Origin of the sequence: Cryobacterium sp. Y29 (assembly GCF_002929825.1) — a bacterium.
GTDB lineage: Bacteria > Actinomycetota > Actinomycetes > Actinomycetales > Microbacteriaceae > Cryobacterium.
Genome location: NZ_PJJN01000037.1, coordinates 1 through 57,671, shown reverse-complemented (window position 1 = coordinate 57,671; position 57,671 = coordinate 1). Strand labels below are relative to the sequence as shown.

Below are 57,671 nucleotides of genomic sequence, written 5' to 3'. Positions count from 1 at the left end.
TAAGGTCACCGCCGAGGTTAATCAACTACGAACCGTGATTCAGAACGAGCGCGAGGCAATCGCCGCCGTTAGCCAGTCCGCCGAGTCGGAGATGCGGGCAGAGTGGGAGGCAGTGCTCGATGTCTGGGATCGGGAACGTAAGGCGACAGACTTGGAGCACGACACACAAGCTCTCAACAGCATCGCCACGCTCGCGGCGACGACCAGAGCGGGAGAAGCGCTGGCCGAGCACGCGGCCGGCGATCTGAGTGCCGCAGATTGGTACGGGCGCGCCAAACGCGAGCGTAAAGCAGCCCAATGGGTTCGCGCCGGCGCATGGGCGGCGTTCATCTTCGCGGGAGGGATTGGCTTCTATATTGTCAGCGAAGCCATCATTGAGAACTTCGATATTTCCCCAGGGGGCGGAATTCTACGAGCCTCCATTGCAATCGTAATTGGTGCCTTCGGCGCCTTGCTTCTCCGCGAGGCCGGTCGCCATTTCCGCGAAGCGGATACCGCCGAAGACGTAGCGTTGTCGTTGAAGGCGTTGGCCCCTTTCTACGCGAACTCCGCGGATCAGATAAGGCTTGCGGCACGCGTCGAGCTCGGGGATGCGGTTCTTGTCAAGAACGTACTTTCTAGGTTCTCCCACCGCGACGCGTCAAAGCATGGGGCAGAGGTCAAGACTGCCGAACTGCCTGGCCTCGTGAAAGAAGCCGCAGAGGCGCTAAAGGTGGCCGCAGACGCTACTCCCGGTAGGTAACGACCTCACCACAGGTCAATTTTGTAGATCACACCGGTCCCGCACTCTGGAGACGCCCGTAAGCCGGACGTTGACTGGGACAATTATTGACCCGCTCTCCTCAAAGCGGGATTGTTTCGCCATGTCTCACCGCCCAACAAAACGCCCTGGAACGACTGGGCGTTAGATCGTCACTGATCTACACCGATCATGGTCTGACCGGAACGAACCGGGCCCGGCCCGGGCTTCGCGAAGCGCTGGCCGCCTGCCGTGCTGGAGACACCCTCGTCGTCGCCAAACTCGACAGACTCGCACGCTCACTTAGAGATGCGAAAGACATCATTGACGAACTGACGGCCAAAGATGTCAAGCTCAGTATCGGCGGAGCCGTGCATGATCCGAACGACCCCGTCGGACGCCTGCTCTTCAACGTCCTGGCGATGGTCGCCGAATTCGAGTCGGACCTGATCCGCGCCAGAACGCGGGAAGGAATGCAGGTGGCCAAAGCAAAAGGGCGCCTTCGCGGTAAACAGCCCAAACTGTCGGTGGCGCAACAGAAACATTTGATCGAAGTACACACTGCCGGCCTACATTCCAGCGCGGAATTGGCGGAGCTTTTCAACATCGCGCGCTCGACCGTTTATCGCACTATCCAACGTCAGTTCGAATCGGGCCATTGAGAGGAGCCCTCAATCGAAATCTCGTGGCCGGATTCGCTGGTCCGGCAACGGGAACCCTTTACGGGAAGTTCGGGCGGGTGTGAGCGAATGCACCGGCCTCCCCGAGCGGCTCACGCATGTGGTCCGATAGGGTGAAGTGCAGCTGTGAGCCCTGGGGAGGCCCCAATGAAGTACTGGCACGTCTTAATTGCTTCGTCCGCTCTGGCCGGGGCGCTGGCGCTGTCCGGGTGCACCGCAGATTCCGCACCTGCTGTAAGCCCGACTCCGTCAGCCACAGCATCCACAACTGACGCGGCGACATGCACCGCCTTCGGCGATGTTCTGACAATTACCGCGAACGCCGATGCTGGTCTTCGCGACGGTCGGATGGCCACTCAGGAACAACAAGGCTGGTACCGGCTGGCCACGCGCGTACTAGATCGGGTGCCGACCAGCGGAAAAGGCGACGTTAGCGAGGCAACCGCCGCTCTCAGGGACGCCGCGCCGGTAATCAGCCTCGGCGCCATGGCAACGACCGGAATTAGGTCCGCGGAGTGGAACGACGGCCTCGACAAGCTGTCCCTCGCTTGCGCCGACGCGGGTGCCGAGACGGCCATTGCAATGTTCACTGGCGGATAATTCGGATTTCAGCGAGCGGGTGCCGAACTCGCGGTGTCACAAGGCAGGAGCCGCCCCGTAAGACGAACGGCCAACGAGACGCTCTCCAACTTCGCCCTGCCCCGCACCAATCAACCAGTGACGATTGGCTGTGGAGCGGATATACCTATCCTTGTCGAGCTGCGGGCAGGTGGCAGGAGTCCTCGCGGACGGCACGAAGAGGTGTTCGCCGCAATGTCGCGCGAGGGCGGAACAAGCGATCAGGTTTCGTCTAGTCGCAGCGCAGCACGCTTGCGGCGCTTCCGGTCTGACGGGTCCCGGAGCGGGTATCGCAGTCCTACGATCCTCCTGCGCCTGAATCTCCACGAAGGTGGTGTACGCCGTCGAGTTCATTGCTTCGTCGTAGGCCGCCATGGCGGCTGCTACAGCTGGACCTGTGCTGCCACTGCGTCTCACGCGGATCGCGAGCAACGCGAGAGCAACCGTGACGAGGGCGACAGCCGCAAGTGCGATCAGCCCCGCCACGAACACTGGGACGCCCCAGATCGCCCGCAAGCCGAACCCATACGGCACGAGGCGAGGAGAGAGTTTCGCGATGATGAGTGTCCGGGCGACCACGCCGCAAGTACGTTAGTAGAACTGCGACGGGAAGGTCGTACCGACGAAGACGTAGGCGAGCTTCGTGAACGCTGCCGCTCCTGGATGAGGTGCATCCCCTGAATCACTGATAGATCGTCGTCATTGGGATTCGCCACACGCACACTATGGCAGATGAGCAGGCCGCGAAGCGTCCGTATGCCGGACGCCCGACGATCGCCCACGCAGCGCAAAAAGTGGCTGGCTAGACCGTCATGCACCCTGCAGCTCACCCGCCGGACTCGTCACTTCAAGTCATCGTTGACAGTCAGATCTTTTCGCTGCTACAGTCGTGCTCAAACGTTGCAGCAACCGAGCACAGGCGGTTCATCGTTACAGATTCAAAAGCCTAAGGATCATTGCTCTAACGTTTGAGCATCTAGTGCGGGAGTTGTCGAAGGAGACACGGTGGCATCATCAACTAAGGCCGTCGGCGCGACGCTTCGCGACATTGCAAAAGAAGTCGGAATCTCCGTCAGCGCGGTGTCTATGGCTCTGCGCGATCACCCCCGAATCGGCCCTGAGACAAAGTCTCGGGTGATGACCGTTGCCGAGCAACTCGGTTACGTGCCCAATTCGGCCGGACGTGCCCTTCGTGCGCGGAAGGCTGACGCCGTTGCACTCATCGTTCCCAACACCAGCCAACACGTCTTTGGACACACCTACTTCATGCATGTGCTGACCGGCGTTACCGCTGTGGCCAATGACAACGACGCGCAGGTAATGATCTCTACGAACCCGGACGAGTCTCATGGTATGGCCGCGTACGAGCGTGTCATGCGGTCAGGGCGAGTGGACGGGGCGATCGTGACTAGCGCCGCCGTGACGGATAACAACGTCGAGCGCCTCGTCCGAAGCGGTCTTCCCCTGGTTCTCCTGGGAAACTTCCCGTATCTGCCTAACTCGATCAGTGTCGGTATCGACGACAGAGCCGCTGCGTTCGAGGCAACATCTCACCTGATAGAGGTTCACCAGCGGCGGGCTCTCGTGCACATCAGCGGCCCGCTTGACCACCAGAGTGCGATCGATCGCCGAGACGGGTTCTTCGATGCTATCCAAACGCACGATGTCACCGGGCACCTGCTTCTCGGTGATTACAGCGAAGAATCTGGTGCCCGCGCGGTAGAGGACGTCACCGACATCGACGGTGTGTTCGCGGCCAACGACGAGATGGCGTTCGGAGCAATGACTCGACTGCGCGAACGCGAACTCACTGTCCCCGCAGAGATCTCGATCATCGGGTTCGACGACTTCGGCCTTAGCCGCGTCACGACTCCCTCGATCACCACAATGCACGTGCCGGCGGAACGCATGGCACGTCTCGCGACCGAACGACTGTTCGACCTCGTATCCGGAGTTGCCGTAACGCAGGCTGACGCCCACGTCACCCTACCCGTCAACCTCGTGACGCGAGGGTCGTGCGGCTGCTAGGCGCAACACCGAGAGGGCCGTCTCTCACCTATCCGAATCACACGATCTCATACAGCCCGAAGGAGAGCTTTCTTATGAGAAGAATCACATCAGCACTGGCGGCCGCATCTGTGGCGGCCGTCGTCTTGGCGGGTTGCAGCGCTACTGCCCCCGAATCAGACGCCCCGGTCGAGCTCACTTTGTGGACAGGTTTCACAGGCGGAGATCGGGGAGGGTACGAAGACCTCATCGTCGCCTTCAACGAATCTCACGATGATATTCAGGTGACCATGGAGGTGCAGCCGTGGGACACGATCGCGCAGAAGCTGCCGTCCGCGTGGGCGACCGGCCAAGGCCCTGACCTTGCGACGCCGAGCTTCGACCCGAACATCGTGAAGAAGTACCTCGACACCAATTCGCTCCTGAAGCTCGATGACGTTGGGGACACGACGCTGCTTGCGCCCGCAGCGGTCGACGCATTCACTGTGGACGACACGCTCTACGCCGTGCCGGCGAACGTCGCGACACTGCAGCTTTACTACAACAAGTCGCTCTTCTCGGGGGCCGGTATCGAGCAGCCGCCTACGACCGTAGAGGAGTTCAAGGAGGATGCGGCGGCGTTGTCCGGCGACGGAATAGTGGGGCTTTCGCTGGCGGACCACGAGACGATTCAGATGTGGCCGATCCTGCAGTGGCTTGAGGGCGGCGACATCGTCGACGCGGAGGGCTGCTCGGTGCTCGACAGCGCGCAGAATGTGGCCGGTCTGCAGAGCTGGGTTGACCTCGTCAACGCTGGCGCCGCCCCGGTGGGGCTTACGGGAGCGGAATCCGACTCTCTGTTCAGTGCCGGCAAGGCGGCTATGCAGCTGAACGGTCCGTGGGCTGCGGCCGGTTACGCCGAGGCCGGCATCGACTTCGGCGTCGCCCCGGTTCCCGTCGGAGTCGATGGCCCCGTGACGCTCGGTTCGACTGTGCCGATGGCAGCCTCTGCCCAGACCAAGCACCCGGCGGAGGCGCAGGCGTTCTTGGAGTGGTGGACCGGGCAGGATGCGCAGCGGCAGTTCGCTCTCGACAGCGGGTTCCCGCCGGTGCGCACCGACCTCGCCGACGATTCCGAGCTCGCGGCCAACGAGATCGTGGCATCATTCGCGGCGGCGTTGCCCACCGCTCGGCTGTACCTCGTCGGTGTCGAGGGTTCGACACAGATCGATTCCGAAGCGTATGTGCCCTTCATTGGGGAAATCACGCGCGGCAGCGATGTCGCGGACGCGGCCGCTGCGGCATCCGCGAAGATCAATGCGATCACCGGATGCTCCGACAAGTGAGCACGCGCACTACCTCTCCGGCCGTCCGGGGCTCTCGCCCCGGCGGCGGGAGGGCCGCCCCGCGAAGGGCGTTCCGAGGCCTGCCCGGATGGCTGTTCGCCGCGCCGAGCATCATCATTCTTATCGTTTTCATTGTCTACCCGATCACCCAATCGCTCTGGTATAGCCTGCACGATTGGCGTATCGGCGCTGAGAGCCAGATCTGGCTCGGGCTCGACAACTATCAGAGGCTGCTGGGCGACGAACTGTTTTGGAACGCGCTGCGCGTGACGCTGCTCTTCTCGCTGGTCAGCGTCGTTCTGCAGATCGGAATCGGCTATTGGGCTGCCACCGCCCTGATGCGCGAGACATGGTTCAATCGAGTCTTCCGCTCCATCTTTTTCTTCCCGACGATCGTGGCGCTCGCAACGATCGGATTGGTCTGGCGGTTCCTCCTCGACGCCCGCATCGGATTCGTCGGCGGTGTCGTCCAGCTCTTCGGCGGCGATCCTGTCGAGTTCCTGCAGGACCCGTCGTTGGCGTTGTCGACAGTGATTTTCGTCAGCGTCTGGAAAACCGTCGGCTACGCGATGGTGATCCTGCTCGCAGGGATCAAAGGGGTGCCCGATTCTCTCTACGAGGCGGCTCGGCTCGACGGTGCGAACGCCCGACAGTTGAACTGGCATGTCACCCTTCCCAGCATCCGACCGACGCTCCTGTTCGTGACGATGATCTTGACGATCAACTCCCTCCAGGTCTTCGACCTCGTCTACGTCATGACCAACGGAGGACCGTTGTTCGCCACGGACACTCTGGTGACGATGATGTACCGCGAGGGCTTCACCAACTTCAACCTTGGGTACGCCTCCGCGATCGCCTGGGTCTTGTTCGTCATCATCATGCTCCTGTCGGCACTTCAGCTCAGATTGTTCAGGTACCAGGATGTCGACTAAATTCCATGTCTCCCTCAAGTGGGTGCTGCTGGGCATCGGCGTTCTCGCCGCGCTGATTCCGTTCATCTGGATGATCGCTGGCTCATTCCGCAGCGAAGCCGACCTGTTCGCTGCACCGGAGCGACTTCTTCCCACCACGTGGACGCTCGACGGCTACATCAGCATCTGGCAAGAGCTGCCGTTCCTGCGCCTGCTGCTGAACAGCTTCATCTTCGCCGGCGTGACCACCGTTCTGTGCCTGCTGTTCGACTCTATGTGCGCGTATGCGCTGGCGAGGATACAGTTCCGCGGATCGAACGTGCTGTTCTGGCTCGTGATCGCGACCCTGATGGTCCCGTTCCAGGTGACGCTGATCCCAGTGTTCATCGAACTGTTCCACTTCGGATGGCTCGACACTTACCAAGGCCTGATTATTCCTCGCGCGACGAGCGCCTTCGGGATCTTCATGCTGCGGCAGTTCTTCATCTCTATACCGCGGGAACTCGACGAAGCGGCGCGTATCGACGGCGCCGGTCACCTGCGTATCTACTGGACCATCATCTTGCCTCTGGCCAAGCCCGCGTTGGCGACACTGGCCGTGCTGCACTTCATGAACCTCTGGAATGACCTGCTGTGGCCACTGATCGTCACGAGTTCCACCGAGATGCGCACTCTACCCGCCGGGCTGACCCTCTTCGGTGGACAGCATGTCACCGATCATGCGGTCCTCCTCGCCGGGGCCACCATCTCTCTTCTTCCCCTCGCTCTGGCGTTCTTCTTCGCGCAGAAGTACTTCGTGGCGGGCATTGCGACGACAGGACTAAAATGATATCTCCCCACGAGCCCTTCGCCCGCGGCGGCTTCACCTGGCTTCTCGGTATCGAAGACACCTGTGTGTACCCGGTGTCGTCATCGGAGGCCCCGCTCGACGAACACGTCCTGACCGGCCACACCACTGCTTGGCGGGAAGACCTCACTCTCGCCCGTGATCTCGGGGCGACTGCAGTCCGTTGCGGCGTCAGCTGGCCGCTTGTCCACGTTGCTCCCGGCGTGTACGCATGGGACGAGCTCGACAAAGTGATTCCATTCGTTGTCGACGAGCTGGGGCTGACGATCGTCGCAGACCTCGTCCACTACGGGACACCTCGATGGCTCACCGATTCATTCGCTGATCCCGGGTACCCGGAGGCCATCGCGGAGTTCGCTCGCGCGTTCGCTGACCGGTACCGCACTCGAGTGACGCACTTCACACCGTTGAATGAACCGGTGACCACAGCGTCGTTCTGCGGACTCCGCGGGGTTTGGCCGCCGCGCCTGACCGGGTGGGACGGGTGGGTGAAGGTCGCGGTGCCGATCGCGGTGGGGATGGCACGGACGACGGCAACGATTCGTGAGGTCAATCCGGACGCCGTAATCGTCCACGTCGAAGCCTCCACCGTCGTGCACACTCAGGACTCCGCACTAGGTGAGCACACCGCGCTCATCCGGGATATTGGCTGGCTGCCCACCGATTTCCTCTTCGGGCGTGTCGACGAGGTGCACCCATTGTGGGCATGGCTCCTCGAGCACGGTGCCCGTCAAGAGGACCTGGACTGGCTCCGCGCCAACCCCGCCGTCCCGGACTTCCTAGGGGTGAACTACTATCCCGACCTGACACCGCGTCGCGTCACCCGCGTCGACGGGAAACACGTGCAGATCTCCTACGACAAATGGACGCTCGGTCTCAGCGAGGCTCTGGAAAGCTTTGCCACCCGGTACCAGCTCCCACTGATCATCACCGAAACCAGCATCGAGGGTGACGACATGATGCGGACGCGCTGGCTGCGCGATTCCGCCGCAGTTGTGGAAGACCTGCGTGACCGGTTCGATATCCGTGGGTATACATGGTGGCCGATGTTCGACTTCGTCGACTGGTCCTGGGCTGCCGATGGCACCAACGTCGAAGAGTTCGTCGTGGAGAACGTCGCCGCCGATGGAACCACGTCGGTGGGGCCGGCGCCGTCGCTCGGCGACCCCTCCCAAGGGAAGACGCCGTTCCTGCGTCGCATGGGCCTCGTGCGTCTCGATGAACGCCCGGACGGCACACTCACGCGCGTACCCACACCGGCCGCCGCGCTCTTCCGGGAGCTGTCATGAGCACGCCCGTGTATGCGGAGTACTTCGCTGACCCGTTCGTGCTGCAGGTCGCCGACGGCTCGTATGTGGCCTACGGCACGGGCCGTCCGCCCGCCTCCGGGCATATGGTCTTCGAGGCGCTGACGTCGACGGATATGACTCACTGGGAATCACACGGCTCGGTGCTTCCCCGGCTGGGTGCCGAACTCGGTGACGAGTATTGGGCGCCGGAGGTGGTGGAAGCCGACGGCGGCTGGTGGCTGTACTACTCGGTCGGGCACGGCATCGTCGGGCATCATCTCCGCGTCGCCCGCGCCGACCACCCACTCGGTCCGTTCGTCGACCAAGGAGTCAACCTGACCCCGCACGAGTCGTTCGCGATCGATGCGCACCCGTTCCGCGACGTCGACGGCACCTGGTACCTGTTCTTTGCCCGCGACGTTCTCCAGCACCCTCGCCCCGGCACCCACCTCGCGGTCGTTCGTCTCTCCGCGATGGATGCGACCGCGGGATCCCCTGCCGTGGTACTTGAGCCCAACGCGGACTGGCAGATCTACGAACGCGCCCGGGCTATTTACAACAGCACCTTCGATTGGCACACTCTGGAAGGCCCCGCTGTCATCCACCGCGCCGGCCGATACTGGATGACCTACTCCGGAGGTGCTTGGACCGGCGACGGGTATGCCATCTCGTGGGCTGTCGCCGACCACCCGGCTGGCCCGTGGGCACACGCCCCGCAGAACACAGCCCCTCTGCTCACCACCGACGACGACGGACTGATCGGGCCCGGACATAATTCCCTGGCGGTCACTCCGGACGGTGACGATGTAATCGTTTTCCATGCATGGGATGCGCACCATGATGCACGCAAGATGCACGTGCGCCGCATCTCCTTCGAGCCGGAGGAGCCTTGGGTCGGCGGCCCGACGCAAGGCTCCTCCATCCCCACCCATCGGTAACCGACGCAAGGCAAGGAGAAGTACGCAATGAGGGAGACATTCATGTCCGTCTTGAGGAACTCGATGAGTGTTGGCAGGCGCAGGCCTCCACGAGGCCATCCATCCGCAGGCGCCGCCGGGGGATTTCCCTCGCGGTTGGTCAGCGTCGCCGCCGTCGCATTCCTGATGATCGCGGGTATCCCCGCGACCACTCCCGCCACTGCCGACGTGGTTTCTACCGCGCCGCAAGTCGAGACCCAGACGCCCGCTCTAACGGTAAAGCAGAACGTCGCCGCATCGCCGGGGCTCCCCTGCGACACCTTCGCGTCCAGCGGAAATTCCTGCGTGGCGGCATACTCCACCGTTCGGGCTCTCTCCGCGTCATACACCGGTCCGCTCTACCGAGTGACGAGAGCGTCCGATGGTGCGGGCGCCGACGTGGGGCTGCTGAGTTCCGGGTACGCGAATGCGGCGTCTCAGGACGCATTCTGTCAGAACACGGTGTGCACGATCGTGCAGGTGTACGACCAGTCCGTGAAGGGCAACCATCTGACGATCGCACCGGTCGGCGAAGCCGGCTCTAGCGCGATCGGGGCACGGGCAGACGCACTGCCGATCACAGTCGCCGGTCACGCTGTCTATGGCATCCAGGTCGAGCCCCGCGTCGGATACCGACGCTCAAACGGCGCAGGGATGGCGACCAACGGACAGCCCGAGTCGATGTATTGGGTGGCGAGCGGCACCATGGCCACCAACGCCTGCTGCTTCGACTTCGGCAACGTCGAGGCGACCTCGACGAACACGGGTGCCGGCCACATGGACACATTGATCATGTCGACCTTCTGCGGGCAGCCACCGTGCTCGGGCCGCGGACCCTGGATTCAAGCCGACCTCGAGAATGGCGTCTTCCAGAGCAACGGGCCCAGCAACCCTTCCAGCGTCAGTCAGACGAGTCCGTTCGTCACCGGGGTGCTCCGAAACGACGGGCAGACCAGTTTCGCGCTCGACGGCGGCAACGCCACCTCCGGATCGCTGACGTCCTTGTTCCAGGGACCATTACCAGTGGGGTACACGCCGATGAAGCAGGAAGGTGGCATCACCCTCGGCGCCGGTGGAGATAACAGCAACGCCGCTCCCGGGTCCTTCTTCGAGGGAGCCATCACGTCGGGATACGCACCGAATGCGACGGTCGCCGCGCTGCAGTCCGACATCGCCTCGGTGACGTACACGGGTACCTCCGGCGGAGGACCCGGTGTCGGAATCACCGGACCCGCGGGGAAGTGCGTCGACGTCAGCGGTCCTGACAATGGCGTTGGCGGAGCGGCCGTACAGCTCTGGGACTGCCTCCACGACGCGGTCGACCAAAAGTTGCTGCACATCCGCACAACGCCGACCGTGTATCTGACGTCGGGTCTGGACGAGTATCCCAACACCTTGAAGACGATGGGCCGGTGTCTGGAAATCACCGGCAACACGATGACCGCAGGCACACCGATCCAGCTGTGGGACTGCAACGGCCTCGGCGGCCAGGAGTGGGTTCCCCAGGCTGATGGCACGGTCAAGAACCCGCAGTCTGGGCTCTGCCTCACCAGCCGCAACGCGCAGACTGCGAACGGCACCCGACTGGAGATCCAGCCGTGCACGGGGGCCGCGAGCCAGCGGTTCATCGTCACTCCTGGGCTGCTGTTCGACGAGACGCCCATCAACGCACCGGGCGGCAACTGCGTCGACGTTATCGGAGCGAACACCGGCAGCAACGGGAACCGCGTGGTCAGCTGGGACTGCCTTCGAGAGGCGAATGATCAGAGCTGGTGGCACACGTCCAACGGGTCCTTGACCACGCTGGGGCGCTGCCTCGATGTGGTCGGCAACAGCCCTGTCGCCGGGAGCGAAGTCCAGTTGTACGACTGCAACGGCGTGGGCGGGCAGAAGTGGGTCCAACAGGCGAACGGTTCCCTGAAGAACCCGCAGTCGGGCTTGTGTCTCACTGACATGTCGAACGGAGTCAACGGGACTGTCCTCACTATCCAGTCGTGTAACGGAACGCGATCGCAGCGGTTCAAGGTGTCAGGAGGCCAGATGATCTCTGCCCCCGGCGGGAAGTGCATGGACACCTTCGGGAACGACACTTACGGTAACTGGTCTGGCCCCAAAGTTCAGCTCTGGTCGTGCATTGAGCATGCCGCCGATCAGCACTGGACTCTGACACCGAACAACACTCTGGAAACGCTGACACGGTGCCTGGATGTTGCCGGCAACAGTACGGCGCCAGGGACGACGGTGATCCTGTTCAACTGCAATGGCGTAGGTGGGCAGCAGTGGGCGCCTCAGGCAAACGGAACCATCCTCAACCCACCGAGCGGACTGTGCCTGACAGCTCCAGGGAGCTCGTTCACAAACGGAACCCAGCTCACCATCAACACCTGCACAGGAGGCGCGAATCAGAAGTTCATCTAGCGAACGATGAAGGGTGAGTTGTCAGTTTTTCACGCCGTGTAGGCACTGGCAACTTACCCGCCCGTCGATTTGGCCGACCACAGGCGTACCGAATACGGTGCGGCAGGATGGTTGGGAGAACGAAACGATAGGCAACCTCATTGCCTTCAACGTTGCAGCGGGAACAGCGCCCTTTCTTATCGCGTGGGGCATCGCCAACATTCGGCGCAGATCGGTGCAGGTCCAGTCACTCGCCGTTTTTATCCCCAACGCCGTCGGGGCGTTGGGGATGGGCTTGCTTGTCGGTTCCGGATATGGGACGACGGCTGGCTCGTCTGCAGCGACGAGTATCTACCTGACAGAGGGGCTTGTTTCTTTCGCCCTGGCCCTCCTGGCGCGCCCTTCGCTCTGGCGAAGCCATAAACGGCCAGGGCGAAAGTAACACCTACTGACACCTAGATCTCACCAACGAGGGCGCCGACCGACCACAGCATCGTCTCGATTGAAGGATCGGCTATCGGGTAGCAGGTCGTCGCCCCCCTGCGTGATGCTCCTATAGTTGTCAATCGATTTTTTGGGTTTCCTTTTGCTCATGGAGCCAGTTCCGGAATTGGTTAGCGAGGTTGTCGTCTCGACTGAGGCCTCGTTCAATTCGGGACAGGGTGCCAGGCCAGGTGTTGAAGTGTCCTGCAGCCTCGCGGAGGGTGATGTGGAGCTCTTGGCGCGCGGGGCGTAGGTCGGTGACTGCGGGCGCCGCTTGCGGGTTGGTGAGCTGACGGTAGAGCCCCCGGGAAACGTATCGTTTTAGGCAGCGCATGATTTCTTTCTTGGTCTTGCCTTGAGCCGTTCGTCGGGCCGCATATTCTCTCGTCGGGAGTCTGTGGCGAGGCGTGACACGACGACATGGTGGATTGCCGCGTTGGCGGCTCTGTCGCCGCCGCGGCTGAGGCGATGCCGGCTCGTCTTGCCGGATTACGCTGGATTGCGGGCGACGCCGACAAGTGCCGCGAACTGCGCTTCACTGGCGATGCGTTCGGGGTTGTCGCCGACGGTGACGAGGAGTTGGCTCGCTACTTCGATGCCAACACCGGGGACGTCCCGCAACAGCGGCGCGCAGTTCCGGAGGCTCTCCGCCAGCGCTTTATCGGTGTCCAGAATCTCCCGCTCGAGAAATTGGTATCGGGCAGCGAGTTTCTTCAAAGTGAGAGCCGTTGCGTTGTCAGGGTCCGTGAGGTTTCCCACTGGACGGGAGCGCTCCAATGCCGAGATGAGTTGGGCGCTCGTCAGGGCGCGAAACCGGCTGCGCACCTGCTCGGGAGCGGAGACGAGGATTCCCTTGATCTGGTTGATGGAGATGGTGCGGGCCTTCATCGCTGAACTGCGAGCGGCGCGGAGGACACGGAGACATTCGACGGGGCCGTCCTTGCTTTTCGGCGTCGACGTGCCTCGTTCCGCCAGGACTGATTCCGCTGCCTGGTAGGCGTCCAACGGATCCGATTTTCCGCGTAGGCGCCGCGCTTGACGGTTGGGTCGGTTGACCTCGTGAACGGGGAGTCCTGCTGTCCGCAGAACTCGACTCAGTTCGGCCCCATAACTGCCGGTTCCTTCAACGCCCACGCCAATGACCAGACCGAAGCGGTAATGAAGGCGAGGATCTTCCGGTAACCGGACCCGACCGCTAGGAATTCTTCAGCAGCTAGGTGTTTACCCTGCTCATCGATAATGGCGACGTAGTGCGTGTCTGAGTGCGTGTCGACGCCGACGATGACATTCGGTATCTCTGTTGCCATGATGAAATTGCCTTTCCATTGCGTCCATCTGGGTAAATGATGAGCACGTTGGCCAGGTGGACAGACAAGACGGTAATGGGAATTCGCTTCAGGCTCCTATAAAGTCATGTCCGCCTGGTCAGCGCACTTTGAGCAGCCTTGAGCCCGCGGACAGATCACGTAAAAGACAGCCCTCGGAAGGACGTCAGTCAGGGTTAGGGTCACGCAGCCTCAAGCCTCTTCTCATCATTACCGTCAGGGTTGGGTGAGATCAGTACCGCAGAGCAAGTCCGCCGTATGACGTAGGGCGAGAATCAGGAATCATCATCATGTCCAGCCCGTCTTTGATCGCCGTGCGCGACGATAGTCATATGAGTAGTCCCGGACCGCGAGCTGGTGGTCCGACCTCGAGAAGGTCGTTCAGCCCAGCGCAGAAGCTTGCCCATTTGGACGCGTATGACGCGGCGATTAAGACCAACGAGGGCGGCGCGTATCTGCGCACCGAAGGGCTGTACTCCTCGCAGATCACCGAGTGGCGAAAGCTGCGTGACGCCGGCGTCCTCGCCGAAAAGAAGCCCGGCGAGAAAATCGCCCGGCTCACACCGGAGTAAGCGGAAATCGCCCGGCTGCGCCGCCAGCTGAGCAAGACCGAGCAGCGCTTAGAAACGACGGGGGTGGCGTTGGAGATCATGTCAAAAATGCACGAGCTACTCGAAAGTCTTTCGAAGAGCTCGCGGGACGAAACACCGCACACGAAGCCGTAATGACCGCCTACCGCGAACTGGCCAGCCGAGGAATCTCCACTCGCTTCGCGGCCGACCTGGTCGGGATCCCTCGGGCGACCGCCACCCGAAAACCACGCAATCCGATGGCCGGGCCGGCGCCGATCCCGGCGAACCAGATCGATGATGCCGAACGTCGGCAGATTCTCGCCGTCGTCAATCCGGACTCGTTCGTGGATCTGCCGCCGATCCAGATCTACGCCCAGCTCCTCGATGCCGGCACGTACTTGTGCTCCATTTCAACGATGTATCGGGTGTTGAACGAGAACCAGCAAGTCAAGGACCGCCGCCGCCAGGCCCGCCACCCGGCACGGGCGATCCCCGAGCTGATCGCGACGGGCCCTGGCCAGGTCTATTCGTGGGATGTTTAATGCCGACCTTGGGGCTATGCCGATGGTTTTTGTAATGGTGTTGGTCAGATTTGATTTTCGGGGTTGAGATGTCGGCATAGTTGATCTGCGGTCATGCTTCAGGCAGAGAATGTCTGGACGTGAGAGCAGTGACGAAGAAATCGCCCACAGCTCGGCCGCATGTGGATCGGATTCCGCGCGTTTCGGTGGGGCCGTTGGCTCCAGCGATATTGGCCGAGTGTTCATCCTGGTTGTCTGAACAGGGGTACTCGCCAGGTTCAGCGGCTGGCATCGTGAACTTGCTTGCGCGGTTGAGTCTATGGATGCAGACGGAGGGCGCGAGCGCCGACCAGATCGAGCAGGCACTGCTTGACCGGTTTGTGATTTCGGAGCGTTCGCGAACCGTGGTGGCGGCCGTGGTGACCACGTGCATGGGCACGATGCGCAGGTTCTTGATCGCGGCGGGATACTTCGCCGCTAGCGAGAATGAGGTGGTCACCGAAGCGCAGGCCGCAGTAACCGAGTGGCGCGCGTGGATGCGGAACGACCGCGGGCTGCTCGAGAAAACCATCGACGCCCGCTGCCACTACGGGGCCGGACTCGTGGACGTGGCAACGACGCCAGAGGGCACTGTCGAAAGGTTCCGTCTGGGCGCACCGGTCGTCAACGCTTACGTCGCTGAGCGGGGCCGCCCCTATGGCGCCGTCACTCGTGCTCACATCGTCGATGCGGTTCGTTGCTTGCTGCGGTGGGCGTTGAGCACGGGGCGGATCAGTCGGGATCCGACGGCCGGGGTCCTGAAACCTCCGGGAACGAGACGGACCCTGCCTCGCGGGGTCGGCGCGGACCAGGTCGCTGCACGGTTGAGCGTGTGCGACCCAGCCACCGCGATCGGCGCACGAGACCGGGCAGTGGTCACGATCCTCGTTCGGCTTGGCCTGCGCGCCGGCGAAGCCGCCCGCCTCACCCTCGACGACATCGACTGGACTACAGGACAGCTCAAGGTCAGCGGGAAGGGCCGCGAGCACACACTGCCGATCCCGGTCGACGTCGGCGATGCATTGGAAGCGTGGTTGCGGGCGCGTCCCCCGGCACTCGATCGTGGGGTGTTCGTCCGCATGAAGGCACCGCGCGGGATGATGACACCCTCGGGATCTCGGGAAGCATCGCCCGGTTGTCGGACTTGGCGGGCGTCGACCGGATCTACGCCCACCGGCTACGGCATACCGCCGCGATGGACGTCCTGGCCGGCGGCGGCAGCTTAACTGAGGCGAAGGAACTCCTGGGCCACGTTTACACCGTGACCACGATGGCTTACGCTAAAGTCGATCTCGTATCCCTGCGTGTCTTGGCGGTCCCCTTCGGACAGGTGCCGCGATGACGACGCTGCGTGAACGCCTGGACGAGTATTTGGTGATGCGCCGCGCTCTGGGATTCCAGCTGAACGACATCGAGCGGCAGGTCGGGTTGTTTTTGCTCATTCCAGAACTTCACGCTTCTGCGCCGAGAGCTGAACTGCCGGGCAACTGCTACAGGCTGAGGACCGCATCCGCGTTGCGGCTGCGAATACAGCGGCAGAACTCTCAAAGAGCTTGGCGGCCGGTTTGTCCGAAGCGGGTGACAAAAGCCGAACCGGCCTGTCACGCTACAGAATGTGTGTCACCACGGCATCAGGAGAAGACGGATGGGCGAACCTTGCCACGGTGGGCCAGCTAATGCGGAAGCAACAGCCCGACTTCGACTCACGAAACTGGGGCTACGCAAAACTTTCCGACTTGGTTCGAGCGGCGGAACTCTTCCTCATCGAGACCAGACCCACCGGCGGACTGCAGGTACAAAACAAGAAGAAGAACGGTGACTGACCTCGTCGCGACCGGGGCAAGAGCACGAGCGCTGTAGTCGGTATTCATTCAGACCGACTGCTGAACTTTGTGCGGCCGCCCGTAGGCCGGACGCTGATCGGGCACGTCCGCGCGGATACTGGGTTCTGCGGGTCACGAGCCCGAGGGTGTCGCGTTTACCCCGCCCTTTGAACAGTCGCGCTCAGGTGCGTCAACTGCGACAGTGAAGCAGGTCCTTTACGCCCTTCGCAAGAGCCAAGGCTTGGCGATATCAACTAAATTCAGCGCGAGAGTAGAACGATGCCTCCGGATCGCGGCGACGCGCGACATCGTCGACGACGAACTGCACGAAGTCCTCGTCGCGATCGCCGATGACCACGTCTTCAACGGCGTAGGCCGGCGGTTCTCCTGGCCATGCCGTCTGCCGCGTCGATCGATCCCGCTCTAGCCGCGTCCCCGAGATCGCGACCCAGTCGCGAAGTCGCAGGCGGGCATCCGCGAAGTCACGGTGCCAGCCGAGCGGGGCGGAGGCGTGCTGATCGGGGTCGTAGGCGCCGAGCCAGTGCAGGTGCAACGCGGAGAGCTCCCAGACGAGTTCGGGATGGCGATGCCAGAACGGTGGCACGACGGATGCTGGCAGACCGTAGGTGCGCCGCAGCCAGTTCACCCAGTGGTTGAGTTCGATCCATTCGGCCTCGGCATCGTCGGCGCTGAGGAGGTTCCAATTGATCGGATGCGGCGGCTCCGCAGCGAGCGGCCCGTCGAGATCGTGCAGCGAGGTTGCTCCGAACGCGTCGTCGTGTTCACCGGATGCCCACTCGACCAAGGACTCTGCCATCGCTGTTTCACCACCGCGAGCTGGCGTGAGCAGCTTCCGTCTCGCTGACGATTGCCGTCTGCGTTGCCGCAGCGTCCTGTTCGCTGCCCGGAGCCGAGCGATTGGTTCTAGTGACCTGATAGTTAGTGCGCGCGAGATCATGGCCGATCTTCTTGGCAACGAACTCTTCGCGTTGAATGAGTTCGCCGTCGCGCTCGACCTGGAAGGTGCGCACATACCCTTCAGCGACAAAGCTGTCACCTTTGGCGAGACTTTCAAGAGCCCGTTCGGCGGTGGCGCGGTAGGCTACGAGGTCGTGGAACGTCGGCTCGAGCGCGGTGAAGCTGCCGCTGTATTCGTGACGAAAGTGCGGCTGGCCGACGCGCACGTAGAAGCGGGTGTCGCCGTTCTCTGTGACCGACTGCTGCGGGTCGGAAGCGATGAAGCCGGACAGCGATTGCTGGGTGTGAAGTGCCATGGGACTTGACCTCCTGTGATTGGGACGGGCCATCGTGGTCCGCGTTCACTAGGAGGTGCGCAGAACATTCCATGCCGCAGGCCTGCCGGATAGGTGAATATTTTCAACCGTCCGAGGCCTCGACAGGATGCATCAGGTCACCGCCGCTGACAATATCCGCTTTCGACAGCGTAGGAGCCGGGCGACCTCGACTTAGGTCGTCAGTCCGGATCCTGAACTGGCTCCGAATCTGGCACACCCCGCGTCGGCGCTTGCATCATCCTCTCGATTTCCTCGCGGTTAGCCCGCAACTCCGTGGCATCCGACCGAGCGGTCCACATTTGCAGGGTCGCGATGATTGGTGGCGCTGCGCGGAGCATGATCAGGCCGGTGCCGAAGGGCAGGGTGCGGATCATGTCGGGCGGCATGATCGGCACCCTGCGTATGGATCGCTGCGAAGACCGCGAGCCGCGATCACCGATGGTCGTCGAGTCTGTCGTTTCGTCGCGGTCGCCGATCAGAGTGGAAAGGTCGTGCAGGTCGCGTGAGTTGGATCCACCGCCGAGCACGATCTTGACGATCGATGAGTCCCAGATGGTGCCGGCGACGTTGTCGCTCCACTTCGTGCGTGCCTGGGCGAGCGACTGGAGCACTGGCATCGTGGTGATCCCAGTACCGCCGCCTTCCGCCATCAAAGTGGGAAGCGAGGGGAGTGGTGCGAGGTTGCCGATCTCATCGAGCGCGAGTAGCAGCGGCGGATCCAGTCGTGCACCCGCGCTTCGGGCGGCGAGACGACGGGCGGTCTCAACGAGGTCCTCCACGAAGGCCGAGACGAGGGCGGCGGAATTGTTCGAGCCCGCGCCGGTCGCCAGCAAATAGAGCGTGCCATTGCTACGCAGAAATCCTTCGGGGTCGAACTCTTCGCCCTCCGGTGGAGAGACGGCATCCAAGACGCGTGGGTCAGCCAACGCACCCAACGACAGCGAAACACCCTGCCAGATCGAGTCGCGTGTGCGCGGGTCGGCCTCGAGTGTGGCTCGGAGCGCATCGCCCCAGCCAGTGGCGGCGCCCGGGGTGCTCAGCAGGATTGAGACGGCGTCGTGGGCGGCGGCCGGGTCGAGGGTCCAGCGAAAGAGGTCAGCTGGCGAGCAGTGATCGAGCGCAGCCGCGTGCAGCATCGACTGCAGGGCCGTGCGGGTTTTGGCTTCCCAAAATCCGCCGCCGTCAACTCCGCCCGCGGCCAGTCCGGTTCCAGCGGCGAGCCCCGCCGCGCGGATCATCGCCGTGAGCGGATCTTCACAACCACGAATCGGTGACCACCGCAGCCCCACAGGTACGCCCGCTGCCAGCTGCTGCGGGTCGAACACCGCCACTGGCCCCAGCCGTTGCCGCGCTCGCAGCGTCGTGGTGAGATTGTCGGGGCGCGTCGAGGTGGTCACGACCGGGCCGGGCGCATCGAGAATGGCATTGATCACAATGTGCGCACCCTTGCCCGAACGTGGCGGCCCGATCACCAGAATCGAGTCCTCGACGCTCGCCCACACCGCGGATCCACGCGATCGCCCGATCCGATAGCCGACATCGCTCGGGTCGGCCTTCGCGAGCGACGGGCGAAGATGCTCAGCGCGCTTCATAATGGCCGAATGCGACGCGGCACGGGCGACTTCGGCACGGGTCGCGATGCCAGCGATGCGGTACGGGTCCACCTTCGTTGAGCCGCCCCTGAATATGCGCCACAACCCAAACGTCAGAGCGGACGCCAGCCCCACCAGCAGGCTCGTTGTCACCCAATATGCGACTGGGTTCAAATCCGGTGCCCGAAGCTCCGCGGCGGGGTTGCCTGGGTTGAGGAGCACAGCGAGCCCAGTTTCCGGCCCTCCGGTGGGCTGCGCGATTCCCGTTACCCATGCAGCAATAGCACCCGAGCCGCGAAGCAGGAGGGCCAACCCTGCTGCACCGATCAGGAGTCCAATACCGAGGTTGGCTAGCTCGTCGCCGAGGTCGGTCTGCGGTCGTTGGGTGGTCATCCGCTTATCAAGTCAGACGGCTGAAGCGTCGCGTAGGGGAGGGAGCGAAGCCCGGAGGAGAAGGGAGGCGCACACGGCGCGGGGACGGGTAGTCCGGCGAGCATTAAGCGCGCTTCTCGTTCCATGACTAGGCCTCCTCAATCAATACAAGGTGCGCGGCTATTGCCCAGACGTCATCCGAGCCGTCGTATCAAACGCCGCGAGCTCATCCGGGTGCAACTGATGCTGCACGACGAAGCTGCGATCTTTTACCCGCCACAACCCTTGGCCGGTGCCGAGCGCTGGCAGCAGGTTCTGCTCAGTTCGGCTGAGCCCGAGCGCGCTGGCAGTTGCCCCGAGCTGGTCCGGTTCCTGCCGGTAGACGATGCGGGTTTCCGCGTTCGCCAGCAGCGACGACGCCAAGGCGCGCATGGCGGATCCGGAGTCGCCGACGTTGTCGAGGTCGCTGAGCTTGTGAAAGATCAGCATGTTGGCGATGCCGAAGTGGCGGGCGAGCCGCCACTGGGCATCCATTCGGCGCAGCAACGCCGGATACGCCATGAGCCGCCAGGCCTCGTCGTAGATCACCCAGCGCTGGCCGCCGGCCGGATCGGCGAGGGCCGACTCCATCCAGGCCGACGAGCACGTCATCAGCACCGAAATCAGCGTCGAGTTCTCGGCCACCCGCGACAGGTCGAGCGAGACCATCGGCAGCGAAGGGTCGAAGCGCACGGTGGAGGGTCCGTCGAAGAGTCCGGCGAGGTCGCCGGCCACGAGTCGGCGCAGCGCATGGCCGACGAGACGACCGTCTGCGGCGAGGCGGCCCTCGTCGTCCTCGGGGTTGGGGGAGAGGATGCGATCGACCACCATCGGCAGGATCGGCACCTCGGCGCTGCGCACGGCATCGGCCAGGGCGAGGTCGATGGCGGTGTGCTCGAGCGGGCTGAGTGGTCGGTCGAGCACGGTTTCGGCGAGGGCCCCGATCAGGTCGCGACGCCGGGCGGACAACTGTGCCGACCATTCGGCGTCCGAAACGGATGCGGCTCGGTGGCCTTCATCGAGTGGATTCAGCCGGTTGCGCAGTCCATGGCCGAGGATGATCGCCTTGCCGCCGACGGCCTCGGCGACAGCGGTGTGCTCGCCTTTCGGGTCGCCCGGCACGTAGACGCGGCGGCCGAAGGGGAGTGAGCGGGTGTACAGCGACTTCGCTAACGAGGATTTGCCGGAGCCGACGATGCCGGCCAGCACGATATTTGGAGCGGTGATCATGCCCCGCTGGTAGAGCACCCACGGGTCGTAGACGAAGGATCCGCCCGAGTAGAGGTCCTGACCGACGAAGACGCCGGCCGAGCCGAGTCCGGCTTCCGCGAGAAACGGGTAGTGGCCGGACAGCGTCGCGGTTGTGTCCTGGTGCTTGGGGAGTTTCAATCGGCCGGGCGTTCGCAGTTGGGCGGGACCTACCTCGCCGGCTTTGGGTAGATAAGCGCCCGATCGTGCTTCACCCCGCTCGGCGTGCCAGCGGGTGCGGGCCGCGATAGTCGTGGCCTTCTGGGCATCCGCTTCGATCTTGGCGGCCTCTCGGCGACGGGCGCGACGGTCGCGGCGCAGTTCGCCGCGCGGCTCGACCAGCGCGGCCGTATGCATCCGCTCGGTTGCGGCGTCTTTCACAGCGTGACCGTGCGGTCGGCCAGGCGCGTCGACCGCGGGGCGGCCCAGACGTCATCTCGGCGGGGCGCGTTCCGGGCCGGCCCCAATGCAGATTCAAGCGGATGCCACCGCAACAGCGAAACGTACCGAAACGTCCTGCTGTAGGTCAGCGCGTATGGCGAGCCGTCATGCTCGATGATGTGGTCGGTCCGGCCGGCCGGGATGCGGTCGTAGACGTACCCATTCTCGAGGGCGGTATCAGTCGTGGCCTCGCCGAGATCCAGTGGCTGCAGGTAGTCGAAAGCAGCGGATGCTCCGCTCCGGTCGATCAGGTCGACCACCGCGTCGGCCTCAGCTCCTTGAAGGAAGGCGACACTGATCCATCGAGATGTGCGGTTCTTTGACTCGTACTCAGCCATGCGTTGCTCCAATCGTGTTTCGCTTCGTCCTGGAGGTGCGCAGTGGACTACGCGGCAGGGGACTGCGGTGACAGAATTGGGAAAAGAGGCTCCTCGCCGGTCGTTCGATTCGGATCTGGATGGCCCCTGCGGAGGAAGAAATTCATGGCGACAATCGAGCTGCTCCACATTGCAGACTGTCCGAATTCGCAAGTAACCCTTCAGCGCCTGCAGCGCGCGGTTGCGAACTCGATGTCTTCGAACACATCAGTCAAGTCGACGCTGATCGATTCTGCCGAGACTGCTGCACGATTGCTCTTCGCCGGATCGCCGACGATCCTCGTCGACGGGGTCGATCTCTTTCCGACGGATGGCCGCACCAGCGACCTCGCCTGCCGGATCTATCTCACCCCGCACGGCCTGGCCGGATCTCCGACCCAGCAACAAATCGAAGCAGCGCTCAATGCTCACGGGTAACGCCTCAGAACAAACCTGCTCCTGCTGCGGTCGCATCTATTCGCGCCGCAGGTTGCACGCACTCAGCGACAACGTTTACATTTGCCGTCGATGCGGACTGTGGGTCGCGTTCCGGCTGCGGGCCGATCCAATTGGGCACGATCAGCACTAGAAGATGGCGCTGCAAAGAAGCACGGGTCCCACACCTTCCCGGCCGGTGGTGATTGGTCAGCCTCTGCTGTAATGTCAGTGCATGCTGACTATTGCTTCGCGAGTGGACGTCATGAACCGGTTGGGCCGAGCGATGGCCGATCCCACCCGGTCGCGAATCCTGCTCTCCCTCCTTGATGGGCCGGGATATCCGGGTGCGCTGGCGCGCGAGCTGCAGTTGACGCGGTCGAACGTGTCCAACCATCTGTCGTGCCTGCGAGGCTGCGGAATTGTGGCCGCCGTTCCGGAGGGACGCTCGACGCGCTATGAGATCGCGGATCCTCACGTCACGAGAGCGCTGGTGGGCCTGATGGATGTTGTGCTCGCTGTCGATGACGGTGTCGGCTGCGTCGATGAGGCTTGCGACGTGCCATTGTGTTGCGGGACCGACGCATGAGCCTTTCCGCCGACGACCGAGTGGCTGAGATTCAGCTCGGCCGTACGCAGGTCCTCCGTCGCCGTATCCGTTGGATCGTCGCGGCGACCATCGCCTACAACGTCATCGAAGCGATCATTGCGATCGCCGCCGGGACTGTGGCGTCGTCAGCGGCCCTCATCGGGTTCGGCCTGGACTCCATCGTTGAAGTCCTCTCCGCCGCTGCGGTCGCTTGGCAGTTCGCCGCCCCCGATCCAGAGAGGCGGGAAAAGACCGCGCTGCGAGTCATCGCATGGGCGTTCTTCGGGCTCGCCGCTTATGTGACCGTCGATGCCGGGCTGTCCCTGTTTGGTGTTCGAGAAGCGGAACACAGCACGGTCGGCATCGTGCTGGCCGCGGTCAGTCTTCTAGTGATGCCTTTCCTGAGCTTCGCCGAACGCCGCGCCGGCCGGGAGCTCGGCTCGGCCTCGGCGGTCGCTGACTCGAAACAAACCCTGATCTGCTCCTACCTGTCCGCAGCCCTGCTGGTCGGACTGCTGCTGAACACCCTTTTCAGTTGGGCGTGGGCAGATTCGGTCGCCGCCCTTGTGATCGTGGTCTTCGCCGTCAGGGAAGGCCTCGAGGCGTGGCGCGGCGACGCCTGCAAAGTGCCCGGGACTGCTCTCACCGGGGAACGCGATGTCGACCACGAAGACTGCTGTTGAAACGCCTTACACGCTCCGGCACAGCGGCAGCGCCGCAGCTGTAAACGCCTGCGCCTGCTGGCCCACGAGCCGCCGGGTCTCGCAGGAGGCCTGAATCGCAGCCTGCTCGATCGACGCCACCGCGGCGTCGAGCTCATCCACCGTGGGCGCGGTCACGCAGATTAGTCCGGTGGTGCGCAGCACGCCGTGCCCGGCGGTGAGGTCGGCCTCCTGGTGCAGGAGGTCGTCGTACTCCGCGGTGGCGCCGGCATCCTCTATTTGGCCGATGCGGGTGCGTTGGTGGGCGTCGCTGATTAGCTCGGTCTTCTTCTTGCGCAGTTCGCGTGCGGCCTGGTCGGCGCGCACGGGCAGGTAGTGCAGCGAGACCGTGCGCAGGATGCCGTTGGTGAAGACCAGCGGCGACATAAAGCCGGGGAACACCTGCGACCGGGGCCATTCGCTGATCCACAGCACGGCGTGGAACGCGCTGTCGGTGCGCAGGTGATCCCAGCTCTCGGCGACGGCGACCGGGCCGGCCGTGGCCAGCGACCGCCCGACCAACGGATGCCGCTCCAAATCGACACCGATGGCCGGGTCGTAGGCGGTTCGCAGGATGACAGCGAGTTCGTCGGCGGTGAGCCAGCCGCCGACCGTGAGGTCCGCCGCGCGCAGCGCCGCGGTCAGGACGGTCATTTCCTGGCGTAGCACCGTCGCCGCGCCGCGCATGCCGCCGCCTTGAGTGCGCACCTGGCGCGAGGCCGCGCTCAAATCGAGGGAGAGGGCGATCGTCGTGGCATGGCGTTCACCGGCGGGTCCGGCCCGTTCGATGAGATCGCGGTAGGTGGTCGCGGCCCAAGAGCCGTCGTTGATTCCGTGCCGCTCCCACCACTCGGCCAGTCCGGTACCGGAATCGGGCAAAGTGCGCTCGGACACCTGCAGCCGCGCGATCCGCCCCGATCTGCAGGCTCCGGCCAGCACTCGCCCCCACCCAACCACGCGCCGATGCTGCTCGTCCGGGTCGAGTAGCGCGAACGCCGGGTGCGACACCGCTACGACAGCGGTCAGGGTTTGCGCGTGCGGGTCGTGGATCATCACCGCCCCGGTCTCGGGGTCGTTCCACTCGCGCAGCGCAGCCGCATCGCCGGGTAATGACAGGGTTCCCACCGGGCGGGGGCGGATGATGCGGCGCCGGTAGGTCAGCTGCTCATGACCCGCCCGCCATGCCCACCGGGTGACGACCGGCATCCACTCGACGATCTTTCGCCCGCCGACCGGGATCCCGGCGATCACCGCCGCGGTGCCCCAGAGCGGGCTCGTCCACGCGACGCCCGCGGCGCCGGACGTGTAGAGCGCGGTGACGATGGTGAGCGTGCCGCTCGACAGGGCCACCAGCTGCGGCACCGACAGCCCGAGCAAGATGCCGCGTTTGGTCAGCCGCGAGAACTGCACCGGGGGGAGTCGGTACTCGGGGCGGTTTGTGTCAGTGTCCATGGCTACGCCTCCTTGGTTTTTCGTCTGGCTGGCAGTTCTTGCGGTGAAGCGGATGCCGGTGGTCGCGTCTGCTTGGATGCCAGCGCACTCGGGGCGCTGGCATTGCCGGGGGACTGGGTGTGGGCATCCGCTTTCTGCGCGACCGCGTTGCCGACCTTCGGGCCGGCCTTGGCTGTGGCGCTGACGACGGCAGCTCCGGTCGCGACTCCCGCGGTGGCCACGCCGGCGCCAGCCCCAACTGTTGCGCCGCCCGCTCCGACGCTCGAACCGGCACCAGCATTCGCAGATGCGCCAGCACCCGAGGCACCGGCCGCCGACGACGTAGGACCCGGCCCGCCACTGCTGGACGGTGCCATTGATGCAGGGCTAGCCTGTGTCGCTCGACCGCTGCCGCCCGGGCCCAGAATCTTCTGCGCCGTGCTCATCATTGGTGCGCTGGGCACGGGCACGGGCCGGTTCAGCGCTGACTTTGCCTCCTGCTCGCTCGACATCGCGTGGTACATGTCGAGCCCGACGAAGTTGAGGAACTTGTAAGTGATGTAGGGCGCGAAGGCGGCTATGAACATCAGCACGATGCCAGCGATGGGGTCGCTGACGGAGGCCAGATCCGCATCGATCGGGGCCGAGACCTGCGCGACCGCCACCAGAAAGATCACGACGAGTACGAGCTTGGAGAGGATGAGCGCGACCACGAATGCGATCCACTTGGAGAACCAGCCCTTGGTGGCATCCCAAGTGGCGCCGGCGAGAGCGATCGGTCCGAAGACGATCGCCACCAGGAGTAGCGCCTTGCGAATGAGGAGGGAGAACCAGACGATGGCCGCGCCGCTGATGGCGAGGCCGGCGAGGAAGATCGTGAGGATGGCGCCAACGCCGGGTGCGCCGGGGCTGATCGCGGTGAGGCCCACGGCGAGGAGCGCGATGCGGTCGCCCATGCCCTCCATCGTGTTGCCACTTGCCTGCACGACGCCGATGGACAGCTGGTCGGTGATTTCGAGGAGCAGGCCGGTGATGGTGATGATGACGAAGGATCCGAGAATCGATTTGGCGACGCCGATCGCGGCGCGGGAGAGCGCGGTGGGGTCTCGGTGCACGAGGCCGGTGATCAGTTGCAGGCAGAAGAAGATCAGCGTGACGAAGACGGCGAGGCCAAAGAGCACGTTGTAGACGTCGATGTAGGTCGGGTCGGTGAGGTCGACGAGGGTGGTCGTGTCGAAGGCGGCCCAGACGGATTCGAAGAGCCAGGCCGCGGTGGAGCCCATCGCGCCGGCAAGCCAATCGAATGGGGCGGCGACGACAGAGGATGCGACGTCGCCGACGCCGGTGCAGACATCCGCTACAACCGGCACATCACACACGCTCATCTGTTGCCCCGCTCGGAATCGCAGGTCAGACGGACTGGCCGACGTTCCAAAAGAAGTTGACGAGGGTGACGGCGGCGCCGCAGATGATCGCGGCGCCGCAGGCCACCATGACGCCGGTCTTGCCGCGGGAGGCGAGGTGCGGGTTGGACGAGTTGGCGCCGAACCCCCAGACGATCGCCGCGACGATGAGCGCGAGCACGCTGAGCACGAGGCCGATGGTCATCACCGCGCCGACGATGACGCGCAGCTGCTCGATGCCGGGAAGGCCCGTGCCGTTCGGGTTGATGTCGATCATCGGTGGCTCCCTGTGTCGTTTGATGCGTACGTGGGAGAGGTGCGCACTGCGCTTCCGCGCTCTGGCAGATAGACCTTTTACCGTTCGGACAGTTGAGTCGCGTGCACCGACTGGGCACATGTCCGGGTCAAAGTAGACACAGAACAAAGGGCACAAAAATCGAGCAGGTGTAAGCCGACCATGGAGGCGACAGCGAACGACAGGTCATCCTCGAATTTAACGCAGGACGAGCGCATCGCCGTCGGAAAAGTGATCTGCGTCCGCCAGCCGATCAGGTCGTTGTAGCGGATTCGTCCTTGATTTTTTCCTATGCCCGGGCCAGACTTCTCCGATCCTCGCCAGCAGCAGCTCGCATCTAAGATTTTCGTCGTAGGCCTCTGCCTCAGGTGCGATAGGCACTCTCCAACAAGCGTGTCGATACAAGACTTTTCACCCTTGACAACTTCTTTGCCATACCGTGCGAGACGGCGATCAACCGGATCACGCTTACGCGGCGAAGCCCGTCAACCGGGCTCGCGGCTCCTGACTACCAGCGATTGCATAGAAAGAAAATTTTCCGGGGTCAACGGCTGCGACGAGCTCGCCGAACGATAATCGGGCTGGATGCGGCTGAGTTTGCCTCAAAGGCAGGAAGCCGGTCACGTCGTATTTCTAACTTCAAGTGTCGGCAGGGGGTGCGTTCAGTCGATCAGGATGACTCCCCAACTGTTGGATCCTGGTCGTCTGCCGCATCTAGAAATTCGTTCGGGCCAAACACGGCCTCCCTTATCTGTTCATCAGTCGGGATCAGCTCGATGGTCTCGGCACGCCTTCTGGCGTCATCCAAAACGAGACTAATTCCGTCCTCCACACCAGCCACGTCCGACGTAAGCATGAGCGCGGATTCGTCCGCTCGAAATGCTCCCACCGCGAACAGCAGCCCAAGCGCGAGCCTGATTTGCTCTGCGGGCACATCCGGCAAATCATCGCCGAGCGCGTCGAGAAGGTCGTCAGGTTCCAGAGGGGAGAATCGAACGGTCAATTCTTCAAGCACACTAATTAGCGATGTGAGATCTGGATAAATTACAGCCGGCTCGACGGCTTGAAGCGAAAGGCGTAGCTCACTTAAATCGGTGACAGCGACTGGGGCCGGAACAGAAGATTTTCCAGTGTCCGCCGGCGCCGACTTAGAAGAAGAGGCATTCTTGACGCTCGTCGGGCGGTAGATCTTGAGTCCGCATTCGTTGTCGATGAAATCTCCGAGGGACTTGAATCCATAGGTGCTGAAATTCACGCGGGGCCACTCTGTGCGGAGTATGTTCCCCAACAGCGCTCCACTAACTTCGTCACCCCTCATCATTTGGGGGTTATGCGAGACGATCTCTTTTACAGACATCACGTACTCGTCGAGCTCTGGGATCCTGTCGGAAGGGAGTCGTGGCGAGGTGCTTTCCTTGCTGCTGTCGATCGGTGTTTTGATGGAACTCGGATATTTTTTCGTGACGATCGTCGACAGGCTGGCTTCAACTTCGAAGTAGTGATCCGCATTGGATCGCAGCGCCGCACTCACCCCGCCCGCACCGGCACCGGTGAGCGTGGCTCCAATAACGTACTTTCCAAGATACTGAAGACGACGGACCAGTGGTATGAAATCCCCATCTCCGCTCACGATCACAAAGACGTCGACCCATGGTGCCTCAACTGCAACGCTGAGTGCATCGACCACGATTTGGACGTCGGCTGCATTCTTCCGGCGGCCTTCGTCTAAGTTCTTTCTCTTACCTTCATAGGAAAAAATTTGAACCGGCTCGACTGCGTTCTCAAGCATTTCTCGGCGGTAGGTTGACATGCCCGCAACCATCCAATTGGCATACGCTCTGGTCGTAGCCGCGCTCGATCCGATTTCGAGATCTTCAACGAATTTACGAATTTCTCTAAGCATGCGTGACAGGGGCACCCCAGAGACGTTGTTGTTATAGCCACCAAACATATTTTCTAGATCAATAAAAACTGCCACGTTGCGCCGGTGTGTCCTGCTGGTCATGGAGTTCTCCTAGGATTCGTGATTTACCTCATACCGTAGTGCCCAGAACGATCTGACCGTTTTGCGGGCCTATTTGAGGTGAATACACGGCCTGGAAATCGACACGGCGTTTGACAATTTGTGCCAGCGCCCACCGACACGTCAATCACCGGTGCTCTACAGAACTCGCCGCATGCGCGTTATGTGAGAAAAGAACTTGCGACTCTGAGACCGAGGTTTCGAGTGAATCAATTTCCTGAACTCAAACGCGGTTTGGATCGGGCATACGCACGCTCGTTGGCGTGGCGGTGGAGTCATCCTGGATAGTCCTCAACGTGCGGCTCGTTTGCCACAAAAAACCCGATCCCAGCCGCCTGTGTCAGGACCCCTGGTGCTCAGAAATCCCGTGCCGAGGCGAAAAGCTTCCTGTCAAAGTGCCGAGCCGATGCCCAGCAGAAAGTTGACCCAAGCAACTCCCGCGCCAGCGAGAGCCCCTGCGCCACACGCGACCCAAAGCCCGAGGCGAGCCCGGGTGGCGGTCTGAAAGTGGCCGTTCGCGGAGGCGAGAGCCCAAGTGACTCCGCTGATGATCATCATGAGCACCGCGATAATGAGCACGAACGTCAGCAGCGCACCGACGACGCTTTTCAACTCTGAAGCGCCGCCTACGGCGCCGAAGTCGGGGAAGACGTCCATTTCACGCCGCCGGGCATCCGGCTGTTGCTGCCGTCAGGTCAGCGGCACTGTAGGCGGCCAGCCAGTCCACTGCGTTGACGGCCGGCTGGCTTGACCCTCCCGGATGGATCTCGAGGTGTAGATGCGGACCGGTCGACTTGCCCGCGGAGCCGACATCGCCGATGTGCTGGCCGGCGACCACGTTGTCGCCGGCAACAACGTGCATGCCCTGCTTATACACGTGCGCATAGTACGAGGTGACCCGCTCGCCGCTGACGGTGTGCTCGATGGTGATCAGTCCGCCGTAGGTGCCGCGTTGCCCGGAGAAGCTCACGACACCGTCGGCGACCGCGAAGATTGGCATTCCCAGCGGCGCTGCGAGGTCACTGCCGGCGTGGAACCTCCGCTCGCCCGTGTACGGATCGATACGCCACCCGAAGCTGTCGGTGTTCGTATACGTGCCTTCGGGGAGTGGAAACACGACGCGAGAAGTCTCAGCAAAGATTGAAGAGCGAGTCAGCGCGCCCAGAATCGCCTCCGCGACCGGCTCAAAGTTCGCGTACCGATCCGGATATGCGCTGACCTCAACAGCCTGCGCTACCACGCTGGGATCGAGTATCTGCCAGCCCGCAATATCGAGGAGCCCGCGAGGCGATCCGGCGTTCGGCCCCGACACTCCGCCGAAGAACGCCCTCGCCTGGTACTCCGGGTCCATCAGCTCAGCGACCGTTCCCCACCCCGAAGAGGGCCGCATCTGAAACAGCCCCAGCGAGTCGTGATCGGAACCGACACCGTCGTGAGGGTACGAAGCAGATTCCGGATACGCACCGGTGTTAGCCAACAAACGCAGCGTGGACTCCGTGAGTGCGGCCATCAACGCCACGATCACTCCCGCGTGACCAACGTGGGCCGTCTGGCCGCCGACCGTGATGATCGTTCCGGCATGGGTCAGCTGCCGCTGATCCAAAATCAGCGATCGGCCGTCCAAAGTCTGGGCGCTGAGCGAGTCAGGAATCGTCCCGACGACAAGCGATCCGCACGAGCTCGCGACCGTGGTCACCAGCGCAGCCACACCCACCAAACCACCCAACGGGCAAGCGAGCATCAGTACCACGACAAGTCCGATGAGTTTCTTCATCGCGAGGTCCTACTCCAGCGGATGGTCGAGCTTCGACAGCCGCAGCAACGTGCACGACTCCTGGCCCGGGCACACGACGAAGATCGTGAACGACACCTGCCGCTCAGTGCGCATTTCATTCGTGTTCCAAGTTCCCGCGCGATGACGAGTTCCCGTCACCGTGAGTGCCGAAGCGCCCTGGGGAATCTGACCCGCCTCGGCCTGCTCCAGTGCGGTCGCCCACGCAGCCGGAACAGTCACCGACTCCACGTCGAGCCATTGCCGCGTGCCGTAAGTGCTAAGTCGCTCCCACATTTCGGCGCCAGGCAGGTAGTCCCGCACATCGGCGGCCACGGCGGCCGCTTCCTCCGCATCGGCGACGTCCACCAGCACCTGCGCCCAGTCGGCGAGGCCAGCATCCTGACGCGTGTCCCAATCAAACAGCGCGTGCGCGACGCTGCGAGCAAACAGCTCCGGACTTGACGTTTCGAGCACGGGCTGCGGCTGGTCGGTTGGCGCTATCGCCAAAGCGGATGCCGCGGGCGCTGGCCGCTCCGGCTGGCTCGCCTTCGCCGGCCCACGGAGCAGCCCAAACAACCCAATGGCCGCCAGCACGATCAAGGCGATGCCAGCGCCCACGATGGCGACGACAAGGCGACGACGGTGAAGGAATTGCATGGTGGGCTCCTAACGAATGCGTGAAATGGTGGCGGAGACCGGCGCGACGTCGGGGGAGTCGCGGAGGGTGCGCATCCGCTCGAAGAAGGTGATGGTGCCGGCGACAGTCGCATTGAAATCGCGCCATTGGTCGGCGGTGAGTTCGGCGGCGACCTCGGTGTCGTCGTAGCGTAGCCACCAGTCGCGCAGATCGTTCCAAAGAAAGACGAAGGAACGCGTGGGCAGCTTCGAGTCGGCCGCAGCCAAAGGGCGGGTCTTCTTGGCGCGGGTCGTCGCCTTCGCGCGGGCAAGTGCTTCCCTGGCGAGCTGCTCGAGGTCGGTCACGGAACGCTTGGCGGTCGGCACAGTGGGAAGCAGCGTGCGAATGGGCGTCGGGGTCGCCCAACGGTCAACTTCGGCGGTAACTCGATCGTGTGCAGCCGCCACTGATCCGCCGTTCTGAATCACCGCCAGTTCCTCTCTCGCGCGATTGCGCAGCGTCTCCTCGAAACTCGCGTCGTCCGCCATTCGCTGCAGGTGGCCGATGCGTTCTAACGTTGTATAGGAGCGCCGCCCGGTTACGAGAAGGGCGGCTTGCGCGCGGACGCGATCGTTCAGCTGCGGTTGTGCCACCGTGGCACCACCGTCTGATCTGGGCTTTTCCGAACCGAACCGTGTTGCGGCTTGGCGCCGATGGGCATCCTCAGCGAGAAGCATCTTCACCTCGCGATACAGGGCGGCCGCTTCGGTGGGGGCGAAGGCCTTATGCAGGGCGTTGTCGTCCTGCTCGGCGAGCAGCTGGGCGAGGTGGTCCGAAATGCCGGAGCGTACCCACACGTTGAGCTTGCGCACCCCGAGCTGCCGCAGCGCCGCCAACCGGCGGGCACCGCAGACAAGGGTGCCCTCGGGTGTCACCGTGATCGGCTGCAGCAGCCCCTGCCGTTCGATCGAGGCCGCGAGCGCGTCGATGTCGCCGAGATCGGTGCGATGCCGCGAACCGATCCGGATCGAGTCGATTGACCGCTCCAGCTCGATGTGACCCGGGGTGATGGTCATGCGAACACGCGTGGGACGTTCAGAACGATGTCGGACACCAGATCGTCGTCACCGAGCAGCACGTGCAGCGGCTCGCCGACCAGCAAGCGCAGCAGGATGCCACGCCCGGCCGCGGTGTGGACGTGCAAGGGATTACCGGATCCCAGAAGTGTCCGCAGCATGGACATCCACGCCTGCTGTGGAACGTCGAATTGCGCACGAGCGGCGTAGTCGCGCCGCAGGGACTCGAAGGCCGACGAGCGTGACGGCGCATCCGCTAGCCGACTGCACACGTACTCGATGCCATCGCGGGCCCGGTCGGCCGGCCAACCGAGCAGCATGAAGAGCGAGATCGCGTCCTCAACCGCGCGAGACACCTCAACCAACGGTTCTGACTCGTCAAATGTGTCGGCCGGATTGACGCTGAACGCGGGGTGATATTCCGGTAGGGCGTGCTCGCGATCGCTGAATCGTTCAGCATCGTGAAACACCGACACCTGGGGCCGCCGCGCCTGGTGTACCGAGCAGAGCAGGCCGCGGGCGCGTTCCTCGGCGATGCAGGTCACATGCACGGCACGGGTGACGATGGCCCACGGGTCGTCGGCGCGCAGCGTCGAGGGCGCACGCATCGCGTCGAAGGCGGCCGCGGCGGCCTCCCACGGGTCCAGATTGTGCTTGCGCGCCAGCCCGGCGTAACGCTGGGCGGTGAACTGCATGAGTTCGGAGGCCTCGGGGTCACTGCGCCAGTGGGCGCCGCCATCCGCTTGCAGTCGTGCAAGCAGACTGCGCAGGCCTTCGGATTCGCGAAAAGTTATCACTGCGGCACCTCCCGACAAGTTGGTGTGTGTTGCCGTGTTCAACATGATGCTCATGGCCAGGCCCGTCCGAGCGTGTTGCGGCCGATCTGTGGACGCTCCCGCACCGCTCTGAACTCGGAGAGGGGAGCCAAGCGGGCGGCGCGCGAGCGAATCGCCCGCGCGGCAGCGACGGGTGCCCGTCGAACCTGCCGCACGGCGTTGGCTTGAAAGTCGATGCCGCGGCCGGCGATGCGCCCGGCGCCCAGATTGAGCAGGTCCACCGCGCGAATCCACGTGACGGCTGGGCGCGAGGCGGCCCTAGCCGCTGGCGCGACGCCCGAGCCGCCGCCCCGCGTGCGCGCTGAGAGGCGCAATTTCTCCTCCTGCACGGCGTGCAGTGGATGCCGCTCGTCACCGGCATCGACGCTGGTCGCGCCGCGTGACTCGTGGAAGTCGTCTTCGTCCATCACTTCATCTCCCTTACGTTGGTGATTCGAACAGCAGCAGTGTTGCCGCGTTCGGGGCATCGCTCACGACAGGCAGGGTGCGTCGCCACGTCTGCCTCCCGAGGCGGCTCGATCGAAGGCTTGCGCCCCGGCCGCGCCCCGACGGCTCGCCGAGCTGATTGTCGTGAGAATCTCGCGCTCGTCGAGGCCAGCCGTCTGCGCGGACGGTGCCAGCGCAGCTTCTACATCTGCGGGGGCGAACCCCGCCTCGACCAGTCGGCAGGCCGCCCAGAACAACCCGCTGTTGCGCTCGCCTTCCTGCAGGTTGCTCACCCATTGCGCGAGCCGACTCGGCTCTGGCGGCCGGGCTGTGGTTGCCCGGGTGCCCGCCTGCGGCGGCCTCGGGTCGATGAAGCCGCGCAGGGCAACGGCGTCGACCGGCTTCGAGCCGGCCGACGACAGCGAATACAGCCGATAGCTGGCTCCGGTGTCCGTCGCTAGTATCGAGGGTGGCACGATGACATAGCCGCCGTCCCCGCGAAAATCGATGTGCGCGCTCGCCGCCTGCCAGCAGCGCTGCGGCCGATCTGCGATCGCGACAAAGTACACGTGCATGCCGCCCGACGGAGTGCGCACCCGGGCGAGTTCCCCGTCGACCAGCCCTGCGGCGGTGGCGCGCTCGAACGCGGCGAAGCCGGCATCCGCTTTGGTCACGTCGATGTCCACGACGTCGATTCCCGACGCGCTGCCCGTCGGCATCCCGATGTTCGCACTCGGCCACCGCGTCCACCACGCCCGCACCTGCTCGAGGTCGGAGCTCGCGTCATGAAACCCCGCAGGCGTGAGCGGATGTTTACCCTCCGGCACACACGGAAACACCGGAATCCCCGCCCGCGCGAAGGCAAGCGCGGCATCCCGCACCGACAGCCGGCTCGAGGCCACCAACACCTCAGCGACGCTCATAAGAACTCCGGACGTGGAGCCATACGTGCAAATTCACATCAATCACCTTCCCGGAGGACTGCCACGCACGCGTGGCTCGATGACACGGAGGTGCGCCTCGATTCGCTGATGCGTTCGGCGAGGCCGCTCCGTGTTGAGCATGCTCAATCTCAATTCACGGTCAGTTTTAGCACCACATTTGAGCATGCGCAACCCTTGTGTTGATCATGCTCAAAGAGTAGATTGAGCATTCTCAATGACCTGAGCATCCATCAGCACCGGGAAGTGAAGGGGCGCATGACCGACGAGGAGAGCATGACAGCCGCGGAGGATCTCGCGAAGCGCCTCCGCCTGCTGCTCGATGTCGCCGAGGCCGAGACGGGTAGCGAACCGACCTTCACCCAAATCGCCGCGTTCCTCGAAGCGCGTGGCACAAATCTCTCGAGATCGCGATGGACGTACATCGTGAACGGTCACCGGTACGTGCAAGATGCAACACTTTTCGAAGGCCTCGCCGCATTCTTCGACGTTGACCCTGACTTTCTCGCTGGCTCGGAAGGTGCCGAGGTGCCGGCCAAGGTCAGCGCCCAACTCGATCTCGTTCGGTCGATGAGGGCAGCGCGCGTGAAATCGTATGCGGCGCGCACCCTCGGTGACATTTCCCCCAACGCGCTCCAAGCGATCAGTAGATTCCTCGACGCAGAGGTCTCGGCGGAAGCGCACGCAACCAAGTCCGGAGGGGAGTGACGAGGCAGTGAATAGCGTGGTGAGCGTGTCGACGGCGCTCGATCAACTCGCCCTAGGCGAGACTTTCACCTTTGACGAACTCATCGGCGCCGTGCAGCGAAGCCGGGGGCGTCGCCTGCGCATAGTCGAGCTCGTGGGCGTCACGGGTCGCGACGGCTTGTGCGCCGTTTGGTTTGAGGCGGGCGGCGACGATGTCATCCTGCACGCCCAGAGCGATTCGGCGCTGCACGAGCAACAGTTCGTGCTGCACGAATTGGCCCATATGATCCTCGCCCACGAAGTCGACGACGACTCCGACGTTCCTGACATCCTGCTGCCGGACATTCCACCCGAAACTCGTCGCCGATTGCTCCGGCGCCAGGATCTCAACACGGTCAAGGAAGTTCAGGCCGAGACTCTGGCCGACCACCTCGCTGCAGCCATCAGGGGATCCACGATGCACCGGTCACGGTATCTGGAGGTCTTCGGATGATAGTCGTGCTCGTCGCCGCGTTCATGTGGCTGCTCGTCGCGGCCCTGCTCATCCTGCGGCGGGGTCGTGCCGAGCGCAACATCACCTACGCCGCGCTGACTATCGCAATCGCGATGACCCTGAACATCGATCAGGCTTATCGGATACTCGATAGATACGCCGGCGGCACCAACCTGGTGACCCTCGTGGCGGATGCAACGCTCATGATTGGCGTCTTCCTCCTCGGTCGCGCAGTGATGAGAGCTTCCGAGCACCAACCACGGGCCGCGCAGCTTGCCCTCGGCCGGTTCACCCTTGTGGCAGCAGTCATTGGCGCCATCGGCACGTTCCTGCTCATTGATCGCGGCATCACCACCACGAGCTTCATGCTCGAGCTCGGCGAGCAGCCCGCGGCCGCCGCCTACTCGATGATCCAGTTCAGCTACTACGCGATCGTGCTCTCAGCGATGGCCGCACTCGCGGCGCGGCAGCTCCGAAGCAGCGCGGGCGCTCAGCAGCTACCGCCGGTGTCGCTGCTTCTCGGCAGCATTTGCGGGGTCGCGCTGAGCATTGTCGTCATCACCATGGATCTCGCTCATGTGGTGCGCAACCTCACCCTGATGACGTCCGTTGCTGTCGCGTATGAACCCCTCCATCTGTTGACCTTCCTGCTTCTCTCCCTCGGATTCGCCGGCCAACCCGCAGCCCGCACCCTGCAGGCACGATCACGCGACCAGAATACTCGCACGCTCGTTCACGACCTTGAGCCGATTTGGGCCGCCGCGACGATGGCCCGTCCGGGAATTAGCCAGATCGAGCAGGCCGCGTTCAACGCCGCCGACCCCGAGACGCTGCTCCATCGGCAAGTCGTCGAAATCCGCGACGCAATGATCGATACGAGGGTGGAGTTTCACGTGAGTGCCGGCGACCGGGAACTTATCGAGCGGGCCGAACGGTACCTGCTGGGAACAAGATTGAGCGACGCGGCACCTGTTGCCCCGCCTGCTCGACAAGGCCCGCACCGACGATGAAAGCCCTCTGGGCGTTCGCGGGTGTGGTCGTCGGCAGTGGTGTGGCACTTGCGGGCGTTGGCCTGGCAATCGCGCGGCGCCTGACCGCCCCGGTAAGTGGTCGCCGGTACGATCTCACCATTCGAGGCGTCGACAATACGGGGGAGCGACCAGTTGTCATCCTTGATCGCGCGTCAGCCACCGCCGCGCCCGGCGACTACTGCCTCATCCTCGAGAACGGCGGATGGATCAAGTTGGCGAACGACGTCGAGAACCGCGGGCCGAATCTCGTCGGCCGCGAGGTCGTAGGGGAGTCGGGGCCAGGCCTGGTTGCCGGCCAGAGAGCATCCTGGAGCGGCATCTATTTCCAGACTCCTGCGGATGCCGGACTCCAAGCAACAGATGTTGAAATCCAAACGGATGTCGGCCCCGCGCCCGCCTGGCTAATCCCGCCCCAAGGCTCCCCGTCGACCACGTGGGCCATCCACATCCACGGACTCGGAAGCACGCGCGCGGGTACGCTGCGTGGCGTGCAGGTCGCCTCGGAAATCGGGTTGACCTCCCTCGTCGTGACGTATCGGAACGACGGCGAAGGTCCCCGGGTCGGGACCGGGAGATCTGAACTCGGCGCCGCCGAAGTCGATGACGTACGCGCGGCAGCGAACTACGCGCGCGAGAACGGCGCACGTAGCATCATCCTGTTCGGGTGGTCCATGGGCGCAGCCATCGCACTGCAATTCGTCGCAGACCCCAAGCTTCGCGGTATCGTCCTCGGGCTCGTGCTGGAGTCGCCCATCCTCGACTGGGTCGCGACGATCAAAGCGAACTGCGCACGGTCTGGCCTGCCCTCGTGGGCCGGCGCGCTAGCCGTGCCGTGGCTCAACTGCCAGCCGCTCGCTCGACTAATCGGTCTCGCCAATCCAATCAATCTGCGGAGTTTCGACTGGATCGAGCGCGCTGACGAGGTGACGGTGCCGACGCTCATCCTTCACGGCACCCTCGACACGTCATCGCCGCCTGGCGTCTCGACTCGTCTTAGCGCGCATCGACGCGGCGTCGTCGACTTCGAAGCATTTGATGCAGACCACACGATGAGCTGGAACTCGGATCGCGACCGCTGGAGAGCAGTCCTTACCGCGTGGATGACAGCCCTACCAACGATCAGGGGGATTTGAACCTGCGTCGCAGTCATCTCCGTCACCCGTTAAAGTGACAGGCTCCTCATGAGGTCTTCCTCGCCGCCGTTATTGCATTGACCGCTTGAAACTCTCAGCACCCACGGACTACTTTTCAAAGAGCGTCGACACGGGAGACAGCGGCCCTAGCCGGACTTCGTGAACGGAGCGCAGCGGGATGTCTTTATGAGGCCGTCCGAGGACTGTACCGATATCACGGCCGGACCGGAGCTGAGGTTGTTGTCAATGATGTCGTCGCCGGTGGCGTTCAGACGCGCCCAATAGCAGTTAGATCCGCCGTCCGATGAATATGTACCCGGCTGGATATTGGTGCCAACCCGAAATGTTCCGTCGCCAGCGAATGTGTTGGCGGCGATGACGTCTTCGGCGCCCTGGATCTCGCCCTCGCGTGTATCCAAGGCCGATGACCGCGCGGTCAGCGCGGCCTCTGCCGCCGTGAGCTCTTCCTCCCGAAGCTCCGCGGCACCCACCTTCGACCGCAGTCCGCTGATCGTATCGTTTTGTTTGCTCCAGTCGCTTCGGAGCGAATCGTAGTTGTCACTCTTCGTTGTGAACTCCGCCTGAACGTCATTCGTTGCTCCTACCTGGCTCGAGAGCATGACCCCCAAGGTCGCGATGGCGATTGCTGCGACAGCGCTGGTGGCGACTAGGACGAGTAGTGGGGTGCGCTTGGTTCGCAAGTCAGGCATCCGCTTGAAGAGAATGGACAAGCGGGTGACGATGGCCGCGCCCTTTGATCCAGGGTGGGGCGGAGTGAGATTCGGTTCGGTGCTGTCGTTCATGATGGTTTCTCCTGTGTTCATTTACGCGTCTGCGCAGTAGCGGGGGCAGGACTGCCCTCGCCCGGCCCCACCTACCCCCTTTTCGGGCAGGCTATTCGGCGAGCAGCGTCCAGTTGCCGTCGGCGCTCACGACGATTGCCGACGGGCCTGAGCTGAGCGGCACCGTTCCCGAGTAGGCGCCGATTTCGTTCACGAGCAGCCCCATGCTGAAGGCCTCGTCGGTCTCCTCAACGATCGAGAAGTTTCTCGAGCCGTCGTGTGTGGCCGTGAGCTTGCCGGCGGAGCCGTCGAAGAGATACACGCCGTCGCCGACACCGGATGCGACGAGCGCGGGAGCCGCAGAGATGGGCGCGATGGTCAGGCTCCAGTTTCCATCGGCCGTGATCTGCAGGGTCGTGTCCTCGCCGAAGGAGTTGAAGCCGTACTCGGTCGTTCCGCTGTATGTGCCGATCGTGTTCACGAGCAGCTGTCCAGTGGAGGCGTTGCTCGCGTCGAGTACGGAAATTGAGAAGTTTCTCGTACCGTCGTGGGTCGCGGTGACGATTCCGGCGGTGGCGCCGGCGGGCAAGGTGATGAGGTTATCGCCGGCACCGGTCTGGGTGACGACCTCGAAGGTTCCGAAAGCGTCGTCGGCCCATGACTGCACGGTGTCGACCGGCGCCGCTTCAACGACCGGCTCTTCAACGGCGGGTTCCTCCGCGGCCGGTTCGGCCGCCGAATCGGCGACCGGAGCCACGGCCGCCGGAATAGCACTCGGCGCGTTGCTCGCGTTGACTCCGGAGACGATCATTGACAGCACGGTTACCGCGCCGGTGATGATCCAGGCGATCTTCTTGTACTGGTCGTACCCGGCAAGCCGGAGTCCCTGCTTGTCGCGGCCTTTGGCCAGGACGAGGATCAGATCGACCAGCCACCAGATTCCTAGGCCGCCGAACGTCAGCAGTTTCGCGACGCCTGAGCCGACCTTGCCGAGGTAGAAGCGGTCCACGCCGAAGATGCCGAGCAGCCAGGCGAAGAGCCAGGTGGCCACAAAGGACTTCGGTGAGACCGCGGGGCCGATCAGTCGCGCGTCAGTGGCCGGTACGGCGGCGGGTGCTGGCTGCAAAAACTGCTCCTGCTGGGATGTCGGCACTCCGGCCGGGGGCGCGTTGTGGTTGGTCGTGGGCATTTTGTTATCCTCTGTTTGTTGTGGTGGGTGCGTGAAGTGGACCGGTAGGGCTACTGCTGGGAAAGTTCGACGACGATGTCGAGACCGCTATCCGGGTGATAGCCCCAGGAGGCGTCGAAATCGTCCCAGGTCGCCGTCTGCCGGCCGTCGAGTGCGCGCGTGCTGCCGATGCGGGTGTTGACGCTGTCGGGTACCTCAAGTTGGTCGAGAACGCAGAGCACGTCGATGTAGTCAGCACCGGGAGACTCCTCGCCTTCGCTCTGCATCGAGATGCTTTGGCCCTCGTCGCCCACGGTGATCCACACGTTGTCGACGACGTCGCAGGTCTGGGTGGCATCGGCGATGGCGGTGGACGCCAAGAGAGAGCCGGTCCCTCCACCCAACGACGCAGCGGTTAGCGTGCCGCCGACACCGACGATGAGGCCAATGGCCAGGATGACGAGACCGATCGTCAGGTCGCGTTTGTTGAACGCGGGGCCCTGTGGCAGCGGCGGCGGTGCGAGTTGTTCGGCCGTGACGTCGCCGAATTCTGGTTCCATGATTGTGCTCCTCTAGCTGGGATGCAGTGTGAGCGGGTGAGGGGCGGTCATTCCCCCAAATGACAACGACCGTTCCTCACCCGCCGGTACCGACCGACTGCGGCAGGCACGACACCAAACTATTGGTTCGCTACAAACAAAACGACTCTGACGTTGATAAGAGGGGTTATCAGTAATAGATGTTGCACAACAATGAGGGTTGGCCGTAGCCTGAGGACATCAACGAGGGGAGCGCAGCATGACGACCACCGACACCAGCCTGCTGATGACCATGTCCGACATCGCGGGCCTTGCCCAGGTGCAGCGTCCGGTCGTCTCGGTCTGGCGCAGCCGCTCGGCCGGCACCGATACTCCCTTTCCGGCCCCGGTCAGCCGCCAGCGCGGTGTCGACCTCTTCGACGCCGACCAGGTGGGTAGTTGGCTCGAAAGCACCGGCCGCGGCAACAACCGCGAGGCCGCGGCGGATGCCGCCGCTTACGCCGTGCCCGACGCTTCGCAGGGTGCAGACGAGTTCGACGAGCAGACCTTTCGCGGCGTCACCGCTCTGATCGCCCTGCGCGCCGCGAGCGATCACGCGCTCAGTACCCTTACCGCAGCCGAGCTGGTTGACCTGGCCGACGAGTATGACCCCGACGACGACCTGCTGCTCCGCGAGATCGAAGCCCTCGGCGACACCCTGCCCGTCCTGGTGGCTTACGTCGATTCCCTGGTCGAAGCCGCGTTCGGCCCGGCGCCCGCCTTCGAACGGATGCTCACCGACCGTTTCAAGCGCAACCTCGCCGGCGAGGGCGATCTCACGCTCAGCCGTGCAGCCCTGGACCTCATGACCGAGACCGTCACCGCGCTGCGCCTCACTCAGCCCGCTGATTCGGTGCTCGTCGACCCCACGGGCAGCGCGAGCGACCTGCTCATTGCTATTCACCAGGGCGAGGTTCCGGTGATGACAGCGAACGTCGACAGCCCCACCGCCCGGCTGCAGCGCCGCCGCCTAATGGTGCACGGGATCGTGCGCACCGAGCTGCAGGTTCTGCCGTCCGGCGCCTTCAGCGTCACCGGCGCCGCCGTGCACGTGGCGCAGTATCCCTCGGCCGCCCGGCCCACGATGACGCCGGAGCAGATTCTCTCCGATATCGAGCAGAGCGTGCTGCAGATGACCGACGAACAGCTAGCCGTGGTTCTGGCACCTGCATCGGTGCTCAGCGACATCGGCATCAGCCGCGACGCCGAGAAACTGCGCTCATCTTTATTGCGCTCCGGTCGAGTGCGCGCCATCGTGCGCCTGCCCGCCGGGCTGCTGACCGGAAAACCGCAACAGTTGCAGGCGCTCTGGGTGCTCGGCGGCGCCTATACCGCGGTCGCCCTCGCCGACCGCTACGCCATGGTGGCCGACCTCGTGGCGACTACGCTCAATGAGGCTGCCATCGACGCACTCGTGAGCGACCTCGCCGCCTCGCTCGGCAGCCAGCGCATGGTGCGTGCCCACGCCTTTCGCTTTGCCCGACTCGTGCTTACCCGCAGCCTGCTCGCCAGTCGCCGCTCCCTCGTGGCGGGGGTGAGCACCGTAATCCCGGCACGCGATCAGCCCGCCGCGGCACTCGCCGTGTCCATCGACCGGCTCGCGGCACTGCTCCATGCCGACCTGGCAGTCGAAGCCGCGAGCGAACAGGCCACGACCTCGACCGTGCACGAGATGCTCTCCGCTGGGCACCTGCGCTATATCCCGGGCAATCGCATCGCCGCCGAGGATGTCAATATCGACGTGATCGAGGGCGCAGCGGATGCCGCCGGCATCCGCTTGATCGGCCCGGCCGAAGTCGCGAACCCTTCACAGCTCGGCCACCGACGCATCGACCGACTGAGATTCGCGGCCGCATACCCCGCCGGCCGCGTGACCGAGCCCGGCGACGTGGTGTTCTGCACCTCGCCCCGGCCGGCCGCAATGGTCGACACGGAAGGCACCTCAGTCGTGGTCTTTCCGGCCCGCATTCTTCGCATCGAGCAAGCCGACCCGAATGGTCTGCTCGATGCGGTACTCGCCGCCGACATTGCGGCGTTGCCCCCCGGCCATCGCCGATGGCGCGCCTGGCCGGTGCGTCAGGTCGCCTTGGAACAACGCGCGGCGCTTGACGACGCTCTGACCTCGCTACGGTGGGAACAGAAGCTTGCGCGCGAACGGCTGGGGCAGCTCGATCAGCTCACCGATTTGCTCTTGGCCGGTGTCACCGCTGGCACTATCACCCTTGCTTCTGACGCACCATCGAAAGGAACTACCTAGTGGCACCGAAGACCAAGATCGCCGCCCTGCCGTCGACCATGAAAGAACTGAAAGACACCCTGTGGAAGGCCGCCGACAAGCTGCGCGGATCCATGGACGCCTCGCAGTACAAAGACGTCATTCTCGGCCTGGTATTCCTCAAGTACGTCAGTGACTCCTTCGACGAGCGCCGAGAGCAGATTCGCACCGAGCTCGCCGCCGACGGCCTCGACGACGACCAGATCGGCCAACTCATCGACGACGTCGACGAATACACCGGCCGTCGCGTTTTCTGGGTGCCGGCCGCCGCCCGCTGGACCTACATCGCCGAAAACGCCAAGGGCATCGCAGGTGCGGCCGGGGAGCCGTTCAAGCAGGTCGGTCAGCTCATCGATGAGGCCATGGACCTCATCATGGTCGCTAACCCCACCCTCGCCGCCACGCTGCCGCGCATCTACAACCGTGACGGTGTCGACCAGCGCCGCCTCGGTGAACTGCTCGACCTGTTCAACTCCGCCCGGTTCACCGGTGAAGGGTCGACTAAGGCCCGCGACCTGCTCGGCGAGGTCTACGAGTACTTTCTGGAGAAGTTCGCCAAGGCTGAGGGCAAGCGCGGCGGCGAGTTCTACACTCCGGCCGGCGTCGTGCGGGTGCTGGTTGAGATGCTCGAACCCACCCGCGGCCGTGTCTATGACCCGTGCTGTGGATCGGGTGGCATGTTCGTGCAGGCCGAGAAGTTTCTAGAAAGCCACCATAAAGAGGGCTCCGAGCTGTCGGTCTTCGGCCAGGAGCTTAACGAGCGCACTTGGCGCATGGCCAAGATGAACCTCGCCATCCACGGCCTCAACGGCAACCTCGCCAGCCGCTGGGGCGACACCTTCGCCCGCGACCAGCACCCCGACATGCAGGCCGACTATGTTCTGGCCAACCCGCCGTTCAATATCAAGGACTGGGCCCGCAACGAGCAGGATCCGCGCTGGCGCTACGGCGTGCCCCCCGCTGGCAACGCCAATTACGCCTGGATTCAGCACATCATCTCCAAGCTGAGCCCCGGCGGAAGCGCCGGCGTGGTGATGGCCAACGGGTCGATGTCGTCCAACTCCGGCGGCGAAGGCGAGATTCGCGCCCAGCTTGTGGAGGCCGACCTCGTCGCCTGCATGGTCGCGCTGCCGACACAGCTGTTTCGCAGCACCGGCATCCCGGTCTGCACCTGGTTCTTCGCCAAAGACAAAACCGCGGGTGAGAAAGGCAGCGTCGACCGCACCGGCCAGGTGCTCTTCATCGACGCCCGCAACCTCGGAACCATGGTCGACCGCGCCGAGCGCGCCCTCAGCGACGACGACATCGCCAAGATCACCGGCACCTATCACGCCTGGCGCGGCACGCCCTCCGCAGCGGATGCTGGTCTCACCTACGCAGACGAGCCCGGTTTCGCCTACTCCGCCCCGCTCGCCGAAATCAAAGCCGCGGAGTACGCGCTGACCCCCGGGCGCTATGTCGGTGCAGTCGAGGCCGAAGCGGATGCCGAGCCGATCGACGAGAAGATCGCCCGCCTGAGCGCCGAGCTCTTCGCCCAGTTCGACGAGTCGGAGCGCCTCGCGGCGGTCGTGCGCGAGCAGTTGGGGCGGATCTGACGTGAAAAACGCTATGCCAATTTCGTCCCTCGCGACAACTAAAGGATTGGTTGGTGGGCCGTTCGGCTCATCTCTCGTTGGTAGTGACTATGAACTGGCCGGGGTGCCCGTAGTTCGCGGTACAAATCTTGGATTTGGAAAATACCTTGGGGGCAGTTTCGTATACGTTTCGGAGGAAAAGGTTGCACGTGATCTGGCCCGAAACACAGCCGCGCCCGGCGACATCGTCTTCACGCAGCGCGGGACTTTGGGGCAGGTCGCGTTGGTGGATGATTCTGGTTCAAGCGAATACGTTGTTTCCCAAAGCCAGATGAGACTCCGCGTCGATCCGGAGGTCGCCGTAGCAGAATTTGTGTATTACGCATGCAGTACGAATCAATTTCTCAAGCAAATATCCGACAACGCGATTTCAACCGGCGTCCCGCACATCAACTTGGGAATACTCGGGCGGTTAACGGTCCCACTCCCGAGCCTTGCGGCACAGACTGGGATCGTGAACGTGCTGGGCGCACTCGACGACAAGATTGCCGCCAACAACAAGCTCATTACAGTGGCCGAGGAGCTGGCGATTCTCCTCGCGGGGCAGATCAAGCCGACCGTCGCCGTTGGCGATCTTGCCAACCATCTAAAACAGTCTGTTGTTCCGTTGCTTCTAGACGCTTCGTGCGTGGCGCATTTCAGTTTGCCCGCCTATGACATTGACAAGTTGCCAGCATTGACTCTCCCGGCTGATATTTTAAGTTCTAAGTTTTTAATTGCTCAGCCTTCGGTTCTAATCTCTAAACTCAACCCGCGATTTCCGAGAGTTTGGAATGTCGCAGATTTACCGATCGAGACGGCTCTTGCCTCCACCGAATTTCTCGTTCTGGACCCTCTTTGGTGTTCCACGACGGTCCTCTGGGCCATCTTGTCGCAGAACGAGTTTGCGATAAACCTCGATGGCAAGGCAGCTGGAACCTCGGGCAGCCACCAGCGTGTGCGCCCCGATGATCTCCTAGCGACGCTCGTCGGTGATCCGCGTCAAATGCCTGACGGTGTCAAAGCTCGTATAACAAACATTGGCCTGACTGCGTTGGAAAGGAGGGCCGAAAATAGGTCACTCGGCGCAACCCGCGACGCCCTGCTCCCACAGCTCATGTTGGGCAAGCTACGCGTCAAAGACGCCGAGAAAACGCTCGCGGGCGTGCTGTAATGCCCACCCTGAAGTCTGGCCCCATCCGTTGATCGAGCTTGCCGAGATCTCCATCGACCAACGCGACCCGCGTTGCCGCCGCAGCCAGCGTCGTGCGCATTGCGATCTCGGCAGGCTCGATCAGCGGAATGGTTGGGTTGCCGAGACTGCTTCCACTGGTCGATTGCGATCACTGACAGGGTCGAACAGCGGAATGGTTACGGCGTTCGGCAGGATCGATTGGCGGGGTGATTACGCCGCTCAATTGTGCAAGGCAGCATTGCACAATTGCCGTGGCGCCCGCCGAGGAACGTTGCAACGGCCTGTTGCAATATTTGTGCAGAGCTCTGCACAACTAGCTTTCACCAGCGTCAAAGTATTGAGGGGATAGGCAATGACGATCACGACATCGACTCCAGCACAGGGGCTGTCGGAAGCGGCGTGGGAGAACTTCGCGCTTGATCAGCTGGGGGAGCCGCTCGGCTGGCTTCCGCTGCCCGGCGAGAAGATCGCGCCGGGCACGGGGGAGCGCGAGTCCTGGAGCGAGCTGCTCATTCGTCCGCGCCTACTGGAGGCGCTGCGCAACCTCAACCCGACCGTGCCGGTCGAGTACTTGCGGCAGGCGCTCGCCGAGGTGACATCGCCTAAGTCGATGGATGCGATCACCGAGAACCAGCGCATGCACGAGTATTTCGTGCATGGGTTTCCGTTCAGCTACCTCGATGCCAGCGGGGCCGAGGTGAGTCCTCGCATCCGTTTGCTCAGTTCTGACCCGGCGCAGAACGACTGGCTGGCCGTGAACCAGGTCACTCTCGTGAAGCCTGACGTGAAGCGCCGGTTCGACCTCGTGCTGTACTGCAATGGCATGCCGGTGAGCATCATCGAGCTGAAGAAGGCGGGCAGCGAGCGGGCAACCGTTGCCGCCGCGCACGCCCAGCTGCAGACCTACCTGCGCGAGTTTCCGATGGCGTTTCGGTTCTGCGTGTTCACGCTGGCCTCCGACGGGCAGTCGGCGGCGTATGGCACGCCGTTCACTCCGCTCAACCATTTTTCGCCGTGGAACGTTGACGACGGGGGCGTGCCGGTGCCGCCTGACAGCACCACGCTGCTCGGCGACGCGGTCACCGGACTCGACACCGCGCTGGCCGGCCTCTACAACCAGGACAATTTTCTGCAGCTGCTCACCTATTTCACCGCGTTCGATGAGGGCGACGACGGCCTCACAAAGCGCATCGCCAAACCGCACCAGTTTTTTGCGGTGAACAAGGCGGTCGCGAGCACCGTGCAGGCCGTGGCCAGCAACGGCAAGGCCGGGGTGGTCTGGCACACGCAGGGCTCGGGCAAATCGATGGAGATGGAGTTGTACACCAACCTGGTGACGCTGCATCCGAAGCTGAAGAACCCGACCGTGGTCGTGATCACCGACCGCAAGGAGCTCGACGGGCAGCTGTTCTCTTCGTTCGATCGCAGTCTGCTGTTGCCGGGCAAGCCGGAGCAGATCCTCAAACGCTCCGACCTGCGGCAGAAGCTGAGCGAGCGCAACACCGGCGGAATCTTCTTCACCACGCTGCAGAAATTCGGAATCAGCAAGGCGGAGAAGGATGCCGGGATGGAGCATCCGCTTCTGTCAGACCGGCGCAACATCATTGTCATCGTCGATGAGGCGCATCGCAGCCACTACGACGACCTCGATGGGTATGCCCGGCACCTGCGGGATGCCCTGCCGCACGCGACGCTAATCGCGTTCACCGGCACGCCTATCTCCTTCGACGATCGCAACACGCAAGACGTGTTCGGCGACTACATCGACGTCTACGACCTTTCTCGCGCGGTCGACGATGGCGCGACCGTGCCGGTGTACTTCGAGCCGCGCCTGATCAAGGTGTCGCTGGCAGCTGACGTCACGGAAGAGATGCTCGACGACGCGGCCGACGACGCCACCCAGGGGCTCGACGAAACCGAGCGGGCCCGCATCGAGCAGAGTGTGGCCGTGGTCAACGCGGTCTATGGTGCGCCCGAGCGCATCGCAGCTCTCGCAGCGGACATTGTGGCGCACTGGGAGAACCGACGCGGTCGCATGATCAAGTTCATCGACGCACCGGGCAAGGCCATGATCGTTGGCGGAACCCGCGAGATCTGCGCCCTGTTGTATGAGGCGATCGTTTCGCTCAAGCCCGACTGGCATTCCGCTGCGCTCGACCAGGGCGTTATCAAGGTCGTGTATTCCGGGGATGCGACGGACCAGCCGCCGGTTTCAAACCACGTGCGGCGCACCTCGCAGAACGATGTGATCAAGGCGCGGCTGAAGAACGTCGACGACCCGCTCGAACTCGTCATCGTGAAAGACATGATGCTCACCGGCTTCGACTCGCCGCCGCTGCACACGCTTTATCTCGACCGGCCGCTCAAGGGCGCGCTGCTGATGCAGACGCTCGCGCGGGTGAACCGCACCTTTCGCGGCAAGGAAGATGGGCTGCTCGTGGCCTATGCGCCGCTCGCCGAGAATCTGTCGAAGGCGCTCGCCGAATACACAGCGGATGACCAGACCGGCAAGCCGCTCGGCCGCAACATCGACGAGGTGGTCGCCCTCACCGAGACACTGGTCGAGACCCTGCGCGGTCTGCTGGCCGGGTATGACTGGAAAGCCGTGCTGCATAAGGCCGGACCGAAGGCGTACCTGAACGCGGTGACCGGTTCCGTGAACTACCTGCGGGCACCCGGCACGCCCGGCAACCAGATCGTCGAGGGTGAGGAGACCCTCGGGGTGAAGTACCGCCGATATTCCGGGCAGCTGTCACGGGCTTGGGCCTTATGCTCGGGGTCGCAAAATCTGGCGGCGCTGCGCCCAGAGGTGCAAATCTACGAGGAAATCCGGGTCTGGATGGCCAAAGCGGATGCCCTCGAGCGGCAGTCCCGCGGCGAACCGATTCCCGAGGAGATTCAGCGGTTGCTGGGGGAGCTGATCTCGTCCGCAACGTCGTCGGGTGAGGTGCTCGACATCTACGAGGCGGCCGGCATGCCGAAGCCGTCGCTAAGCGATCTGACGCCGGAGTTCGTGGCCAAGACACAGCAGGCGCGCAACCCGCATTTGGCGATTGAAGCGTTGCGCAAGCTGCTGACCGAGGAGGCTGTGGCATCCACTCGCAACAACATGGTGCGGCAGCGCGCATTCTCGGAACGGATCACCGAGCTGATGAACAAGTACACCAACCAGCAGTTGACTTCAGCCGAGGTGATCGCCGCGCTCGTGGAGATGTCGCGGGAGGTCGCCGCCGAGTCGCAGCGTGGTTTGCACTTCAAGCCGGCGCTGACGAGCGATGAGCTGGCGTTCTATGACGCGGTCGCGCAGAACGAGTCCGCCGTGGACCTGCAGGGCGAGGGCAAGCTGGCCGACATCGCGCGCGGTCTCGTGCAGGTGATGCGACGCGACGTGCGCACCGACTGGACTGTGCGCGACGACGTGCGCGCCAAGCTGCGCTCGTCGATCAAGCGGCTGCTCGTGCTGAACGGCTACCCGCCCGACCAGCAGCCCGGCGCGATCAAGCTGGTGATGGAGCAGATGGAGTCGATGGCGCTGCGATTCAGTGGAGAGCGTACAGAAAATGTCGTCTGAGCCTGAACTGCGGAATGTTGCAATCCTGGTTGGGAACGGGCTAAGTGTGGCGTTCAACCCGGCCCTCAACCTTCGGGTGATAACGCAGGAAATGACCGAGCGAATAAGTAGAGCATCTGAAGGAGGATCCGACGTCGTTGCCGCGATGAAGGAGATTGCGGTGCACGCCTTGCCTGCGGGCGCAACCACGGATGACGATTTCGAGCTACTTGTCGGAGCGTTCGGGTCCGAGAGCACCACTTTAGGACACCTGCATAAGTTGGCGAAGCTAGTCTCCCCGCTCGATGAGACCCTCCGAGAATCAATAGTCAGAGTTACCGAGTTTGCTGAGCGAGTGCGAGACACGGGTTTGAGCCATGTTCTCGAAGTAATTTATGAGCGTTCGCATGCCTACCGGGAGGATGCTCATTCGCTCCACTCGCTTGTGGGTGCGATAACCAATGCCTTTCCAGGAAAAGTTGTCTTCGGAAACTTGAACTACGACACGCTGCTACTCTCGGCACTCCTTTCCGTTTGTCAAGATGGTTTGGCGGATATGGGATACGGCTGGAAGGACGTAACTATATCGAACGATGATGGTACTGAATTTCCAGTTGCACGGCTGCGACGCAAGCCGTCGGATTTCCCGTCGACCAGGCGAGTGCAGCTCTTGCATTTGCATGGATCGCTGACTTTCTGGACTGACCGCGAAAAGAATATTTTCGTGAAGGTGGAAGCCAGCCGGCTAAGAGGCAAAGCCTTTTGGGAAGAACTAAGGAATGATGAGACGCGGCTGCGGCCTGTTGTGGTCCTTGCGAACCAGCGCGACAAAACTGCCCAAGTTACTGAATTCCCTTTCGCCCTCGCGTATCAAATGTTTGATAACGGTCTTGGGGCCAGCGACCATTGGCTCGTGGTGGGCTATTCGTTTCGGGACGACGCCATTAATGATCTTCTACGCACGGAATTTGCAGGACGAAAGGCAAAGCCTCGCGTCCTCGTCGTCACATACGGTGATCTGCTCACGAAGATAGAAGTGGAGAGAGCGTTTGGATGGAACGCGGAAGACAATGATTCAAGTTATTGGCTTCAGATAAATCGCGCCGGGGCAGATGGGGTCGAGAATAGTGCCGATTGGGAGGCATTCACCTCTGTCAAGGAATTCTCGGCGGCGGCGGCGGCGGCGTCGTCGGTTGTTGGCCTCACGGCTTGAATGACGCGTAAGGCGGACGGCGTCTTGAACTCTGTCGCCTTGGGAACGCAGATCAGGTTTGCTGGGCTATCCGAATCGAAGGCACCGGTGCTCCTGCGGCACTTGCGACCTCAATAGAAGGGGCGTCCAGCCTCCCACGCAATATGCAGTCCCACGCCTCTTGCAGATCGAGGCGGACTAGGCATTATCGCTGCAGAAGTCACAGGCCGCGGCGTCGATGCAAGTGATTCGCGAAGGTGACTCCTGTTGAGTAGCGGAGTGTCGATATCGGCACCTTCACCGTGAAAGAAGCCCAGTCGTGAACCTGCGGGCATCCTCATCTGATATCTCGAATGTGACGAATGCGAAGCGGTGTCTTTGGTGGGCGGAGGGGGAATGAACGACGGATCATCCCTCAATCCGTCTTGACGATCGCATGTCGATGGAATAATCGCTGTCATAATCAAGGACATATGGCGACCTCAACTAAATCCCCCGATGTCTACGCGTTTCCGCTCTGGTCTGACGAGCCCGCTGAACAGGATCTTCTTGCATTTCGGGCAGTTGCAGAGACCGTAGCCGACGCCATCTTCGATGACGACCTAGATCCGATAGCAATTGGGCTATCCGGTTCGTGGGGGAGCGGCAAGACTAGCGTTCTTGAGCTGCTCGTCGACGAGATCACGACTCGGTCGAAAGCGCACGAGGGTAAGGTGCTCGTCGTGTCGACGCAGCCATGGCGGTACGACCCCTCGGTCGGTCCCAAGGAGAGCCTCATTGCAGAGGTTCTCGGAGTTCTCAATGGCGAGTTCAACCTTGAGGACCCAGTCGGTAAGGCAGGTCTTGAGGCTTTCAAGAAGCTCGTTCGGAAGGTCAACTGGACCAAGGCGGTGAAGATGGCAGCTCGCACTGCCATCACAATGCAGCTTCCGAATGTTGATGACATCTTTGGCCTCGTTAATGACGAACCAGAGAGCCTCGACGGCGAGAAGGGTATGGCGGAGTTTCGTGAGCAGTTCCAGGCGCTGCTTGCCGACCCTGCACTTAGGCACATCTCTCGTGTGGTTGTGCTGGTAGACGACCTCGACAGATGCCTTCCGGACACCGTTGTCGAGACGCTTGAGGCTATTCGGCTGTTCCTGTCCGCCAAGGGGATGTCGTTCGTGATTGCTGCGGATGAGGACCGCGTGGCCGACGCGATCCAGCAGAAGCTGAAGACTCCCGTCGATGAAAAGAACGACGAGAGCCCGGCCAAGCTCTATCTCCACAAGATCGTTCAGACTACGATTCCAGTTCCTGCGTTGAGTCGGTTCGACACCGAGGCGTACCTATTCCTCCTGCTTGGAAAAGTGGGGCTTGACGATGACGCCTACGCAAAGTTGGTCGTGCAGTGTGATGCGCTCAGAATTTCAGGTGGTGGACTGGATGCTATCGAAGTGCTGGAGGGAAGCTCACTCGCTGATCACTTGGTAACAGCTGCGCGTCTGACCCCAATCCTCTACGAGAAGTTCCACGGGAACCCGCGGCGCATCAAGCGCTTCCTCAACGACCTCAACGTCCGTAAGAGCATCGCATGGCGGCGTGGTTTCAAACTCGAGCCTGCAGCGGTCGCCAAGCTGATGGTGCTCGAGCGAATCCTGACGGACGACTTCAAGATGGTTCTCGACTGGCTTGCCACGAATCAGCTCCGGGACAAACTGGAGGCGTTGGATGCTCTGGCGAACGGAGCTCGTGGCTCCGCGGAAGCGGAACTTCCGGCGGAGCCCTCCGATGCTTCAGAGAGTAAACCCGGAGACAAAGCGCAGCGCACTCCGGCCGCCTCGGATTTGCCGACTCCGCCGCCGCCCAGTCCGGACGAGGGCTTCAGCGACACTTTGCGGCGTTGGGCGATACTCCCGCCTGCCCTTGATGCAGCTGCGATCGCTGGGTACCTGTATCTCGCAGCCTCCTTCGCAAAAATTGAAGTCATCGATTCTGGTCTTCCCGAGCGTCTTCGCGATCTTGCCTCTTCCCTCACCTCCTCTCTCAAGGTCGACCGATCGGGTATCACCGAAGCATCGTTGAAGGCGCTTCCAGAGTCTGACGCACGAACGCTCGTGGATTTCCTGGGACGACGAACTCGCGACCAACCGTCGATTCAGAAGTTCTCCGTGGAGAGCCTTCTTCGGATCGCCGACGCCCAATCGGCCGTGACTGCGGACGTCATACGCGCACTTAAGTCGGTGCGTGGCATCGACATCGAGGCCGCAACGGTCCTCAAACTGCGTCCACTGGATTCAGGGACGTACGGGCCTGTGCTTACACTTTGGAAATCTGGCGCGCAGCTTGAACCCGTCCTCAGGTCGATCACGGTCGTTGAGAAGGCGTGGGAAGTCCATGGGAACTAGTGGCTCATTCGGCGGTAGCGGTGGCACCGACGCCAAGGATCTTCGCGACAACATCGCGGCGTGGCTCGACGGTGATGGTGCTGGCTTCGGGGGCGATGACGGTGCGCCCGCAACAGACGGTGATCCTGACGGATCTTCAACGAAACCTCAAGGTGCACCAGGTGCCTCTGGTCCAACCATTGACCTTCGGCCTGCGGTTCGCCTTCTCTTTCGTTCAAGGGGCGGCGCAGGCGACGGTCCCGGGAGTGGGGGCGGGGGTGGCACGGGCGGCGGCGGGCGGTCCTCAGGCGGCGTAACTCGATCAGTCGGGCGCATCTCTCGCGCTGCCGGGCGGGCTGGACGACTCGCTCTCGCATACTCCTCGGGTGACCGTACTGCTTTGCAGAGCGCGGGACTCAATTACGACGAGCTTCGCGCTCTCGGCGACCCGGTTGCCATCGGAATCAAGATCGTCGAGGCGGCGTTTGAGGCTAAGGCGGACAGCACGCTCGCGGACGCCGAGGAACGTGACATTGTTGCGGAGGTCGTGGCCTGGATACTCGAATACCCCGCGGATCGCCTGCCGTCCCCCGAAGATATCGTCCGAAAGTCCATCGAAACCACCATCGTCGAGACGGCGCTAACAGAGATCTCATCCTCGCTTCACGACAAGGGCGCCTCCTTCTCCGAGCGGCGGAGTGTCGAACAACAGATCCGCGACGTCGCAGCTGAGTACGCGTCGCAGGCAGACTTAAGTGCCACGGGTGCCACGGAACTGGAGATGGCTACGGCGATCGAGACTGGGATTCGAGACATCGGCATGATTTTTGGAGTCGACCAATGAGCCGCCTTATCTTGTCGCTGTCCGAAAGCTCGGCGCAGACAGCGCTAGAGGACGGTATGTATGACGAGGTGTTCCTTTGGACAAACAACGATCGAACAACTTTCACCGGCTCGAACGGACCCTTCCTAGCCGAGCTCGGTGCAGTCAACCCGATCAACGTCGATCTGGTGCGCATCGCCCTCGCCGTGCTTGCGTCCGACCGGTCGATACTCCGCGAGCGCGGTGGGTCAAGCTGGAACGCGCGTGACTTCGATCTGACCATCGAGGTCGCCGATCCTGCACGTTGGGGAGCAAACGTCGACGATTTATCCGCCATAATCGGATTCCTCACTGGTGATCGATGGGCGTTCACCTTTGCCCAAGCGCCAGCCATGGCGGCACCGCAGCTCCCCCTTGAGGGCTCGCGACACGAGCGCACGATCCTTCTGAGCGGCGGCGCAGACTCCGCCGTAGGCGCCCTCATTTCAGCGCTCGATTTAGGCCCGGACAGTTCCCAGGCCCTAGCCTCACACTTCAGCTCTACTGCGATTTCACCGGTCCAACGTGAACTCGTGTCGGTGATTGAGAGGCTTGTCCCGGATCAAGCACAGGTCCACCATCAGTTCCACCTGAGCCGCGCGGCGAAACGCTTAGACGGCACCGCCTTCAGAAATGAATCGTCAACGAGATCCCGATCGTTCCTCTTTCTCGCTCTCGGCTTGGCCGTCGCCGAACAGGCACAATCGACTCTGTGGATCCCCGAGAATGGCTTTGCTTCGCTGAACCCGCCTCTCGGGCCCGACCGCCGAGGGAGCCTCTCAACCCACACCACCCACCCTCGATTCCTCCGCGACCTCAGCTCGCTTGTCAGAAGCCTCGACGGGCACGGTGCGCTGGAGAATCCGTTCGAATCGATCACAAAGGGGGAGATGTTTCGCCGACTCGCCGCGTCGATCGGCGTCGACGAAGCATCGACATATCTCAGCGCGACGAACTCCTGCTCACACACCGACGGTCGGTACAGCGGGGCACCGGCCGGCTCCTCGTGCGGGGTGTGCTTCGGGTGCCTTGTTCGACGCTCGGCCTTCGTTGCCTCGGGCGTTCCCGATATGACTACCTACCTTGTTAATGACCGGACTGGCCAATTCGATGATTTCGTGGCAGGCAAGAGCATCGTTGAGCCGATGCGCGACTTCGTCTATCGGGGTGTGCGCCCCCGCGATGTGATGGTGATGTCGCTGCCAGACGACTATGCGGCACAGGACGCGCTCGCCCTCTGCGCGCTCGGCGTCGACGAGCTTCGGGGCGTGGTTGGATGACTCCAACGCTTCCACCGCTCGATCTTCATGCGCACGTGAAGACCACGATCCCGGCTAGAGATTTGGAACGACTTGGTGCCGTGGTATTTGTTGCGACGCGGTCGCTGGACGAGTTCGCATCGACGCAGCAGCGGCATGATGCCGTGACTATATGGGGTGTGGGCTGTCACCCCGGAGTAGTAGCCGCGCAGAACGCCTTCAACGCTGCACGATTTGCTGGGCTCGTTCTCACGACGCCTTTCGTTAGCGAGGTTGGTCTGGATGGTCGATCGAAAGTACCATTGGACCAGCAGGAAGCGACGTTCCGTGCTGTCCTTCATGAACTGACCAAGATCCCTCGCATCACTTCCATCCACAGCAGTGGAGCCCCTCGTCGCGTACTGGAGGCATTATCAGCGACGCCTGTGCGCGGAGTTGTCCTTCACTGGTGGCGCGGTACATGGGCGGAAACGGCACGTGCGGTGGAGCTCGGTTGCTGGTTTTCGGTGAATGCCTCCGGGATCAAGACTCCCGCTGACGTCGCACACATCCCGCTCGATCGCGTACTGACCGAGACTGATCATCCGTCAGGCGACCGTGGAACACCCGAACCCCGCCAACCAGGATCGGTGCAGCTCGTCGAACAAGCCCTGGCCGAGATCCACGGAATGACCGTCGCTGATATTCGACAGCAGATATGGGGAAACTTTTCGAAGTTGGTGGCCGACGTAGGCGTCGAGCCTCTTCTTCCAGGCCCTGTTCAGCGAATGGTCGCGGCAGTAAGGAATCGGTAGATCTTGGCAAATCGCCTGCGAAGCGGAATCGAATCTCAGCTGGCGCTTACAACGACTGGATCTCAGAGAAACCATTGGAGGTTGGTCCGATGACGACCATGCGAGCACCCAAAAACAATGCCAAGGGGACCTCGGGCCAGAGCTATGTCAAGGCTCAATTTGAGGAGATCGAGTGGGGTGTCGCTCCCAACCCAGAGCATGACCTCGGCACCGATCTGCTTCTGATGGCTCGGGACGCAAGGCGATGGGACCTCGGGGCGCTCGTCGGTGCCCAGGTCAAGAACTGGAGCCTGGATTTCGCGGAGCCTGATGTCTACAACGGAGTAGACGGATGGTGGTTTGCCGCAGATGAGGAGCATTTTGAGTACTGGTTGACCCATCGAATCCCCCACATCCAGGTCTATTACGACAAAGGTGGCAAGGTCTCATACTGGGTTCACATCACCCGTGACGCCGTGCTCAGCACCGGCAAGAGACGCAAGATTTTCGTTCCCAAGGCGCAAACGGTCGACGCCGAGCATCTGGATGAACTAATCGCTGTGGCGACGAGTGGGCCTACGGGAGAGACCTGGGAGGGTAGCGCCTGGGCGCCGGGTCAGGAGATCCCGAGTACATCGCGCTTCCGATACGCAATGATCGTGCCGCGACTGATCGCGCCCCACGGCAACGTCAGGCCAGAAGGGGCACGGCGGCAGAGGGCATTGCGCTGTTGACGGCCTTTCGAATAGGAGAAATCCGTTATCAATACCGGGAGATTGAACCGCTACTCAATCCTGAGGCAAGCGCAGCTAGCGATGACTCAGATTGGAAGTTCTTTGCCGCGCTTTCTCGTTGGGTTGAGCGTGGGAATCGCGACGGGCTCGAATCTTTGGTTGACCACGAGCTGGGTGCGGAGCTGAGGGCAGCGCATCGCGTCGCGCTGGCGGCGGCGTTCTACGAAGACGGGCTCGTCACCGAGTCCATTCGACTCATTGATGATGCCCTCACCGATTTCGATGACTACAACACAGTGGATCACGCGTGGTTGACGATGCACCTTGTGCGAAGCCTCGTTCAGGCTGGCGATGCGGAGCGCGCGCACGGGCTCGCTTTCGAGGTTTCGGCTATTGGGCGGATCGCGCCGGGCGACCCGACTGCCCAGCAGCTTGCTGGCGTTGCGGCGGAAATGCTCTTCTCTCTTGCAGGTTGGGCCTCAGGGAAACTCGAGACGACCGTGAAGGCGCGAGATACGGTCGCGTCGTGGTGGCGTTCTCAAACCATGAATGCTGGCCTCGCGACGTACTTGGAATCTTCATTTAACCGATGGGCCGAGGACCGCTCTGTAACATTCGGCGCTACGGACCAGACGTGGGCGAAGCTGCGATCCGCATCCCTCATGTCTGGCTTTGGTGCCGATACGCCAAGCTGGAGCAACGCCGTGAGGCTCCTCGCGCAGTACATGCTTCTCGGCGAACCGGGGCCGCAGCAGATCGAGGGGGCCATCGACCTGCTACGTATCTCAGGCGCTAGCAAGCAATTGAAGTTGGCCATCAACCGGACGCTGGAGTACGGCCCGACAGATGGGCTCGAACGTGTTCTGACGAAGTTGGATCTCGAAAAATCGACTAGGTCTTCAATAAAGAACGACCTTGAACTGATCGGACGATGCGCGTCTATCCTCGTGCCGAACCAAGCCGATGAAATTGTGATGTGGTTGCTAGCTGAGATCGCAGACCCGTCGGCCCGAGCCACGAGACTTCGGTTGCAATTCCTCTACGTGAACCATCTGGTCGATGTCCTTTCGAGCGTATATGTCGCTTGTACGTCGACCGGGCGGGCGTTGACTAGGGCGCATGCCTCCGCGTTACCTGTGATCGAGGACCAGTCAATCGCCCACGCCTACGCGAAGCTCTTGGGCTCCGTCGCAGTCGAAGATTGGGCGAACGCGAGTATTGCGCTCTTCACCGCGCGTGGCGAAGGTGACAACTTCGAGCTTCGCGATGGCATCGAACGACTGGTTGCTCAGCGGGATGCTGACTATCGGCTCGGTCTAGTCGAACGAATAGCGACAGGAGATCTATCAGCGTTAGCTAGTTGGGGTCGAGTTACAGATCTTCCCGAGCATGCTGCTAAAGGGATGATTGCGAGTCTGAGCGACTCGTTGTCGAGGATCACTGCGTCCGCACGCACTGGCGCGTTCGGCTTTGGCGGGGCCCTACGTGCCAGGGTTGGGTGAGGCCAGTAGCTAACAGCAAGTCCGCCGTTTGACGTAGGGCGAGAATCAGGAATCATC

55 protein-coding genes and 1 pseudogene (1 of these 56 running past the window's edge) are annotated in these 57,671 nt (G+C 62.8%); 34 read left to right on the top strand and 22 right to left on the bottom strand.

Features of this window, described 5'->3' with window-relative positions; translation table 11 throughout:
- The 10 genes from CXY74_RS15295 to CXY74_RS15245 all read left to right on the top strand — a co-directional run.
- A protein-coding gene (locus tag CXY74_RS15295) for a hypothetical protein (protein WP_146070168.1) crosses the window boundary here: on the top strand, positions 1-742 show its 3' portion. The gene continues 425 nt to the left of window position 1, outside the view; only the last 742 of its 1,167 coding nucleotides appear in the window; the start codon falls outside the window, past its left edge; it ends in the stop codon at positions 740-742.
- A gap of 86 nt (positions 743-828) precedes the next feature.
- Positions 829-1,401, top strand: coding sequence for a recombinase family protein (locus CXY74_RS15290; RefSeq protein WP_233193449.1), 573 nt, complete (start codon positions 829-831; stop codon positions 1,399-1,401).
- Positions 1,402-1,566: 165 nt separating this feature from the next.
- Entirely contained in the window at positions 1,567-2,019 is a 453-nt protein-coding gene (locus CXY74_RS15285) for a hypothetical protein (RefSeq protein WP_104201225.1), read from the top strand.
- Between the two features lie 1,023 nt (positions 2,020-3,042).
- Entirely contained in the window at positions 3,043-4,065 is a 1,023-nt protein-coding gene (locus CXY74_RS15275; protein WP_104201224.1) for a LacI family DNA-binding transcriptional regulator, read from the top strand.
- Positions 4,066-4,139: 74 nt separating this feature from the next.
- Positions 4,140-5,369, top strand: a complete 1,230-nt coding sequence (locus CXY74_RS15270) for an ABC transporter substrate-binding protein (RefSeq protein ID WP_104201223.1) — start codon at positions 4,140-4,142, stop codon at positions 5,367-5,369.
- On the top strand, positions 5,366-6,301 hold the full coding sequence (locus CXY74_RS15265; protein WP_199183263.1) for a carbohydrate ABC transporter permease: 936 nt from the start codon (positions 5,366-5,368) through the stop codon (positions 6,299-6,301). The genes CXY74_RS15270 and CXY74_RS15265 overlap by 4 nt, the downstream gene beginning before the upstream one ends.
- Positions 6,291-7,109, top strand: coding sequence for a carbohydrate ABC transporter permease (locus tag CXY74_RS15260; protein WP_104201221.1), 819 nt, complete (start codon positions 6,291-6,293; stop codon positions 7,107-7,109). The genes CXY74_RS15265 and CXY74_RS15260 overlap by 11 nt, the downstream gene beginning before the upstream one ends.
- Entirely contained in the window at positions 7,106-8,416 is a 1,311-nt protein-coding gene (locus tag CXY74_RS15255; protein WP_104201220.1) for a family 1 glycosylhydrolase, read from the top strand. Before CXY74_RS15260 ends, CXY74_RS15255 begins: the two co-directional genes overlap by 4 nt.
- Positions 8,413-9,354 (top strand): glycoside hydrolase family 43 protein, encoded by a 942-nt coding sequence (locus CXY74_RS15250; protein WP_104201219.1) that lies wholly within the window; start codon positions 8,413-8,415, stop codon positions 9,352-9,354. The genes CXY74_RS15255 and CXY74_RS15250 overlap by 4 nt, the downstream gene beginning before the upstream one ends.
- Positions 9,355-9,396: 42 nt before the next feature.
- Positions 9,397-11,790, top strand: coding sequence for an arabinofuranosidase catalytic domain-containing protein (locus CXY74_RS15245; RefSeq protein ID WP_158252377.1), 2,394 nt, complete (start codon positions 9,397-9,399; stop codon positions 11,788-11,790).
- A 951-nt stretch (positions 11,791-12,741) separates the two neighbouring features.
- Here CXY74_RS15245 and CXY74_RS18100 read toward each other — a convergent pair.
- The 3 genes and pseudogenes from CXY74_RS18100 to CXY74_RS15230 all read right to left on the bottom strand — a co-directional run bounded on the left by CXY74_RS18100 (position 12,742) and on the right by CXY74_RS15230 (position 13,559).
- Positions 12,742-13,140: a transposase gene (locus tag CXY74_RS18100; RefSeq protein ID WP_233193588.1), complete on the bottom strand. Its 399-nt coding sequence runs from the start codon at positions 13,138-13,140 to the stop codon at positions 12,742-12,744.
- Between the two features lie 12 nt (positions 13,141-13,152).
- A pseudogene (locus CXY74_RS18095) lies at positions 13,153-13,386 on the bottom strand (transposase); the annotation flags it as partial.
- Positions 13,347-13,559: a hypothetical protein gene (locus CXY74_RS15230; protein WP_104201216.1), complete on the bottom strand. Its 213-nt coding sequence runs from the start codon at positions 13,557-13,559 to the stop codon at positions 13,347-13,349. The gene CXY74_RS15230 and the pseudogene CXY74_RS18095, both read right to left, overlap by 40 nt.
- A gap of 308 nt (positions 13,560-13,867) precedes the next feature.
- On the opposite strand from CXY74_RS15230, the gene CXY74_RS17370 reads away from it, so the two are divergent.
- From CXY74_RS17370 to CXY74_RS15210, 5 genes are all read left to right on the top strand, one after another.
- Positions 13,868-14,149, top strand: a complete 282-nt coding sequence (locus CXY74_RS17370) for a hypothetical protein (protein WP_158252376.1) — start codon at positions 13,868-13,870, stop codon at positions 14,147-14,149.
- 152 nt (positions 14,150-14,301) lie between these two features.
- Entirely contained in the window at positions 14,302-14,691 is a 390-nt protein-coding gene (locus tag CXY74_RS15225; RefSeq protein ID WP_104201215.1) for a hypothetical protein, read from the top strand.
- 302 nt (positions 14,692-14,993) lie between these two features.
- Positions 14,994-15,935, top strand: a complete 942-nt coding sequence (locus CXY74_RS15220) for a tyrosine-type recombinase/integrase (protein WP_199183262.1) — start codon at positions 14,994-14,996, stop codon at positions 15,933-15,935.
- Positions 15,845-16,051, top strand: a complete 207-nt coding sequence (locus tag CXY74_RS18465) for a tyrosine-type recombinase/integrase (RefSeq protein ID WP_370446164.1) — start codon at positions 15,845-15,847, stop codon at positions 16,049-16,051. Before CXY74_RS15220 ends, CXY74_RS18465 begins: the two co-directional genes overlap by 91 nt.
- Before the next feature lie 271 nt (positions 16,052-16,322).
- Positions 16,323-16,532, top strand: a complete 210-nt coding sequence (locus CXY74_RS15210) for an OST-HTH/LOTUS domain-containing protein (protein ID WP_104201214.1) — start codon at positions 16,323-16,325, stop codon at positions 16,530-16,532.
- A 250-nt stretch (positions 16,533-16,782) separates the two neighbouring features.
- On the opposite strand, the gene CXY74_RS15205 is transcribed toward CXY74_RS15210, so the two are convergent.
- The 5 genes from CXY74_RS15205 to CXY74_RS15185 form a co-directional block, all read right to left on the bottom strand.
- Positions 16,783-17,349 carry a DUF4913 domain-containing protein gene (locus tag CXY74_RS15205; RefSeq protein WP_233193448.1) on the bottom strand — a complete coding sequence of 189 codons (567 nt, stop codon included), beginning with the start codon at positions 17,347-17,349 and terminating at the stop codon, positions 16,783-16,785.
- Between the two features lie 7 nt (positions 17,350-17,356).
- Positions 17,357-17,806, bottom strand: coding sequence for a single-stranded DNA-binding protein (locus CXY74_RS15200; protein WP_104201213.1), 450 nt, complete (start codon positions 17,804-17,806; stop codon positions 17,357-17,359).
- 200 nt (positions 17,807-18,006) lie between these two features.
- A complete protein-coding gene (locus CXY74_RS15195) occupies positions 18,007-19,812 on the bottom strand; it encodes a type IV secretory system conjugative DNA transfer family protein (RefSeq protein WP_104201212.1) in 1,806 nt (601 codons plus the stop codon).
- Between the two features lie 159 nt (positions 19,813-19,971).
- Positions 19,972-21,435, bottom strand: a complete 1,464-nt coding sequence (locus CXY74_RS15190; RefSeq protein ID WP_104201211.1) for an ATP-binding protein — start codon at positions 21,433-21,435, stop codon at positions 19,972-19,974.
- A gap of 20 nt (positions 21,436-21,455) precedes the next feature.
- Complete coding sequence (locus CXY74_RS15185) at positions 21,456-21,857, bottom strand: hypothetical protein (protein ID WP_104201210.1); 402 nt, start codon at positions 21,855-21,857, stop codon at positions 21,456-21,458.
- Positions 21,858-22,001: 144 nt separating this feature from the next.
- On the opposite strand from CXY74_RS15185, the gene CXY74_RS15180 reads away from it, so the two are divergent.
- The 3 genes from CXY74_RS15180 (at position 22,002) to CXY74_RS15170 (ending at position 23,582) form a co-directional block, all read left to right on the top strand.
- Positions 22,002-22,313 (top strand): hypothetical protein, encoded by a 312-nt coding sequence (locus tag CXY74_RS15180; RefSeq protein ID WP_104201209.1) that lies wholly within the window; start codon positions 22,002-22,004, stop codon positions 22,311-22,313.
- A gap of 232 nt (positions 22,314-22,545) precedes the next feature.
- Positions 22,546-22,899: a helix-turn-helix transcriptional regulator gene (locus CXY74_RS15175; protein WP_104201208.1), complete on the top strand. Its 354-nt coding sequence runs from the start codon at positions 22,546-22,548 to the stop codon at positions 22,897-22,899.
- Positions 22,896-23,582 carry a cation transporter gene (locus CXY74_RS15170; protein WP_104201207.1) on the top strand — a complete coding sequence of 229 codons (687 nt, stop codon included), beginning with the start codon at positions 22,896-22,898 and terminating at the stop codon, positions 23,580-23,582. The genes CXY74_RS15175 and CXY74_RS15170 overlap by 4 nt, the downstream gene beginning before the upstream one ends.
- Before the next feature lie 6 nt (positions 23,583-23,588).
- Here CXY74_RS15170 and CXY74_RS15165 read toward each other — a convergent pair whose 3' ends face one another.
- The 11 genes from CXY74_RS15165 to CXY74_RS15115 form a co-directional block, all read right to left on the bottom strand.
- Positions 23,589-25,052: an SCO6880 family protein gene (locus tag CXY74_RS15165; protein WP_104201206.1), complete on the bottom strand. Its 1,464-nt coding sequence runs from the start codon at positions 25,050-25,052 to the stop codon at positions 23,589-23,591.
- A gap of 2 nt (positions 25,053-25,054) precedes the next feature.
- Entirely contained in the window at positions 25,055-26,416 is a 1,362-nt protein-coding gene (locus CXY74_RS15160; RefSeq protein ID WP_104201205.1) for a conjugal transfer protein TrbL, read from the bottom strand.
- Between the two features lie 25 nt (positions 26,417-26,441).
- The gene (locus CXY74_RS15155; RefSeq protein ID WP_104090819.1) at positions 26,442-26,711 is read right to left on the bottom strand and encodes a DUF6112 family protein; all 270 of its coding nucleotides are present in this window, start codon (positions 26,709-26,711) and stop codon (positions 26,442-26,444) included.
- 688 nt (positions 26,712-27,399) lie between these two features.
- The gene (locus CXY74_RS15150) at positions 27,400-28,734 is read right to left on the bottom strand and encodes an NYN domain-containing protein (RefSeq protein ID WP_104201204.1); all 1,335 of its coding nucleotides are present in this window, start codon (positions 28,732-28,734) and stop codon (positions 27,400-27,402) included.
- Positions 28,735-29,142: 408 nt separating this feature from the next.
- Positions 29,143-29,409 (bottom strand): DUF6112 family protein, encoded by a 267-nt coding sequence (locus tag CXY74_RS15145; RefSeq protein ID WP_104201203.1) that lies wholly within the window; start codon positions 29,407-29,409, stop codon positions 29,143-29,145.
- 1 nt (position 29,410) lies between these two features.
- Positions 29,411-30,526, bottom strand: a complete 1,116-nt coding sequence (locus CXY74_RS18320; protein WP_104201202.1) for a M23 family metallopeptidase — start codon at positions 30,524-30,526, stop codon at positions 29,411-29,413.
- 9 nt (positions 30,527-30,535) lie between these two features.
- On the bottom strand, positions 30,536-31,183 hold the full coding sequence (locus CXY74_RS15135) for a hypothetical protein (protein ID WP_104201201.1): 648 nt from the start codon (positions 31,181-31,183) through the stop codon (positions 30,536-30,538).
- A 9-nt stretch (positions 31,184-31,192) separates the two neighbouring features.
- On the bottom strand, positions 31,193-32,218 hold the full coding sequence (locus CXY74_RS15130) for a ParB N-terminal domain-containing protein (protein ID WP_104201200.1): 1,026 nt from the start codon (positions 32,216-32,218) through the stop codon (positions 31,193-31,195).
- On the bottom strand, positions 32,215-33,015 hold the full coding sequence (locus tag CXY74_RS15125; protein ID WP_233193447.1) for a hypothetical protein: 801 nt from the start codon (positions 33,013-33,015) through the stop codon (positions 32,215-32,217). Before CXY74_RS15125 ends, CXY74_RS15130 begins: the two co-directional genes overlap by 4 nt.
- A gap of 50 nt (positions 33,016-33,065) precedes the next feature.
- A complete protein-coding gene (locus CXY74_RS15120; protein ID WP_146070165.1) occupies positions 33,066-33,464 on the bottom strand; it encodes a hypothetical protein in 399 nt (132 codons plus the stop codon).
- Positions 33,465-33,524: 60 nt separating this feature from the next.
- Positions 33,525-34,403: a bifunctional DNA primase/polymerase gene (locus CXY74_RS15115; RefSeq protein ID WP_104201198.1), complete on the bottom strand. Its 879-nt coding sequence runs from the start codon at positions 34,401-34,403 to the stop codon at positions 33,525-33,527.
- Positions 34,404-34,625: 222 nt separating this feature from the next.
- On the opposite strand from CXY74_RS15115, the gene CXY74_RS15110 reads away from it, so the two are divergent.
- From CXY74_RS15110 to CXY74_RS15095, 4 genes are read left to right on the top strand one after another with little or no spacing between them, the layout of a single operon-like run.
- Positions 34,626-35,129 (top strand): hypothetical protein, encoded by a 504-nt coding sequence (locus CXY74_RS15110; RefSeq protein ID WP_233193446.1) that lies wholly within the window; start codon positions 34,626-34,628, stop codon positions 35,127-35,129.
- Positions 35,130-35,136: 7 nt separating this feature from the next.
- Positions 35,137-35,601, top strand: a complete 465-nt coding sequence (locus tag CXY74_RS15105; RefSeq protein ID WP_104201197.1) for a hypothetical protein — start codon at positions 35,137-35,139, stop codon at positions 35,599-35,601.
- Complete coding sequence (locus CXY74_RS15100; RefSeq protein WP_104201196.1) at positions 35,598-36,611, top strand: DUF6545 domain-containing protein; 1,014 nt, start codon at positions 35,598-35,600, stop codon at positions 36,609-36,611. Before CXY74_RS15105 ends, CXY74_RS15100 begins: the two co-directional genes overlap by 4 nt.
- A complete protein-coding gene (locus tag CXY74_RS15095) occupies positions 36,608-37,765 on the top strand; it encodes a S9 family peptidase (protein WP_104201195.1) in 1,158 nt (385 codons plus the stop codon). Before CXY74_RS15100 ends, CXY74_RS15095 begins: the two co-directional genes overlap by 4 nt.
- 146 nt (positions 37,766-37,911) lie before the next feature.
- Here CXY74_RS15095 and CXY74_RS15090 read toward each other — a convergent pair whose 3' ends face one another.
- The 3 genes from CXY74_RS15090 to CXY74_RS15080 all read right to left on the bottom strand — a co-directional run bounded on the left by CXY74_RS15090 (position 37,912) and on the right by CXY74_RS15080 (position 40,275).
- Positions 37,912-38,568 carry a hypothetical protein gene (locus tag CXY74_RS15090; protein WP_104201194.1) on the bottom strand — a complete coding sequence of 219 codons (657 nt, stop codon included), beginning with the start codon at positions 38,566-38,568 and terminating at the stop codon, positions 37,912-37,914.
- Between the two features lie 91 nt (positions 38,569-38,659).
- Positions 38,660-39,736: a TM2 domain-containing protein gene (locus CXY74_RS15085; protein WP_104201193.1), complete on the bottom strand. Its 1,077-nt coding sequence runs from the start codon at positions 39,734-39,736 to the stop codon at positions 38,660-38,662.
- Between the two features lie 50 nt (positions 39,737-39,786).
- Positions 39,787-40,275 carry a hypothetical protein gene (locus CXY74_RS15080; protein ID WP_104201192.1) on the bottom strand — a complete coding sequence of 163 codons (489 nt, stop codon included), beginning with the start codon at positions 40,273-40,275 and terminating at the stop codon, positions 39,787-39,789.
- Positions 40,276-40,513: 238 nt separating this feature from the next.
- Here CXY74_RS15080 and CXY74_RS15075 point away from each other — a divergent pair, with 238 nt between their 5' ends.
- The 12 genes from CXY74_RS15075 to CXY74_RS15025 all read left to right on the top strand — a co-directional run bounded on the left by CXY74_RS15075 (position 40,514) and on the right by CXY74_RS15025 (position 57,614).
- A complete protein-coding gene (locus CXY74_RS15075; protein ID WP_104201191.1) occupies positions 40,514-42,550 on the top strand; it encodes a hypothetical protein in 2,037 nt (678 codons plus the stop codon).
- 38 nt (positions 42,551-42,588) lie between these two features.
- On the top strand, positions 42,589-44,163 hold the full coding sequence (locus CXY74_RS15070) for a class I SAM-dependent DNA methyltransferase (RefSeq protein WP_104201525.1): 1,575 nt from the start codon (positions 42,589-42,591) through the stop codon (positions 44,161-44,163).
- 1 nt (position 44,164) lies between these two features.
- Positions 44,165-45,355 (top strand): restriction endonuclease subunit S, encoded by a 1,191-nt coding sequence (locus CXY74_RS15065; protein ID WP_146070164.1) that lies wholly within the window; start codon positions 44,165-44,167, stop codon positions 45,353-45,355.
- A 373-nt stretch (positions 45,356-45,728) separates the two neighbouring features.
- Positions 45,729-48,947: a type I restriction endonuclease subunit R gene (locus tag CXY74_RS15060; RefSeq protein WP_104201189.1), complete on the top strand. Its 3,219-nt coding sequence runs from the start codon at positions 45,729-45,731 to the stop codon at positions 48,945-48,947.
- Positions 48,919-50,139 (top strand): SIR2 family protein, encoded by a 1,221-nt coding sequence (locus CXY74_RS15055; RefSeq protein WP_146070163.1) that lies wholly within the window; start codon positions 48,919-48,921, stop codon positions 50,137-50,139. The genes CXY74_RS15060 and CXY74_RS15055 overlap by 29 nt, the downstream gene beginning before the upstream one ends.
- 452 nt (positions 50,140-50,591) lie before the next feature.
- The gene (locus CXY74_RS15050) at positions 50,592-52,505 is read left to right on the top strand and encodes a P-loop NTPase fold protein (RefSeq protein WP_104201187.1); all 1,914 of its coding nucleotides are present in this window, start codon (positions 50,592-50,594) and stop codon (positions 52,503-52,505) included.
- Positions 52,506-52,576: 71 nt separating this feature from the next.
- On the top strand, positions 52,577-52,801 hold the full coding sequence (locus CXY74_RS17765; RefSeq protein WP_233193445.1) for a hypothetical protein: 225 nt from the start codon (positions 52,577-52,579) through the stop codon (positions 52,799-52,801).
- Positions 52,802-52,884: 83 nt separating this feature from the next.
- Positions 52,885-53,328 (top strand): hypothetical protein, encoded by a 444-nt coding sequence (locus CXY74_RS17760; protein WP_199183257.1) that lies wholly within the window; start codon positions 52,885-52,887, stop codon positions 53,326-53,328.
- A complete protein-coding gene (locus CXY74_RS15040) occupies positions 53,325-54,626 on the top strand; it encodes a hypothetical protein (RefSeq protein ID WP_104201185.1) in 1,302 nt (433 codons plus the stop codon). The genes CXY74_RS17760 and CXY74_RS15040 overlap by 4 nt, the downstream gene beginning before the upstream one ends.
- 35 nt (positions 54,627-54,661) lie before the next feature.
- Entirely contained in the window at positions 54,662-55,399 is a 738-nt protein-coding gene (locus tag CXY74_RS15035; RefSeq protein WP_199183256.1) for a TatD family hydrolase, read from the top strand.
- A gap of 89 nt (positions 55,400-55,488) precedes the next feature.
- On the top strand, positions 55,489-56,112 hold the full coding sequence (locus CXY74_RS15030) for a DUF4365 domain-containing protein (protein WP_158252375.1): 624 nt from the start codon (positions 55,489-55,491) through the stop codon (positions 56,110-56,112).
- On the top strand, positions 56,109-57,614 hold the full coding sequence (locus CXY74_RS15025) for a hypothetical protein (protein ID WP_104201182.1): 1,506 nt from the start codon (positions 56,109-56,111) through the stop codon (positions 57,612-57,614). Before CXY74_RS15030 ends, CXY74_RS15025 begins: the two co-directional genes overlap by 4 nt.
- Positions 57,615-57,671 lie beyond the last annotated feature (57 nt).

Excerpts from the sequence above, each read along its gene's own strand:
- CXY74_RS15285 (WP_104201225.1), top strand. The coding sequence starts at position 1,567 with ATGAAGTACTGGCACGTCTTAATTGCTTCGTCCGCTCTGGCCGGGGCG.
- CXY74_RS15270 (WP_104201223.1), top strand. The coding sequence starts at position 4,140 with ATGAGAAGAATCACATCAGCACTGGCGGCCGCATCTGTGGCGGCCGTC.
- CXY74_RS15260 (WP_104201221.1), top strand. The coding sequence starts at position 6,291 with ATGTCGACTAAATTCCATGTCTCCCTCAAGTGGGTGCTGCTGGGCATC.
- CXY74_RS15255 (WP_104201220.1), top strand. The coding sequence starts at position 7,106 with ATGATATCTCCCCACGAGCCCTTCGCCCGCGGCGGCTTCACCTGGCTT.
- CXY74_RS15250 (WP_104201219.1), top strand. The coding sequence starts at position 8,413 with ATGAGCACGCCCGTGTATGCGGAGTACTTCGCTGACCCGTTCGTGCTG.
- CXY74_RS15245 (WP_158252377.1), top strand. The coding sequence starts at position 9,397 with ATGTCCGTCTTGAGGAACTCGATGAGTGTTGGCAGGCGCAGGCCTCCA.
- CXY74_RS18100 (WP_233193588.1), bottom strand. The coding sequence starts at position 13,140 with ATGAAGGCCCGCACCATCTCCATCAACCAGATCAAGGGAATCCTCGTC.
- CXY74_RS15230 (WP_104201216.1), bottom strand. The coding sequence starts at position 13,559 with ATGGCAACAGAGATACCGAATGTCATCGTCGGCGTCGACACGCACTCA.
- CXY74_RS17370 (WP_158252376.1), top strand. The coding sequence starts at position 13,868 with ATGTCCAGCCCGTCTTTGATCGCCGTGCGCGACGATAGTCATATGAGT.
- CXY74_RS15225 (WP_104201215.1), top strand. The coding sequence starts at position 14,302 with ATGACCGCCTACCGCGAACTGGCCAGCCGAGGAATCTCCACTCGCTTC.
- CXY74_RS15220 (WP_199183262.1), top strand. The coding sequence starts at position 14,994 with ATGCAGACGGAGGGCGCGAGCGCCGACCAGATCGAGCAGGCACTGCTT.
- CXY74_RS15210 (WP_104201214.1), top strand. The coding sequence starts at position 16,323 with ATGTGTGTCACCACGGCATCAGGAGAAGACGGATGGGCGAACCTTGCC.
- CXY74_RS15205 (WP_233193448.1), bottom strand. The coding sequence starts at position 17,349 with ATGGCAGAGTCCTTGGTCGAGTGGGCATCCGGTGAACACGACGACGCG.
- CXY74_RS15200 (WP_104201213.1), bottom strand. The coding sequence starts at position 17,806 with ATGGCACTTCACACCCAGCAATCGCTGTCCGGCTTCATCGCTTCCGAC.
- CXY74_RS15195 (WP_104201212.1), bottom strand. The coding sequence starts at position 19,812 with ATGACCACCCAACGACCGCAGACCGACCTCGGCGACGAGCTAGCCAAC.
- CXY74_RS15190 (WP_104201211.1), bottom strand. The coding sequence starts at position 21,435 with ATGCATACGGCCGCGCTGGTCGAGCCGCGCGGCGAACTGCGCCGCGAC.
- CXY74_RS15185 (WP_104201210.1), bottom strand. The coding sequence starts at position 21,857 with ATGGCTGAGTACGAGTCAAAGAACCGCACATCTCGATGGATCAGTGTC.
- CXY74_RS15180 (WP_104201209.1), top strand. The coding sequence starts at position 22,002 with ATGGCGACAATCGAGCTGCTCCACATTGCAGACTGTCCGAATTCGCAA.
- CXY74_RS15175 (WP_104201208.1), top strand. The coding sequence starts at position 22,546 with ATGCTGACTATTGCTTCGCGAGTGGACGTCATGAACCGGTTGGGCCGA.
- CXY74_RS15170 (WP_104201207.1), top strand. The coding sequence starts at position 22,896 with ATGAGCCTTTCCGCCGACGACCGAGTGGCTGAGATTCAGCTCGGCCGT.
- CXY74_RS15165 (WP_104201206.1), bottom strand. The coding sequence starts at position 25,052 with ATGGACACTGACACAAACCGCCCCGAGTACCGACTCCCCCCGGTGCAG.
- CXY74_RS15160 (WP_104201205.1), bottom strand. The coding sequence starts at position 26,416 with ATGAGCGTGTGTGATGTGCCGGTTGTAGCGGATGTCTGCACCGGCGTC.
- CXY74_RS15155 (WP_104090819.1), bottom strand. The coding sequence starts at position 26,711 with ATGATCGACATCAACCCGAACGGCACGGGCCTTCCCGGCATCGAGCAG.
- CXY74_RS15150 (WP_104201204.1), bottom strand. The coding sequence starts at position 28,734 with ATGACCAGCAGGACACACCGGCGCAACGTGGCAGTTTTTATTGATCTA.
- CXY74_RS15145 (WP_104201203.1), bottom strand. The coding sequence starts at position 29,409 with ATGGACGTCTTCCCCGACTTCGGCGCCGTAGGCGGCGCTTCAGAGTTG.
- CXY74_RS18320 (WP_104201202.1), bottom strand. The coding sequence starts at position 30,526 with ATGAAGAAACTCATCGGACTTGTCGTGGTACTGATGCTCGCTTGCCCG.
- CXY74_RS15135 (WP_104201201.1), bottom strand. The coding sequence starts at position 31,183 with ATGCAATTCCTTCACCGTCGTCGCCTTGTCGTCGCCATCGTGGGCGCT.
- CXY74_RS15130 (WP_104201200.1), bottom strand. The coding sequence starts at position 32,218 with ATGACCATCACCCCGGGTCACATCGAGCTGGAGCGGTCAATCGACTCG.
- CXY74_RS15115 (WP_104201198.1), bottom strand. The coding sequence starts at position 34,403 with ATGAGCGTCGCTGAGGTGTTGGTGGCCTCGAGCCGGCTGTCGGTGCGG.
- CXY74_RS15100 (WP_104201196.1), top strand. The coding sequence starts at position 35,598 with ATGATAGTCGTGCTCGTCGCCGCGTTCATGTGGCTGCTCGTCGCGGCC.
- CXY74_RS15095 (WP_104201195.1), top strand. The coding sequence starts at position 36,608 with ATGAAAGCCCTCTGGGCGTTCGCGGGTGTGGTCGTCGGCAGTGGTGTG.
- CXY74_RS15090 (WP_104201194.1), bottom strand. The coding sequence starts at position 38,568 with ATGAACGACAGCACCGAACCGAATCTCACTCCGCCCCACCCTGGATCA.
- CXY74_RS15085 (WP_104201193.1), bottom strand. The coding sequence starts at position 39,736 with ATGCCCACGACCAACCACAACGCGCCCCCGGCCGGAGTGCCGACATCC.
- CXY74_RS15080 (WP_104201192.1), bottom strand. The coding sequence starts at position 40,275 with ATGGAACCAGAATTCGGCGACGTCACGGCCGAACAACTCGCACCGCCG.
- CXY74_RS15075 (WP_104201191.1), top strand. The coding sequence starts at position 40,514 with ATGACGACCACCGACACCAGCCTGCTGATGACCATGTCCGACATCGCG.
- CXY74_RS15070 (WP_104201525.1), top strand. The coding sequence starts at position 42,589 with ATGAAAGAACTGAAAGACACCCTGTGGAAGGCCGCCGACAAGCTGCGC.
- CXY74_RS15060 (WP_104201189.1), top strand. The coding sequence starts at position 45,729 with ATGACGATCACGACATCGACTCCAGCACAGGGGCTGTCGGAAGCGGCG.
- CXY74_RS15050 (WP_104201187.1), top strand. The coding sequence starts at position 50,592 with ATGGCGACCTCAACTAAATCCCCCGATGTCTACGCGTTTCCGCTCTGG.
- CXY74_RS15040 (WP_104201185.1), top strand. The coding sequence starts at position 53,325 with ATGAGCCGCCTTATCTTGTCGCTGTCCGAAAGCTCGGCGCAGACAGCG.
- CXY74_RS15030 (WP_158252375.1), top strand. The coding sequence starts at position 55,489 with ATGACGACCATGCGAGCACCCAAAAACAATGCCAAGGGGACCTCGGGC.